The organism is Cyclobacterium lianum (assembly GCF_900143075.1).
In the GTDB taxonomy this organism is placed as follows: domain Bacteria; phylum Bacteroidota; class Bacteroidia; order Cytophagales; family Cyclobacteriaceae; genus Cyclobacterium; species Cyclobacterium lianum.
The window spans coordinates 1-57,671 of the sequence record NZ_FRCY01000003.1; the positions used below are offsets into that span (position 1 = coordinate 1).

Here is a 57,671-nt window from a genome sequence, read left to right on the forward strand (position 1 = left end):
CTTCGGCCAAGGCAGTGGAAAACCACGTAAGACCTGGGGAAAGGAACCCGATAGAAGGCAAGTTTGGTCAGGCAAAAAACGGATACGGAATGAACCGGATCAGGGCAAGGCTCAAAAACACCAGCCAATCGTGGATCGCTTCAATTATCCTAGTGCTCAACCTGGTCAAATTGGCCGGGATGGCACTCCCATGTCTGAGTTTTTCAGCGTGGAAAGATTTAAAAAACATGCTCAGAAACGCCATAAGGCAGATTCTGGAGATCCAGAAAATACAAAACCAGCCCAGAGAGCTATCTGGCCTGGTTTTATAAACTGGTCTTTTTTGAGTTTTTCAGCAGACCCTATTTATATGATAATACAGTTAATAAAATAAATATCTGGAAAAAATTATTTAGTTACTGATTACCAGCGGTTTAGTTGATAATAAGCAGTGAGTGAAACAAAATATTTTTACTTTTCGACTATTAAGCCGGTTTAAACAAACGGTTAAAATCTCCGTTTACCTGCCATTCCAGCAACTAAAAAAACACCATTCATCAAATTTATGGAGAAAGAGATTAGTAGATTCTGAAAAAAATCAACAATATCTACCAACCAAAAAAATAAAATCAATTAAAGGAAAGGAACACCGCCCCTGTTTTTTCTGCCAGGGCTTACTCATACGCCAAATTGACGCAGGTGATGGTCAACATGCAACCAGACTACATGTCCCCACTCGACTGTATCTAAGGGTCCAAAAAATGGATGCGGAGCATTGAAACTCGCTCCCGGTCGGTAGAACTCGTGCAGACAGCTTGCAAAAAGTTTCTTCTCTCTGTCAAATGCCTCCCTGTTGATCTTGCCCTTTGTATCAAATTGGGGAGCAGTTTTCACATCTTTCGGAAATACTGGTATTAGCTTCAGGACAACAAACTTTGTTATTTTCTGCTTCAGGCTTGCCGGCAGGACCGGCTTGTCCCAGCTCAGGACCCTTTGGTTCGCCAGGTTACAGTGGTGAAGCATTTCGGTCACAGACATTCTACCCCACAGCGGCTTTTCATCACCAGAAAGGGTCTCCAACCGGTCCAGTAAACCTGAGACTACAGCAGAATCCAATACTGATGGCTGCATCGTCAGCTGAGAATATCCCTGACTATATGCCCATGGACATCCGTTAGCCGGAAATCCCTTCCGCCAAAATGATAGGTAAGCATTTTGTGATCTACGCCGAGCAGGTGTAGCATGGTCGCATGCAGATCGTGAATGCTGACCGGGTTTTCTACTACCCTATAGCCATATTCATCTGTCTGTCCATAAATCGTCCCTCCTTTTATTCCGGCCCCGGCCATCCACATGCTGAAGGCTGAAGGGTTGTGATCCCTACCGTCTGCTCCCTGTGCAAACGGCGTCCGGCCAAATTCACCGGTCCATACTACCAGGGTTTCTTCCAGCATTCCCCTGGATTTCAAGTCTTTCAACAGTCCTGCTATGGGTTGATCTACCGCATGGGCATTGCGCATATGTCCATCCTTCAGCCCATGATGCTGGTCCCAGCGGTCTATGCCGTCAAGGCTCGGACAGGTTAATTCCACAAATCTTACGCCCCTTTCTACCAGCCGCCTGGCCATCAGACATTGGGCACCATAATTTCGGGTATGTGGATCATCATCATACAAGCCGTATAATTTGCGGGTTGCTTCAGATTCCGATCCAAATTCGGTCAGTTCTGGTACAGCCGATTGCATCTGGTAGGCAAGTTCATAATTCCGGATGGCTGCTTCGATCTCATCAGATTTTTCCTGGTCCCTTTCATCCATTCGCTGAATAAAATCCAGCTTTTTTCGCTGAAGAGGCGAAAGGCTGTGATCGGAGCGTATATTCGCTACCGGTACGCTCCCCGTCCTCATAATAGATGCCTGAAAATCGGCCGGTAAAAATCCGTTTTTAAAGTTATCTACGCCTCCCGGAGGTACCAATCCGCCATCCAATACCACGTATCCCGGTAAATTCTGGTTTTCAGAACCGAGGCCATAATTGATCCAGGCTCCCATGCTGGGACGGCCCTGAAGTCCGCTGCCGGTATGCAAAAAATAATTGGCATTGGTATGCTCTGGAAAATTGGATACCATGGAGCGGATCAGTGCAAGATCATCGGCGCAGGAGGCGATATGAGGAAAAAGCTCGCTCACTGCCATACCGGACTCTCCATAACGTTTGAAGGCCCAGGGGCTCTGCAGGATTTTGCCATTATTGTTAAACTGCGTGGCATCAATTTTAAACTTTGGATCCTGACCATTTTCTTTGGCAAGCCTGGGTTTTGGATCAAAGGAATCTACCTGAGAAACACCACCATCCATGTAAAGAAAAACAATATTTTTTGCCCTGGGCAGATGATGGGGAGAATGGGCCAGTTGAGAAAGGATATTCCCAGACCCAGGTCCTTCCGGTTTACATGCTACTCCCAGACTGCCCATCAGTCCCATAAGAGCCATTGACCCGAATCCACACCTGCAAATCTCAAGCATCTTTCGGCGGCTAAGGTGCTGATTCAGTAAAGGTTTGTGTCTATTCATAAGCCTACATTAAATAGATGAATGATTTCATATTAAACAGGGAGTGGCAATACGCTTTCCAAATTTCCAACTCGCGATTCTCCTCCCCATTCCCCTGATCCAGGTCGGATGAATGCCCGATTTCCCGGATAAATGCCAGACCTTTTTCCCGTTCAGAATCGGTGGCAGGCCTTGCGAATGCGCGCAGGTAAGCTTCGTCTATGCGATCTGCCGGGCTCTTTTCATCCGAGGAAATCAACGATCTTGCCATAAGCTCTGCCTGTAGGGCAACAAACGGGTCATTCATCAAAAAGAGTGACTGGGCGGGGACATTGGTCACATCCCGCTTGCCGAAGGTGGTGAAAGGTGTGGGCCGGTCGAAAGCTATCATCATGTGGTCCGGAAAATTCCGCCGTACTTCCAGATAAATGGACCTGCGCCCATCGCCGTCCAGAGGACCGGATGCCCCGGGCCTTCCCCTTCCCTGCATGAAAGGCGTCAGGTATACCGGAACCGGCGGACCGAACAGGGTAGTATCCAGGGAACCAGAAGCCGCCAGCATGGCATCCCTGATCGACTCAGCTTCCAATCGCCTGACAGGATAATGGGCCAGGTACAGGTTTTCGGGGTCTCGGATACTATCGGGTTGTTCTACGCTCCTCTGAAAGGCTGCTGTCAACACCATGGCCCGGACCATCTTTTTGATTGACCAGTTTTCCTGCTGAAATTGCACAGCAAGAAAATCAAGTAATTCGGGATGGCTGGGGAGTTTACCCTGTAAGCCAAAGTTGTCTACAGTGGCTACCAATCCTCTGCCGAATACATGGTGCCAAAGCCGGTTTACCATCACCCGGGAGGTCAGGGGATTTTTGGGATCTAAAATGGATTCAGCCATAGCGACTCTGCCGCTTCCTTCTGTCCGGATGGGTTCTTGCCAATCCAGTATTTCGGACAGAAAATTCCTTGGTACCGGCTGACCCTGAAGATCCTGGTGATTTCCCCTGTTGAATACCGGACTTTCTCTTGCAAATCCATCGGCCACACCGAATATAAAAGTGCTGTCTGCATCAGCAGCCTGTATCAGCTCCTTCCGCAACACCAGACTGGTCAACCCGGGGAATGCCGTTTTCAGCTCACCAGATGCGATCTTTTTGTTAAGCAGGGCAATTTCTGCTGCTGTACTCTTCTCTGCCAGCCAATTTTGCAGTAGAGGGGAAATGCCCTGCTCCTGAACGGTATCATACAGTAACGGCTCCGTCCAGGACTCGTCAAAGCCAATCGCATAAACTGCTTCAATATAGGCCTCCTGATCCTGCTGGTACTCATGCCGTACATACCTGCCCGGCAATATTTCAATATAAGCCTGATGTCCCTGCCAATCAGAGACATCAAAGGTGTAGTTGGTCCAATCCTCATTGTCCACCTGCTTGTCAAGGCCGCCATATATGGGATAGCTGATCAATTGAAAATTATCCATTACCAGGCGTATGCTGCCGCCTTTTCCCCTGGCCCTCACACCGAGGAATTTTTTATCCAATGTGAAATCTGCTGATCTCAGTGCCCCAAATTTACCGGTCCCATATTTTCTGCTGGAGGCCATTCCGGCACTTAGACGCAGTACCTTATCAGATCCTGTCTGTAGGATTGGGTCCCCTAATGTCGTTTGCTTTCCAAATGCCCGGCCGTCAGCGGACCATCCCTGAAAATCCTGCCCCCGGAAGTCTCCCAGCACTTTGACAGGTGCTTTTGCCAGGTAGTCTTTGCCTGGCATGGATCCGGAGTTTACAAGTAATGCAGGGACTGAATCATGACCATGACCTCTCCAGGAGTTCGCCAGCATCTGCCGGATTTGTTTCTTGAGTCGATCAGCTTCGGCTATATTGGCCATTTTTATATCCGTATTCCCGGTAGGAATGGGGCTAAACCGGGTACTTCCCAATATCCCATAAAGGGCATAATAATCCGCCGTGGGAATAGGATCAAATTTGTGGTCATGGCATCTGGCGCAGGCCACCGTTAATCCCTGGAAACTTTTGCCGATCACGTCAATCATGTTATCGATGCGATCGGCTTCATCCTTTTTGGTATCTACCGGACTATGGGTCCCCTCAGTCATGGTGAGAAACATTGTCCCGATGGAAGATTCGTTCTGACCAGACTGCGCATCAGTCCTGGGCTCTGGCAAAAGGTCTCCCGTCAGGTGTTCACGGACCAGTTGGTCATAGGGCACATCGGCATTGAAAGCCCGGATGAGGTAATCGCGAAATCTCCAGGCACCCTGAATGGGGTAATCAAACTCATGTCCTTTTGTTTCTGCATAACGCACCACATCCATCCAGTGGCTGGCCCATTTTTCGCCAAATGCGGGGCTTGCCAGGTAACTGTCCACCAATTGCTCGTACGCGGAGGAATCTGTGCTGGAGACAAAATGATGTATGGTTTCCGGGTCCGGCGGCAAACCAGTCAATACAAAGGATAACCTTCTTAGCAAGGTATAGCGATCGGCGCGATTGGCTGAACGAATCCCTCTTTCCTGAATTTTCTTATCAATAAACTGATCAATCTCTTCGTGCAGAGTGATGTTTGATCGCCGCTGTAAAGGTTTGGGAGGCATAAAAGACCAGTGTGGCTGATAGGTTGCTCCCTGAGCAATCCATTTTTTCAGCAGGGCGATCTCCCGCTCCGACAAATCGATCTTCGAGGCAGGTGGAGGCATTTTGAGGTCTGGATCAGTTTGCGTGATGCGATCCAGAAGGGCACTTCGGGAGGCGGATCCGGGCACAATGGCCGCATGGCCACTTTCCAGGATCCTGGTAGCTCCCTCTGCCAGGTCCAGCCGCAATCCCGCCTCACGGCTACCCGGGTCCGGACCGTGGCACAAATAACATTTTTGAACCAGGATGGGCTTGATATGGTAATTAAAATCTATCTGTGCAGGGATATTTGCTTCAAGCCGCTCAGATTGGCAGGAAAAAAATACCGGCATTGCGATGAGCGCAATAAATAAGCGACCAAATAGCTGAAGGAATTTTAATTTTACGGCAAACAATACCATAACCTTTACATCAAATAGAAATATTTTATTTTCAATTTAGTGATATTCACCACAAACTCAATGTGTGAACATAATTTTTTAAACATTTGCCCTGGAATTCGGGTTTTACGATGGTCTTTTTCAGAGACTGGGGGTATTGATAGGTAGCAGCTGGTAAACAGTACCTAGGTGAAAGGTAAAGTATTAGTAGATAAAAAACCATATTTAATTATTAAATAATTATTTTTTAATCATTTTTATAAAGAAAAATACAAAGAAAATTTTTATTGTAAAATTTAACTTCGCTCTGCTCAGAAATTTATTTTGAGAAGCATCTCTCTTTTCTTTTGCGATCTAAAATCCTAAATTTTTATCAGAATTTCAACAGAATTAAATTTTATTTTTTAGCTAAAAATGGAATTTTTAAAATATAATTTTTCTCTGAAAGCTATTAATATATTTATGAAACCGATTGCATTGTCTATAGAATATACTTATGTTCGATATTAATTGGCCTTAAAACGCACGGTTTTAAGCCAGTAAATCAGGGATAAACCCCTGAGCGCAACACAATTATTCATTAATACTAACCCAAAAAAAATGAAAAAATGCTTACAAATGCATGACATCAAATGGCGAGGTTTTCTGACACTCGCATTTTGTGTCAGCCTGCTGTTTGTCGCACATGTTGCTGCGGCAAACAGGGCAGAGATCGGGGCCAAAGAGGGTCCCCGGAAGTTAAATCGCCTGGAGGCGAATCTGGCAGCGGATGATGTTACCGTATCCGGTATTGTCACCGATGAATCTGGCGAGGGGATTCCCGGCGTCACTGTTTTTATAGCAGGTACCGGTACCGGAACGGTCACAGATATAGACGGCAGTTATTCTATCTCAGTACCAGAAGGTTCGGAGCTGACTTTCTCCTACGTAGGTTTCATCTCGCAGACCATTGCAGTCGGCAACCAATCTGAAATCAATGTCACCTTGCTCATGGACACGGCCTCTCTGGAAGAAGTAGTGGTAATTGGCTATGGTACCGCCAGAAAAAGAGACCTGACCGGTGCAGTCTCTTCAGTAACCGCTACGCGGCTGGAAAATGAAAACCCTAATTCTGTACAGGATGTATTGCGGGGAAACATTGCCGGGCTGAACGTAGGGCTGAATACGGATGCAAAAGGTGGCGGTAGCCTGGAAGTACGGGGCAGAACTTCCCTGAATGCAGGCTCCAGCCCTTTGATCGTATTGGACGGTGCCATTTATTATGGCCAATTGGCCGACATCAACCCGAATGACATCGAAAGCATTGATGTATTGAAAGACGCCAGTTCGGCCGCCGTTTTCGGTGCCAAAGCCGCTAATGGAGTAGTTTTGGTCAATACCAAAAAAGGGGCGCTGGGAAAACCTCAGGTTAAAATCAATACCAACTGGGGAGTTGCCAGCATGGCCAAGAATGAGCCCGTTTATGGACCTCAGGGCTTTTTGTCCTGGCGAGAAGATGTGATGGAAAGCATCAATGCGGGAGGTTTTGAGCCTTATCGCTTTTCAAATCCAAATACCCTGCCGGCTGATATTTCGTTGGAAACCTGGCTGAATTACGATGGTTCGGAGGGAGATCCCGAAACGGTCTGGTTGCAAAGGTTGAACATGCAGCCGTTGGAAATCGCCAACTACAAGGCCGGCGAAAGTACCAATTGGTACAACATGATGTTTCAAAACGGACTGAGGCAAGACCATACGGTCAGCCTTTCCGGAAGAAGTGAAGATTTCCAGTATTACTGGTCTATGGGGTATCTGGACAACGAAGGGCTCGTCGTGGGTGACAAGTTTACGACGGTAAGAAGCCGGTTTAACATAGAAGGAAATGTCAACGATTGGCTGACCGTAGGAATGAATACCCAATTTGCCGACAGGGATGAGAGCCAGATCCCGGTAAACTGGGGGGATATGGTAAACCTTTCTCCCTGGGGAGAACCATTTCTTGAAGATGGCGTGAGCCTGAGATTCCGTCCGAATGAAGAGGTAAGCGGTGGACGACACCCCTACTATACCCCGAATTTTACCGATCGTTTGCAAAAGGAAACGACCATTAACTCCACCTTGTATGCTGCGATCGAACTACCATTCGGTATCAAATTCAGAACCAACTTTACCCCAAGATATGAGTTTTATGAACGGTACAATCACGAAATGGCTGCTCACCAGGACTTTGAAAACATGGGTGGGAGAGCCAGTCGCCAGCAACGAAAAGTTTACTTCTGGCAGGTGGATAATATCCTGAGCTGGAATAAAAACTTCAACAACATCCATAATTTCGACGTGACCCTGCTAGCCAATGCTGAAAAATTCCAGAGCTGGGACAATACCATGCAAAATGTGGGTTTCGAACCCCATGACCGGTTGGGATACCACAATATCGGTGCAGGCATCAATCCCATCATCTCCAGCAATGACCAGCAGCATACTGCAGATGCCCTGATGGGACGATTGATCTACACCCTATCTGATAAATATATCACGACCGTTTCGGTAAGAAGGGACGGATATTCCGCTTTCGGACAGAGTAACCCCAGAGCTACCTTCACTTCTGCAGCATTTGGCTGGGTATTTACGGACGAAGACTTCGTCAACATTCCCTGGCTGGACTACGGTAAGTTAAGGGCTTCCTGGGGTGTAAATGGCAACAGGGATATAGGCCGTTATGCTGCCCTGTCAGATTTGCAAACCGGAAAATATTTTTACCAAAGACCTAGCGGGGAATTGTATTTTGTCAGCCAGTTGTATGTAAATACCATGCAGAATGAAAATCTGCGCTGGGAAAAAACCACTTCGACCAACCTGGGGCTGGACTTCTCATTATTTAACAGCATTCTGGATGGTACCATAGAAGTGTATGACATGTCTACTACTGATCTTCTGGTGGAAAGGAGCCTTCCCGATATCCTGGGTTTCAATTTTGTGTATGACAACCTGGGTGAAGTAAGAAACCGGGGAGTAGAAGTCAGCTTAAACAGCCTCCTGCTCAACCGTTCCAACCTAACCTGGAGAACCAGCCTAAATTTCCAAATGAACCGCAACCGAATCGTGAGCCTTTACGGCGATTTGGATGAAGACGGTAATGAACTGGATGATATCGGCAACCGATGGTTTATCGACAGGGCAATTGATGCGGTTTGGGATTACAGAACGGACGGCATCTGGCAAACCCCTGAAGCCGATGAAGCAAGTGATTACGGAGTTAAACCGGGAGATTTCAAAATAGAAGATGTCAATAATGACGGCCTGTATACCAATGCCGACCGGCAGTTTCTGGGTTTCAGTGAGCCCAGGTCCCGATGGAGCCTCCGCAACGAATTCAACATCTGGAAGAATTTTGACGTGTCATTTATGATGTATGCTTATCTGGGCCACATTGGCACATTCAATCAGCGAAAAAACCGGCAGGGCTTTTTAGATCGTTCCAATTCCTATATCCTGCCGTACTGGACAGAAGAAAATCCCAGCAACGAATGGGCGAGATTGTATTCCAGCGAGGGTGGTGCCGGCGGTTTCAATGTATACCAAAGCAGGTCCTTCGTAAGGCTGGAAAATATTTCTATGGCCTACACTGTACCGCAAACCATTCTGGAAAGAGCCAAAATCCAGAATCTGCGATTGTACATGAACGTCCGGAATGTTGGTTTCTATGCTCCCGAAATGAATTTCTGGGATCCGGAGTCCGGAGGTCCTACGCCCCGGATTTTCACACTGGGACTTGACTTGACACTTTAATGAAGGGCTAATCAAAAGAAGAAATCATGAAATTAAACATAAAAAGATCTACCTTTTGCCTGAGTCTACTGGTTTCAGGTATGATGTTAACGACTACGGGATGCGATGAATCCTGGCTGGAGCCAAAACCGCTATCCTTTTATGCACCGGAAAACACATTCAATGCAAAGAGTGGACTCTGGGGTGCACTGGTAGCCTGCGAACGAAACATGCGCCATGAATATACCGGTGACGGACCCCCAATACTGACAGAACATATTTTCACCGAAGTGGCCGTAGAAGGTACTACCGACAAATCCGGTCCTGCGCAGGACATGAACTTACTGATCACTCCTGATGCCAATCTGAATAGTGTAAACACCAATAAAATCGGCTGGTACTGGTATGAAGGTTTTAAGGGAATCAAATATGCCAATACGGTGATCTCCAGGATTGACGATCCTACGGACTACGAGTCAGAAGCCGAGCGCAACCACATTCTGGGCACTGCTTACTTCCACCGGGCCCTGCGGTATTACCGGTTGACGAATCAGTTTGGTGATGTTCCACTGATCCTGGAAGAAATATTAGAACCAAGGCTTGACTTCTATTCCACCGACCGGGAAGTTATTCTCCGTAAGATGAAGGAAGACCTGGAATGGGCAGAACCCTGGGTGCCGGAAGTAATGGACCGCGGACAGGTGCCAAAGGGAGCCATTCAGCATTTGCTGACCAAAGTAAATCTGGCACTCGGAGAATTTGACGATGCGATTGCTTCGGCAACACGCCTGATCGAGGGAGGTACCCATGCTTTGATGACCGAAAGATTTGGCTCTACCGGTAACGATCCGGACAGAAACCTGATCTGGGACCTGCACCGTCCGGAAAACAAATCCCTCAATGCCAATACTGAAGCCATCCTGATGGTAATGGATCGGCTGGACACCGATGGCAATTCCGGGGGAATGTCCTCCATGCGGCAGGCGGTACCTTTCTGGATCACCAATATCAATACACCAAATGGTAACCGGGGCACCATCGATCAGCCCGGTATCGAAATCGACCACGTCACCCGCTACGGTAGAGGCATCGGAAGGCTTCGGGGTACCTGGTACCACCAGAGCATGATCTGGGATGATGAAAATGACCTGAGGCATGCACCCGGCAACTGGATGGACATGACTGATCTGGTCTACAACAATCCGGCATTGGTGGAGCTGGGCGATGATTATTATGGCGAACCCCTGCAATTCAGAAATGATGAAGGTACTGTACTGGTAGTCGACACCATCAGAAGCTGGTTTTCCTGGCCACATTATAAGGTGTACGTTCCAGAGCCGCAGAATATCCGACCTTCAGGCGGACACAGTGACTGGTACATCTTCCGATTGGCAGAAACCTATCTGCTCCGGGCTGAAGCCTACGTATGGAAAGGGGATCTGGCCAACGCTGCAGCCGATATCAATGCGGTGAGAACACGAGCCGGAGCTGCGCCTTACGGTCCTGAAGACATGAACATTGGTACCGTGTTGGATGAACGAGCCAGGGAACTGTACTATGAGGAGCCCAGAAAGACAGAACTGACTCGAATGGCATTTATATTTGCCAATACCGGTATTCAGGCCTATAACGGTAAGACCTATTCCATTGATAATTTCTCTGAGGACAATTTCCTCTATGACCGCATTATGGAGTTTACCGACTTTTACAACAAAGGCGTCTTCACGAGACACGGCGACACCTATACCTACAGCCCTTACCATGTCTTGTGGCCTGTTCCGGCCCCTGCCATCAATACCAATACGCAGGGCATCATCAATCAAAACAAAGGGTATTCCGGGTATGAAAACAACGTTCCCCCGCTGACTACTGTGGACGGCAACCACAGCGATACTCAAGAATAAATCACCCGTTTTTAAACCACAAAAGCCCGGAAAATTATTCCGGGCTTTTTTTTTGAAGCCACTAAAATCCTGATCCCGGTGCCCTGCCCTGAATGCGAATTTTGCCAAATCAGGATGCCATGCGGCGGGAAACTACAATGACCATTTTTTCAAAAGCCTCCAATAGGAATGCGGCTTTAGCCCATTCCCTGTAACCGGAGTACATGAGCTCCGGCTTTAGCCGAAATTTACGGGCATTTTATAGTATTGACTGATTTTTACTACCCCCGATTTCAACCGGAAGACACGGCTCTAGTAAACACCCTCAATAGGAACGCGGCTTTAGCCCGTTCCCTGTAACCGGAGTACATGAGCTCCGGCTTTAGCCGAAATTTACGGGCATTTTGAAATAATGATCTACACCAGCCCTTTTTCGAAGCCAATCCCAATGCCTTGCTGAAGGGCTATTTTACACCTGATGGCTAACGTTTCAAACACAAAGAAGAAAACCGCTGAAAAGCGAATTCCAGCGGCATTATATCAAGAAAAAACATTTTTTACAAGCCAAATAAACCGGGAAGCCACAGGGTCAACTCCGGCACGAGTGTAATTACCAATAGTCCCAGGATCATGGCCAGGAAAAAGGGCAGCAGGGGCAAAAACACCTTCGCAATACTGGTCCTGGCCACACCAACCCCGATAAAAAGGACGGATCCAACAGGAGGGGTACAAATCCCTATACACAAATTCAGCACCATCATGATTCCAAAATGTACCGGGTCAATGCCCATGGTTACTACTGCCGGAAGGAAAATAGGCGTGAAAATCAGTACCGCTGGCGTCATGTCCATAAAGGTACCTACAAACAAAAGGATCAGGTTGATCATAATCAGGATCACAAACTTGTTATCGCTCAGGGCCAGCAAGGCGGCACTGATGGACTGGGGAATGTTCTCGCTGGACATGGCCCATGACATGCTCATGGAAGTGGCGATGAGCAACATCACGATGGCAGTAGTCTCCGACGACTTCAACAAAACACCCGGAAGATCCTTTATGCTGATCTCTCCATAAATAAAAGAGAGCACGAGCGTATATATTACGGCAATGGCAGAAGCTTCCGTCGCGGTAAATACACCGATCACGATCCCCCCGATCACTACCACCAGCAGCATCAGGCTGGGGAAGGCTGCCAGAAACTTTTTCGTCAGTTCTTTTATACTTGTGATCTCTCCTCCCTTGAGGTTGTGTTTTTTAATAAATATGGCAGCTGTGATCATCAAAAACAATCCAATGAGCAAACCAGGAATGTAACCCGCTACAAAAAGTGCAGCGATGGAAACCCCACCACTGGCCAGCGAATACACAATCAGCACATTGGAGGGGGGGATGATCAGACCTGTGGTGGATGAGGTGATGTTGACAGCAGCACCCAACTCCCTGGGGTAGCCTTCTTTTTCCATTCTGGGCCCCAAAATGCCGCCAATGGCTGAGGCAGCAGCCGCTGCAGAACCTGCGATGGCGCCGAAAAGCATGGCGGCGATCACATTTACATACAGTAATCCTCCCGGCAGCCTGCCGGTGAGCGCTTTGGCCAGGTTTATGAGCCGGTTGGCAATTCCGCCCTTATTCATGATCTCTCCTGCCAGAATAAAAAACGGAATGGCCAAAAGGGCAAAACTATCCAGGCCTACGCCCATTCTCTGCGCGATGGTAGTGGCAGAGGGGACAGTGGCAATGGTAACTGTAAGGGTTAAAAAACTGGAAAATCCAAGGGCCCAGGCCACCGGCACGCCGATCCCCATAAGGGTGATAAAACTGACAACCAATATAAGTATACTTAAATATTCTTCCATTTCGACTAAATTTGGGCTTTTTTAGAGTTCATTAAAGTTTTCAGACCTACCACCTGGTAAAAAAGTACCAATAAGCCGCTCAGCGGGATCATGGTATACACATAGGCCAGGGGCAACTGAAGGGTCGCTGATTTCTGTTCCAGCGTATAGGTGATAAAAACCAGATTTGATCCGCCGAGAATCATTACGGGGATCACAAAAAGCATGATGATCACCCGGATTAAAATCATTAATTTACGGTGGGCTTCTCCCTTAAGTTTGGTAGGCAGCAGGTCTATTGCCAGGTGATTGTCCTGTCCGGCCACATAGGCAGCTCCCAGCATACCCAGCCAGACAAGCAGATACCTGGACAATTCGTCGGTAAATGAACTGGGAGACTGAATCACATATCTGGAAAATACCTGCCAGCTCACATTCAGCACCATGGCCCCCATGATGATCATCAGCAGTAAGCCGACACCTTTGTCGATGGTTAATTTAAATTTTTCCATTCTCTAATATTCTCTTATTTTTTCTACAAGGGCATACATTTCGGGGTCATTTACCTTCATGGCTTCATAGACTTTTTCCGCTGCTTTGCGGAAAGGTTCTTTGTCCGGGTAGGAAATATTGACACCCGCTTCTTTAAGGATTTCCATGGATTCTGCCACAGATTCCTCCCATAATTTGAACTGATACACAGCAGATTCGTCGGCGGCTTCCTGCAGCCACTGCTTTTCCTCTTCTGACAGGGTATCCCAGACCTTTGTACTCACGATCATCATGTCCGGAATGGCGGTATGCTCGTTCAGCGAATAGTACTTGCATACTTCATAATGCCTGGAAGTGACCAGACTGGGTGGATTATTCTCCGCACCATCTACGATACCCTGCTGCAAGGCCGTATAGAGCTCGCCAAAGGAAACCGGGGTAGGCGATCCGCCAAAACTCTGCACCATATTGACTGCAGTAGGGCTTTCCATGACCCTTACTTTTAAGCCCTGAATATCCTCCGGTTCTTCCACGGGCGTGTTGATCGTATAAAAACTCCTTTTGCCGGCATCATAAAAACATAGTCCCTTCAGCCAGTACTTCTCCCCTGCTGCGAGGAGCTGCTCCCCTATTGGACCTTCCAGCACCCTGGCCTGATGTTCGTCATCCCTGAAAAGATAGGGCTGCCCCAGTATCTTGATCTCTGGAGCAAAACCTTCCATTGCGGCAGTAGAGACCTTGGTCATGGACAAGCTTCCGATTTGGAGCAACTCCACGAGTTCCCTTTCGGTGCCCAATTGCTGGTTGGGATAGACCTGTACAATCATTTTTCCACCAGATTTTTCTTCCGCTTTTTTGGCCAGATACAACATGGCTTCGTGAACGGGGTGGCTGGTGTCCAGCCCGTGTCCAAGTTTTAATATCCTTACTCCACCGGGTCTCGAACAGCCGATAAAAATTACGGCGATGAGTATCATTCCCAGCAAACTCGTGGACTTCATCATGCTTACTTTTGACATATTAGTTGAGGTATGATTTTGGTTTTCATTAATTGTTCATCGTTATTACTCATTTCCTGCAAACACAGCTAGCGCAACAGCCTGCCGATATTTTCTCCCCTGACCAGTTGATCCACTTCATCCACCGTTACAAAATTGGCATCTCCGGGAACAGAATGTTTCAATACCGAAGCTGCCACAGCAAACTCCAGGGCTTCCTTCTGGTTTCTGTGCATCAGGCCATAGATCAACCCTGCCATGAAGGCATCTCCCCCGCCGATTCTGTCTACAATATTCGGCATATCGTACGTTTTGGATTGAATCGTTTGGTCTTTACCCCATAAATGTCCCGTTAACCTGTTGTGAGATGCAGAAAGGGATTCCCGCTCCGTGGTGGCGACTAGCTGAATAGAAGGGCAGCGGTCTTTGGCCTTCTGGCAGGCTTTCTGAAAACTGGTCTCATGGATATTCATGCAGTTGGCCAAATCCGTGAGGCCTGCGATGATTACCTGGCTGTGGGCAATCAATTCAGGCATGATTTCCAGGGGAGTAATACCATACCGCCAGAGGTTTCTCCGGTAGTTGATGTCACCGCTAATGGTCACTCCATTCCTTTTGGCAGCCTGCAACACTCTCAGGCACAAGGATGCAGCTTCACCGGAAAGTGCTGGTGTAATACCCGACCAGTGAAACCAATCTACACCTTTGAAAACCTGATCCCAATCTACATTCAGCCCCTCATAATGGGAAAAAACTGAGTCAAACCTGTCGTAGATAATCTTTGACGACCGCTGCATGGCGCCATTTTCCAAAAAATACAGTCCCATGCGGCCTTCTGAAGTGGCGATGTAGGAGGTGTCAATTCCACCGGTCCGTAAATAACGCATCGCCGCTCTGCCCAGGTCATTTTCCGGCAGTGCGCTGATCAGAGAAACGTCTTGCTGCCAATAAGCGAGAGACACTCCAACATTCGCCTCGGAACCACCAAATTCTGCGTCGTAATTGCCAGCCTGTATGAACCTTTCGTGGCCGGGCGTGGAAAACCGCATCATGATTTCTCCCAGGGTGACTATCCGTTTGCGCATTTGCTTATTTGGTTATTCGGTTTTTGGCGTTCATTCGTCAAAATTAAAAGCGATTTAAAAAAAAAGAAGCCCTTCGCCTCTTTTCTTTCAATTTATTTCTAAATTGTGCAATCGATTGCTCAAGATAATCAAATATTCGAAATGTTACATAAAGTTTTACGAATTCATCCTGAAGACAATGTTTTGGTAGCCCTTAGCGATTTAAAAAAGGATGAAAAAATTTCCTTCGAAGGAAAAGATATTGTATTGACGAGTCATGTGCCGGCAAAGCATAAATTTACCATGCAAGCCTTGCAGTCAGACGACAAAATATATATGTATGGGATCATCGTAGGCAAGGCCGTGAAGGAAATCGCAAAGGGTGAGGTCATTACCGTGGATAACATCGCCCACCAGACAGCACCCTATACCGGCAAGAGAAAACCCTTTTCCTGGAAAGCTCCTGATGTCAGCTCCTGGAAAAACCGCACCTTTGATGGCTACCACCGACCTGATGGTCAGGTGGGTACTGCCAATTACTGGCTGGTAGTTCCGCTTGTTTTTTGCGAAAACAGAAATGTGGACATCATGAAACAAGCGTTTGTGGAGGAACTTGGTTTTGCCAAACCCAATCCCTACAAATCATTTGTAAAGGAAATGAAGCAGATGTACCTGGAGGGCAATCGGGAAGGATTACATGAAGCAGGCGTTGCCAGCCTCGAACAAAGCGGTGAACAGAAGTTGTTCAAAAATGTAGATGGCATCAAGTTTCTGACGCATAATGGTGGCTGCGGGGGCACCCGGCAGGATTCAGAGGCGCTTTGTGCACTTATTGCCGGCTATATCAACAACCCCAATGTGGCCGGTGCTACAATATTGAGCCTGGGTTGCCAGAATGCCCAACCCGCCATTCTGAAAGAAAAACTGGCCAAAATTGATCCGGAATTCAAAAAGCCGGTGATCATTCTGGAGCAACAGGAAGAGGGCACGGAAGCCCAATTGCTGACGCGGGCCATTCAGGCTACCTTCCTAGGTCTGGCAGATGCAGATCAATTGAGACGAAAACCTGCTCCTCTCAGCAAATTAACGATAGGCTTGGAATGCGGGGGATCTGATGGATTTTCCGGCATCTCTGCCAATCCTACGCTCGGACAGGTGTCTGACATGATTGCAGCGCTGGGCGGCAAAACCATTCTTTCCGAATTTCCGGAACTGTGTGGTGTAGAGCAGGAGCTGATCAATCGTTGTTCCACGGATGCGCAGGCTGAAAAATTTGTACAACTGATGCGCACCTATGCCGCATCTGCTGAGGCAGTCGGATCGGGTTTTGACATGAATCCAAGTCCGGGCAACATCAAGGATGGGCTGATTACAGATGCGATAAAATCTGCCGGAGCAGCAAAAAAAGGAGGTACTTCTCCCGTAAAAGATGTTTTGGATTACACCGAAATTGCCACCAGACCGGGTCTGAACCTTTTGTGCTCCCCGGGAAATGATGTGGAAAGCACCACAGCCATGGCCGGATCTGGCGCCAATATCATTCTGTTTACAACAGGTCTGGGCACGCCCACCGGAAACCCCGTAACCCCCGTCATCAAGGTAGCCTCCAATCACAGATTGGCCGAAAAGATGCCGGACATCATCGATGTGGATACCGGAGCGGTCATCTCAGGAGAAAAAACCATAGAGGAAATGGGCAACGAACTTCTGGATTATATCGTGCAAGTAGCCAGCGGGAAGGTCCAGGCCAAAGCTGTTTTGTTAAACCAGGACGATTTTATACCTTGGAAAAGGGGAGTTTCTCTTTAATCAATCACCAACAAAAGTTTTTAATACATGTCTCAATTATTTTCAGTAAAAAACAAAGTAATCATCATCAGTGGTGGCACAGGAGTATTGGGTAAAGCCATGGCCAGGCACCTGGCGGAAGAAGGAGCGCAAATGGTCATCCTCGGCCGCAATCAGGAAAAGGTAGAAAACCTGGTTAAAGAAATTAAGGACGAGGGAGGATTTGCCTTCCCTGCAGTAGCAGATGTGACCAAAGAAGCTGAAATCGTCCAGGTAAAAGAACAATTGGAAAAATCCTTTGACCAGATCGACGGGCTGATCAACGCGGCAGGGGGTAACATGCCGGGAGCCACAGTGATGCCGGACCAATTTTTCACAGACCTTTCCTCGGACGCTGTCAAATCGATTATGGATCTCAATTACATGGGAACCTTTCTGCCTACCAAAGTATTTTTACCGCTGCTGGTGAAAACCAGGAAAGCCTCCATCATCAATATTTCGTCTATGGCAGCCAGCAGGCCCATGACCCGGGTGATGGGCTACGCTTCAGCCAAAGCGGCAATTGACAACATGACCAAATGGATGTCAGTAGAATTTGCCAAAAAATACGGAGAAGGCATCCGGGTCAATGCTGTGGCTCCCGGATTCTTTCTGACTGCACAAAATGAGCGTCTGCTGACCAATAAGGATGGTAGCCTGACTGAGAGAGGTAACCTGATCAAGGAGCACACTCCAATGGCCAGATTCGGAAAACCGGAAGAATTATTCGGGGCAGTGCAATGGCTGAGTAGCGAGGCATCAAAATTTGTAACAGGAACGATAATCGAAGTAGATGGAGGCTTCAGTGCATTTTCAGGAGTATGAGCAAAAGTTTTAAACCCATAATGATGGAGCAGACCATGCGCTGGTATGGTCCCAAAGATCCGGTAAGCCTTGCAGATATCCGGCAGTCTGGCGCTACCGGTATCGTAACCGCCCTGCACCAGATCCCGAATGGAGAGATTTGGCCCAGAGAGGCCATAAGGGAACGAAAAGCGATGATAGAAAAAGCAGGTCTTATCTGGTCTGTCGTGGAAAGCGTACCGGTTCATGAAAACATCAAAACCCGGTCGGGAGAATATCTGCGATACATAAAAAACTACCAGGAAAGTATCCGGAACCTGGCAGCCGAAGGTATTCATACAGTTTGCTATAATTTTATGCCCATACTGGACTGGACCCGGACCAATTTGGCCTATGCACTTCCGGATGGATCAAAAGCGCTTCGGTTTGAGATGCGGGCAATTGCGGCTTTCGATATACACATCTTAAAACGTCCGGGGGCGGCCAAAGACTACAGTCAGGACATGCTTGACATGGCAAAAGCCTATTTTGATGGTTTGAGTGATGAAGCGAAAGACAAATTGGTAGACACCATTATTGCGGGTCTGCCGGGAGCAGAAGCGGGCTATACGGTAGCAGACTTTCAGGAGGCGCTGGACACCTATACGGGCATAGATGCGGCAACCTTGGGGAATAACCTGGATGCCTTTTTGAGTGAAATTATCCCTGTGGCAGAAGCAAGCAAAGTATACATGTGTGTTCATCCGGATGATCCCCCCTACCCGATTTTTGGACTGCCAAGAGTGGTCAGCACTGCTGCTGATTATGACCGTATCCTGAAAGCAAATGATAACCCCTACAATGGCTTTACATTTTGCACCGGCTCCTTGGGGGTAAGGGAGGACAATAACCTGCCGGAAATGGTAGAAAAATATGGAGATTATATCCACTTTATCCATCTGAGAAGTACCCAGAGGGATGCCGATGGTAATTTCTATGAAGCCAACCATCTGGAGGGTGATGTGCCCATGACAGATGTGGTAGAAGCCATACTAAGGATGCAGCAGCGACGCGGAAAATCACTGCCCATGCGGCCGGACCATGGTCATCAGATGCTGGATGACCTGGCAAAAGTAACCAATCCGGGCTACTCTGCCATTGGCCGGCTGAGAGGTCTCGCCGAACTCAGGGGTTTGGAAATTGGTATTGCACGAAGTATTTTTGATGCGACAAAATGAGGATTAAAAGAAAAAAGTCAATATATCATTTAACCTGAAAGTAATTATGAGTGAAAAAGCGAATGGCAGAAGGGATTTTATCAAAAAATCAGCCATGACGACCATGGGCATTTCTGCCCTGGGAGCTGTAGGATTTTCGGCCAAAAGTTATGGCAAAATCCTGGGTGCCAATGAGCGGCTAAACATTGCCATTGCCGGTTTGGGCAGACGACTGGGTGCCTTTTACAGCCCCATAGGACTGAAATCAAGTAATGTAAACCTGGTATACCTCTGTGATGTCATGCAGTCTCAGAGGGAGAGGGCAGCAAAGAATTTTGAAAAGCACATCGATTACCAGCCAAAACTGGAAAATAGTATCCTGAAAGTAATCGAGGATCCTGAGGTCGATGCCCTGATCAATGCTACTCCGGATCATTGGCATGCACCCGGCACCTGGCTGGCCCTGGAAGCGGGCAAACATGTGTATGTAGAAAAACCATGTAGCCACAACCCCTACGAGGGCGAATTGCTGGTGGCCTACCAAAAGCAATATGGCAAAGTAGTGCAAATGGGTAACCAGCAGCGATCGGCACCAGAAAGTATAGAGATCATCAAGGCCATTCACGATGGCGCTATTGGCGATGTGTATAAGGCCGTTGCCTTTTACAACTCGGCCAGAGGCGAAGTTCCTAACCAGAAGAAGGCTGCTCCTCCGCAAGGCCTGGATTGGGAACTTTTTCAGGGTCCTGCCCCGCGAAGGGAGTATACCGACGACACCTGGAATTACAACTGGCATTGGTATGGCTGGGATTACGGAACCGCCGAATCAGGTAACAATGCCACCCATGAGCTGGATGTTGCCAGATGGGCCTTACAGGTCGATTTTCCTGAAAAAGTGATGGTAGACTCCGGGAAATACCACTGGCCCAACGATGGCTGGGAGATGTACGATACCATGGATGCCGTGTTCAAATTTTCAGACAACAGGACCATTCAATGGGATGGAAAAAGCCGAAACGGCCACAACACCTATGGTCCGGGCCGGGGCACCATCATCTACGGTACCGATGGTTCGGTATATGTAGACCGCGGTGGTTACAAACACTTTGATAGAAGCGGAAAAGTGGTCAAAACGAACGAGTCTGGTGGAAGCGAAGCGGGCACAGCACTAGGCGGTGGCGGAGACATGTCCACGCTGCATGTGGTCAACTTCTTTGAAGCCATCAGAGGCAAACAAGAACAAAACAGTCCCATAGACGAAGGAGCCAAAAGTGTACTGCTTTGTCACCTGGCAAATATCGCTTCCCGAACCGGAGAAATTTTGGAATGCGATTCTTCCAACGGGCACATCAAAAATAGCAAACAGGCCAGCAAGCTCTGGAAAAGAGAATACGAAAAAGGCTGGGAACCTAAGTTAAAAGCCTAGAGCGCTTTTTTTATCCGATAAAAACCACCAACCATCCCCGGTTTACCACCGGGGATTTTTTTATATCATAGCATAGCTGTTAAAACTAAACAAGCGACATATATGCTGGTAGGCATATGCCCGCAGGTTGCCTGCTGGCGAACCTACGGGCTTGAAAAAATCAGAAACCTAAACCAAAAACATTTTCTAATGGACGGTCCAATGTGAGATCACCGAGCTTGTGCATTTGCTCAAGTGTAGGTCACCGCCAGCAGATTGGACTTCAACCAGGTCGCTGCACCATGATGCGCTATCATGTTTTCTGGCACGATCATCTTTGCGGCGTTGGCCGGATTGCCCAGAGACGCTTCCCGAATCCATAAAACGGAGCCATCTCCGTCATTAAATATCACTATATGTCCGTTTGTTGATGAAAAATGAGTGGGAAGTGGCGCCTCGTAGGTATGCGGCAGCCATCGGGCAGGATAAGCATGACCGTGGTCACCATGGTCTTCCATACCAGAATCAAGAATACGGATTTTGCCGTCTTCTTTAAGGAAAATGATCTTAAATTAGCCTTCCACCAACCTTCTGTGCCCTTTTCCCAAATGCATCAGATATTCCTCATATTGCCCCATATGGGGATTGATGATCAGACCATCTGCCCTGTACAGTAATTGTTTTCTAAACTCTAATGCTTTTTCTAAAGGAACCTTTTGGACCTTCAGCAAAAACTTTAGGGATTCCTCCAGGCTATCCAGGGATTGGTCTGTATAGACTACCCTCATAGACCCAACCTGTCGTCCAACTTCTTCTCTAACTCCTCCCTTGTAAATACGCTACCTGTCCGGATATCTTCTTCGGCTTTTAATGCCCTGGAGGTCATTCTCTCTTTAAGGACCGGGTCTAAACTGGACTTTATAAGTAAGGTTTTAATCGCCTCCAACACATGAAGGTCATTTTCCTTTTCGATCAGCGTTCTTAATTCCTGTTTTATGTCTATTGCTCCCATAATAATTATAAAGGTATTTTATTTGTGGATTTATGTTTCTTCTCAACCCGGTAACTGGTGTTGCTTAACCGCCATTCTCCGTTCCACTAAGCCCTTTTGTTTGTCACTTTACCATGTGGCCCCAGGTTTGTAAATTGCGAGCACATGGTTATTCCTCAGGTCGTTCCGAACTTTTAATAGACTTCAGCTAATGGCCGGAATTTCTGCTATGACTGTTGACGATATCTATAAATGGTAGCTACTGAATGAAGTTACCCTGCTTACCAAAGAGTAGTTAAGGAATTTCTTCATTAGGAATCTGGCGGCTTCGGCAAGTTCACCAAAAAAATCGCAGACCAGCAATTTCTCCCTATCTTTACCCCCCAAATCAATAATCCGGAATTACATGATTAGTAAACTTATCAAAACAACCTTGATACTCCTATTCATCACCACCCCTATCCTGGCCCAGGAAGAAACCGAATGGGATGTTGCTGCGCCTTCAGGAGATTGGGATTTTAAAAACATAACCTTTACCACCGACGAAGGCACCTGGATGAACCTGGATGTCAGCCCTGACGGGAATACCATTGTTTTCGACCTGTTGGGAGATATTTACTCCCTGCCAATCGAAGGAGGAAAGGCTACCGTATTGAGATCTGGATTGCCCTTCGAGGTGCAGCCCCGGTTCAGCCCTGACGGGCAGTGGATTTCCTTTACCTCCGATGCCGGTGGCGGGGACAATGTATGGGTAATGAAACCCGATGGCAGTGATGCAAGGCAAGTCACCAAAGAATCCTTCCGCCTGCTCAATAACGCTGTCTGGATGCCCGACGGTAATTTTTTGGTGGCCAGAAAACATTTTACCTCAGGTAGGTCCCTTGGTGCCGGTGAAATGTGGCAGTACCATATTTCCGGAGGGGAAGGATTGCAGCTTACAGAAAGGAAAAATGACCAGCAAGACGTCAACGAACCCAGTGTGTCTCCGGATGGCCGGTACCTCTATTACAGCGAAGACATGTCTCCGGGTGGCAGTTTTGAATACAACCGGGATCCCAATGGGCAAATTTATGTGATCAAACGCTACGACTTTGAAACAGGCGAAACGGAAACCCTCACCGGAGGCCCCGGAGGAGCAGCCAGGCCACAGGTTTCTCCCGATGGGAAAAAACTGGCCTTTGTAAAACGAGTCAGAACCAAGTCGGTGCTCTACATCCACGACCTGGTAACGGGCGAAGAGTGGCCCGTCTATGATGAACTGAACAAAGACCAGCAGACTGCCTGGGCCATTTTCGGGGTTTATCCGGGATTCGCCTGGATGCCGGACAATGAAAACCTGATCATATGGGCCAAGGGAAAAATACAAAAAGTCAATACCAAAACCCCTGACTCTGCTGAAATTCCTTTCACAGTCGATGTTACAATTCCTGTGGCTGACAGGGTACATTTTGATCATCCGGTGGAACGGGAAACCTTTACCGCAAAAATGATCCGGGATGCCATCACTTCTCCTGACGGAAAAACACTGGTATTCCGGGCTCTGGGTTATTTGTGGATCAAGGCCTTACCGGATGGAGTTCCCGAACGAGTGACCCAGGGAAACGACTTTGAAGCGGAGCCGGCTTTTTCCCCCAAAGGAGATAAAATCGTTTTTGTCACCTGGAATGACCTGAATAAAGGAGCCATCAGGGAATTGGACCTGAAGAGTAATCGGTTATCTAGCCTCAGCCGGGAAAAGGGAATCTATCGAAACCCCTCTTATTCTCCGGATGGGACCCGGATCCTTTACCGGAAAGAAGCGGGCAATCTGGATCAGGGACGTTCGTTTACAAAAAATCCCGGTATTTATCTGATGGATCTCCAATCCCGGGAGACCAAAAAGTTGGTGGAAGACGGGGATTTCCCAGTGTTTACCGAAGATGGCAATCGGGTATTTTTCCAGACCGGTGGGAAATTTTTTGGCAACCTGACCAAGAGTCTGAAGTCGGTAGATCTCAACGGACATGATGAAAGATCCCATATATCTTCCAAATACGCAAACCGGCTGGTGCCAAGTCCTGACAACAAATGGGTGGCTTTTGTCCATTTACACCGGCTTTATGTGGCTCCCCTCGTTTTGAATGGCCGCTCGGTAGACCTGGACGACAAAACAAAGTCCGTCCCCCTTGCCCAGCTATCTGAAAACGCGGGGCTGAACCTCCACTGGTCTCCGGACAGTGAGACCATTATTTGGACGCTGGGAGATGTCTACCACAGCAAGTTACTGGACGAAAACTTTGATTTTCTGGGCCAATCAGGTAGGAAAGAGGAACAAACCGAAAACGAAGCGATAAAAATCGGACTGGAGGCTGCGGTTGATCAGCCGGAAGGCATCATTGCCTTTACAGGGGCTACCCTGATCACCATGGAAGGAGATGAAGTAATCGACAACGGCACGGTAATCGTCGAAGGTTCTGCCATCAAGGCAGTAGGTCCCTCTGCTGCCATTTCCATCCCTGCGGGAGCCATGGTCTACGACATGTCAGGAAAAACCATCCTGCCAGGCATTGTGGATGCCCATGCCCATATCGGGGCCTTCCGGGATGGGCTCACCGTGCAGCAAAACTGGCAATTGTACGCCAACCTGGCATTTGGGGTCACGACGGCCCATGATCCTTCGGCCAATACCGAAACGGTATTTACCCTTGCTGAAATGGTGAAAAGTGGTGCATTGGTCGGTCCCCGTATTTTCAGTACAGGTTTTATCCTATATGGCGCAGAGGGAGATTTCAAAGCGGTCATCAACAAACTTGAAGATGCAAGGTTCTCCGTACACCGGACAAAGGCCTTTGGTGCCACCTCAGTAAAATCTTATAACCAACCCCGGCGGGATCAGCGACAACAGGTATTGCAAGCAGCCAGGGAAATGGGGGTCAATGTGGTTCCGGAAGGAGGATCTACCTTTTTCCACAACCTGTCCATGATACAGGACGGGCATACCGGCATTGAGCACAACATACCCATTGCTCCGGTATACAAAGATGTGTTAACGCTCTGGGGCCAAACTGAAGTCGGGTACACCCCTACTTTGATTGTGAATTACGGAGGCCTGAATGCCGAGTATTACTGGTACCAGAAATCCGATGTCTGGGAGAATGAAAAGTTATTGCGTTTCAGTCCGCGCGGTACCATAGACGCCCGATCAAGACACCGCACCATGGTACCGGATGAAGAGTATGAAAACAGTCATATACTTACTTCCAAGGCGGTTTCGGCGCTTTCCGCAAAAGGAGTGAAAGTCAATTTGGGTGCGCACGGGCAATTACAGGGCCTGGGTGCCCACTGGGAATTGTGGAGCCTGGCACAGGGCGGCATGTCCACTCACGAGGCACTAAAAACCGCTACCATCAATGCGGCCCAATATATCGGCATGGGCAATGACATAGGATCTATTAAAGAAGGAAAGCTGGCCGATCTGATCATCCTCAACAAGAATCCGCTGGAAAATATCCGCAACTCAGAAACCATTACCCATACCATGGTGAATGGCAGACTTTATGAGACAGAAAACATGGATGAAATCGGAAATGAACCCTCAAAAAGGAAACCCTTCTATTGGGAAAACAGGCTGTTCAATGAAGCCTTTCCCTGGCATGAGAGCATCCAAAGCTTCATGCACAGTGGATGCGGATGCGGATTGGCACATCCATAAAACGCCAATCCTGCACAGCAGAAAAATTGACCGGCAAAACCTGAATCAATAAGCATCTGGCATTGAATGCTCCAAAGTAAAAAAAGACCCCGGCAAATTGCTTCTTCAATTTCCAGGGTCTTTTTCCTTAAAACGCTATACCTGTTTCAGCAACAGGTTTTCTCTTCCCATATGCGGATCGGATCGGCTATGTCGGCCAAACTCCAATCTACCGGCGTACCGTTTCAGGAACGCGTCATTTTCAGTCTGTAGCAGGCTGAAATCATACCATCCATGGCTGGAAGCGGTAGCGATACGTACAGATTTCCTGTCTCCGGCAGGGAGGATAAGCGACTTGCTCCCCTGACCATAGGCATTGTCCTGTACCCGTACCGATACGGGTTTGCGGTCCTGGTTCTCAAGCTCAATGAGAAAATATCCCTTACCTGACACAAAGTCTTCCGACTTGTAAACAGATTTGGTTTTCAGGCCACTTGTCTTATTATTTCCTCTGAATTCCCGAAAAAATCCATTCGGCCCATATACCAGGAGGTGGTAATGTTCGTCCCGGAAAGCCTCCAAAGGCCATTGATATAGCAATTGATCTCCGGGTTTCAGCGCAAATGACCAGGATCTCATTGTAATCAACTGACCGGTTTTGCTGTCCCTGAAGGTTCCGGGTGCATATACCAAAAACGGAGCTCCTAGCGCCTTTTTCCCAAATTTTCGATCGGAAGCGTTAAAGGTGAGGGCAAACGTTCCCTTCGCAGTATCCACCTCACCATCCACGTACAACTCATAGGCAAGCGCACTGGAAGGCCGGGTACCCGTTTCCTGCTTTGGTATCCAGGGGGAATCCATTGGGTTCCTATTGGCCTGCTGGATTTCGTTTTGGTCAAGCACTTTAAAATTGTCCGGCAAGTCTTTGAAGGCGGCATTGTAGATGGACTTCACATGTTCCTCCATATCTACGGATTCCGGCAATGGAATTTCTTCGCCATTGTAGGGCCTGAATACAGAGGTTAGATCTCCACAAATATTTCTTCTCCAGGAGCTAATATTGTCTTCATGTAGCCGCTTTCCGGTTTTATGAGACAATAACTTTTCCATAAACATGATGGTAGAGGTGATATCGCACACTTCGGAGTTGACCCAGCCTCCCCTGCTCCAGGGTGAGGCCACAATCAAAGGCACACGGTACCCAAGTCCTACCGGACTTTCTCTGGCATCTTCCGGCCTTATGCCCGGATAGCTCAATTCCTGATCCAGGGTCACAAATTCACTCCTGGCATCCAACCCTTCCGAAAGCCTGCCTGTAGAAAGATCACCGGGTTTAGGGGGAACAAAGGGAGGTACATGGTCAAAATAACCATCATTCTCATCATAATTGAGGATGAATATGGTCTTTTTCCATACTTCCGGATCACTGGTAAGTATATCCAGGGCTTCAGAAACATACCAGGCACCGTACCAGGGTGCACTTGGATGGTCGGAGAAGTTTTTTGGTGCTACAAGATAAGAAACGGTGGGCAGTGTGCCCTTTTTCACATCCTGTCGGAAAGCATGAAATATATCCCCTTTGGGTATTCTGGTCTCCCGTTCTACCCCCTGATCCTTGAATTGTAAACGTTCCGTATGGTGGTAATCCGGATCTCCTGTATTGGTCGTAAACGCCCTTTGGTGCAATTCCCGCTCTCTGTCACTCAACTTCGCGAACTTTTCCGGATTAAACTCAGCAATGGTTTCTTTCACAAAACGCAAATCGGCCTTTTTCTGCTCCAGTTCATTCCGCATAGCTTCATTTTCTGTGGTACCGTCCAGCGAATTTTCCAGTTGGGCTATTTCTTTCGAAAGCCTTTGTTGCTGATGCTGAAGGTACTCATAATGTCCTGGCGTGTATCGTACACCAAACTGCCTGAACCACTCCAGGTTATTGTCGGTAAAATTAGCCAGCCAGGATTCATCTTCACCTTCCAGTAATGTATTGACGCTAACCTCATTTTGATACACCTTCCAGGAAATGCCATGATCCTGGAGCCGCTCCGGAAAAGTCTTCCAATCTACTTCTTTGCCATAGGTATGTTCCCCGTTCCTTACCAGGGGTTTCTCTCCCGGATTCCCAACAGACTTACCTGCCCAGAGGTAATTTCTATTGGTGGTAGTACCTGTGAGAGACGCACAAAAGTGTTGGTCACACACAGTAAAAGCTTCGGCAAACGCGTAATAGAAAGGGATATCTTCGCGGTCATAAAAGCCCATGGTAAGGGGTACATGGCGAAAGGCTTCTCTTCCAGGCCTTTTGGCCTCTATCCACCCATCGTGCCGTCCGCCATTTCTCGCATCCACCTGATTTTCCCAGGAATGCGGTATGGCACTCATCCATGTGGCTTTTGTGTCTTTGATGTTCAGTCGGAAAGGGGCGAAAGTTTGCCCCTGATTGTCTTTCTGAAGCCATATCGGGCTCTGATCGGCGTGCCGGAGGGCCCTGGGATCATTGAACCCCCTCACACCCTTCAATTTGCCAAAGCAATGGTCAAAGGAACGGTTTTCCTGCATCAGGATCACCACGTGTTCGGCATCCAGGTAGGTACTTCCAGGCTCTGGGTTAATGGCCATGGCTTTCTGTATGGTAGCAGGCAGACTCCCCCAGAGTCCGGCACCGCCGGTGAAAAGGGCTGCCTTTTTTAAAAATTCTCTTCTGTTATCCTTCATATTGATTACACTTTCTTATGCGCTCTGATCATTTGGGTAAATCATTTGCCTAAACCAAACCCCCGAAGAAATATCTGGTTTTTCTTCGGGGGTTTCGGATCTTTATCTTTTAGTCTACATCCCACCAAACCCGGGTGGTGATCCTATCCTCTCCCTGTACATTCACGGCATCCTGATAATTATCCCTGTTTAAAGCCTGGACACTTGTCGGGTACATAAACCTCACCGGCACTGCATCAATGTATGCTGCCGGGCCAGGTTGAATTTCGGGAATACCGGTCCTCCGCCAGTCAAACCAACCTTCCAGACCATTGAAAAATAAAGCCAGCCATTTCTGCGTGGCAATTTTGGTCAGTTTCTCCTGTTGACTACCCAGATATGCCACCTCTGCCTGAGAAAAATACTCAGGAGCCGGCTGCACTGCATCTGCCAACACATTGAGATTTGCCACACGCAGCCGCTCCTCATAGTAATCAAAAGAAGCACGCATCCCATTGTCATAATAAGTGGCGGCATCTCCTTCGCTGATATATCCTTTTTCTCTGGCCTCTGCCAGAATAAATTGCAATTCCGGATAACTCATCAGTATGGTCTGAAATCCCACCGGCGAAGCAAATTCAGAACAGGTAAGACAAGAAAAAAGCAAACCTACCCGGGAGATAAAATTTGAGCCTCCCTTATTGGGATCACCCGAAGGTGAATACCCGTAGGCATTTTCATCCGCAAGCCCATTGGGAACCCCGGCATAATCGTCCGGATCTCCTATAAGCCCTGCTCCACTGTCATTTGTGGGCTGAAAGTAGGCAAAAAGTCTGGGGTCATTCATGTCTTTAAGGTATCCCTCTATGGTTGTACTCAACCGGTATTCGTCAAAGGATCCTGACCTGGTGGTATACAGGTAGTGCTGATTGGGCACATCCTGGAGGTACTGCAGAGCAGCATTATCGGCATTGCTTTCAAACAGGGGAAACTGATCCGGGTTACTGACGATGGACTGCATGGCCGCAGAAGGGTCCTCCCTGTCTGAAAGCCGCATCAATGCCCTTAATCGCAAGGAATTGGCCAGTTTTTTCCATTTCATCACATCCCCCTGAAACAGGATGTCCCCATCCAGGCCTTCCGAGGAGCTCCCAAGGAGTTGATTGGCGCGCTCCAAGTCTGCAAGGATGCCATCGTATATGACATCCTGCCTGTCAAATTTGGGATAATTGATTCCTTCCTTAGCACCTATGGCTTCCGTATAGGGCAGATCGCCATAGGCATCTGTCATGAATGCGTACATCAAAGATTTCATAACGAGTGCTACGCCAAGATAGTTGTTTTCTCCCAACTCTCCGGAGATCAATTCCATATTGTTTACATCCCTAAGCGTATTGTAAAAAACGCTATAGGGGTTTCCTTCCGGGCCCCAGTTGTATCGATCTTCGTTGGTAAATTGAATTTTTGCAGTGTATTGCATGACCACGTTCCCGATTCCCCAACCTTTCCCGACAATTTCGTTTGCCGCATTTCTGATAATGTTTGGCAAGAGCAGGGAAGACGACACCGTCTCCGGGCTGTTGGGGTTGCTATTGATCTCCTCAAAGTCCTTGTCGCAGCTAAAGCACACCAGCGCAAAGAATAGTACCATGGGCTTAATGTAATAGTGATATTTTACTTTCATGATTTTTTCATTTAAATTTTTTGGCAGAAAAATCCGGAATACCTGAAGGTTTACCGCAATCCGGGCGGCACTTTTCGGCCCTTGTACCCGCATACCGGAGTTTCTATCCATCCCATTTTATATGTTAAAATTTGAGATTCAGGTTAAAACCCACACTTCTGGTCGATGGAAAGGACATGTCTTCCACTCCGGGGATAAGGGTACCGCCACTCATAGACATGGTTTCCGGATCGAAATGGGGGTTTTCAGTCCACAAGGCCAGATTTCTGGCTACCAGCGAAAGTCTGGCTTCCCGGAAGGGCAATTTGCTGATAGCCGCACCTGGAAGGTTATATCCCAGCGTAATTTCCCTTAATTTTACAAATGAGGCATCATACTTTGCCGCTTCCACGTTGCTTCTCTCGTAATACCTGTTGTGCCAGTCCCGCGAACTGATTTTCATTTCGTTCGGCACATAGCTGCCATCTGCCGTCTGTATCACACCGGGACTGATGATGCCATTGCCTTCCTGAGACAGATCATAGCCATTTTCCCGGCCCAGCAAGGTTTCCTCCAGTTGCCCGGAGGTACTGCCGATGGTTTTTGTCCTGGACACCACAATGCCCCCATAGCGGATATCGAATAAAAACCCGAAGGTCAATCGCTTGTAGTTGAAGTTGTTTTGAATTCCCAGCATCCAATCCGGATTATAATTCCCCTGCAGCACCAATTCAGTGGCCGTAAGAGGGGTTCCGGAGGTATTGTGAATGATCTGCCCAAAATAGGGACTGTTGGCATCTGTTACCCGGGCAAAGCCCCGGCCGTAGATATTCCCCATGCGTTCGCCGATCCGGGCCTGAATGGTAGCACCATTTCTGCCGACCATGGAATAGGTGTCCAGATCGTCAGTAAGCTCCAATACCTTACTCCTGTTACGTGTAAAATTAGCCGATACATTCCAATTTAAACCAGTTACATTTTGTATGGGACTACCCGTGAGGACCAATTCTATTCCGTTGTTCTGGATCTCTCCGGCATTGATGATCCTGCTGGCATAGCCGGTCGCGATATCGAGTTCTATAGGGATAATCTGGTTTCTGGTCCTGTTGTCGTAGTAGGTAAAATCCAGGCCCAATCTACCTTTCAGAAGTCTCAGGTCGGTACCCACTTCGAAGGATCCGGTTCTTTCCGGTTTTAGCTCCGCATTAGCCAGTCGGTTGGATTCAGTCTTACTTTGTATTGACCCCCAGGCAGCAACGGGATTAAAAACATTGGTGAGACTGTATGGATTGGTATCATTCCCCACTTCAGCATAAGCCGCCCGAACTTTAAAGAATGAAATAGCAGCCGGCAGGGTCAGCATATCAGAAATCACTCCACTCATGGTTACAGAAGGGTAGAAATAGCTGTTATTTGCTATGGGAAGTGTACTGGACCAATCATTCCTACCGGTAATGTCCAGAAAGAGAATATTGTTGTATCCTATCTGCCCAAAGCCATACAGGGAATTAATCCTTTTCTCAGACACCATGTGTTCCACCTGCAGGTTTACGGCTGTGTTGGTAAAATTATAAATGCCCGGAATCAACAACTGTGGCGCCATGGTTCGGGTAAACCTGTTTTCCTGCACCATCTGGTTTCCTCCCAGAGAAAGCGAATACGACCATTTCAGGTTATCGGTTTCGGAATATGTCAACAGAAAATCGGTGTTTCGCTCACTGAAAAACACGGCGTCTTCCCGATAACTTCCCAGGGGAAACCTCATGGTACTAAAAGCTCTTTTACGATCTCTAAGGTCATTGTACAGGTCCAGGCCTGTCCTGACCATCAGATTAAGCTTGTCCATGATTTTATAATTGGCCACCACATTGCCAAAAATTCTGTCCTTGCTTTGGCCGTTGGTATTTTCAAAGACATTAAAATAAGGATTGTCGTGATAGTTGTAATTGTAATTGAATTGTTGTCTGCCTTCTAAACCCGGCATCCAGTAATCCCTGAGACTTGCTGTATTGATCTGTCTTCCGTACCATATCCACAGATACATCAGACTTTCTGTGCCGTAGCTGATACTCGGCCTGTTACCGCTGTTGGTTTTCTGATAGTTGATCGCTGTGGTTATGCTCAACCTATCGGTGATCTGGCTGCTTCCGTTGAAGGCGAGGGTATTCCGTTTGAGGTCCGTATTGGGTATGGTGCCTTTCTGGTCCAGATTGGTCCAGGAAAACCGGAAGTTCGACTTTTCATTGCCTGAGGCGATGGATACGTTGTTGGATAGCGTGACCCCAGTCTGAAAAAAGTCATTGATATTGTTGGGTCGGGATACCCAGGGTGTTGGCGTAATGGTGCTTCCTTCAGGGGCATTCAGGTCCCCTCCCCTGAAGCCAGCTACATTTCTGGGAGAATCAAATTGCGGAATAGTTGTACCCTGATCCATTTCCGGGCCCCAGCTTTCGTCTACCCCATCTGCAATCCCAGCTCCTGCGCCATTCACAAACGAGAAAAGTCCATTATTCCCCTGGCCGTACCTGTCCTGCCAGTCCGGTAAAACCAAAGGGCTGTCGAAGGTGGTATTGGAGTTGATCGTTATACCCAGTCCCTTTTTATTTTTGCCCGATTTGGTCGTGATGAGGATGGCTCCGTTTGCTGCTCTGGAGCCATAGAGCGCTGCGGCGGCTGGCCCTTTCAGTATACTCATAGACGCAATGTCATCCGGATTAATCTCGCCGGCAGGATTGCCATAATCTACCTCCTGATTTCCTGAACCTGATGAGCCCACGATATTGTTGCTGATGGGAACGCCGTCGACTACAAACAATGGTTGGTTTGCATTGATATTCAGCGAAGACTCTCCCCTGATGGTTACCCTGGACGAACCTCCGATACCACTACTTGAGTTGGTGATCTGCACTCCCGCTACCCGGCCACTGAGTGAGTTCAGAACATTGGTTTCTCTGGCTTCTGTAAATCGATCTCCTTCCACGGCCTGAACGGAATAGCCCAGCGCTTTTGTTTCTCGTTCTACTCCCAAAGCCGTCACGACTACTTCATTCAATTCTTCGGAGGAATACTCCAAAGCAACATTGATGACAGAACGATTGCCTACCACGAGCTCCTGAGATTGAAATCCAATGTATGAAAACACCAGAACAGCTTCATCTGAAGGAACTTCTAACTCAAACCTGCCGTCCAGGTCTGTGACGGTGCCCCTGGTGGTCCCCTGGATCAATACAGAAGCACCCAATACAGGGTCTCCTGAGGAGCTTTCTGTGACGAGGCCACTAATCGTTCTGGATTGGGCCCACAAAGTCTGGCTATTGGCTAAGAGCAATAGCAAGAGCAGCATGCCCAGATACTTCCAGGTACCGGCATGATGCCCCTTTTGAAAAGGTACTGATTTTGTCATAATAATGAGCGTTTAAGAAATTGGTTTTTTTAACAAAAAAAATTCAATGAGAAGCATTTACACTTATGCCAGCCATTAAATATAAGGTAGGTCAATAGGACATGATACAAGCCGTGGATACGATCAGGAAATTTTGATAAAAACGTACAGGTAATTATTAAAATCTACAGTATCCGAAATTCATTGTGTTTCATTTTAAATATAAACAATATTTAAGTTTATTTTAATATGGAGGCAAAAATGATTAAATAAAAATTTAAAACGATCTGTAGCTGGTTATCTAATTATAAATAAAATGAAAAAAAATTAATACAAAATTAAAAGCAGGTACAGTCATCTCTTTCTAATCCCTGAGGTGCCAGGCCCTGGGATGGGTGAAAGCCCTGATACCCAAATGGGATAAAGTGACCCCCATGCCGGAATGTCTGCGTCCAGACCAGGGCAGACCAGGACTCACACGATCACAACAATTCCAATAGGCCGTGCCTGTAGAGAGCTGTCGCAGTAATTGCTTTGCCCTGCTTTCATCAGCGGAGAAAACTGCTGCAGTAAGCCCATATTCGGTATCGTTCATGAGCTGTACCGCTTCCTGATCGTTCTTCACTGACTGTATGCCAATCACAGGTCCAAAAGATTCCTCTTTCATCACAGCCATCTGGTGGTTTACACCCGTCAAAACAGTCGGCAACAGGTAATACCCTTCCTGTTCCCCCTTTTTACCGCCCACTTCCAGACGGGCTCCTTTCTGTATTGCATCCTGTATTTGGGCCAGGATAAGATCAGGTTGCTCCTTTCTGGTAAGCGGGCCAATGTAGGTGTCGGCATGTAGTGGGTCGCCGACAACATAGCTCTTTACCTCAGCAACAAAAGCCTGCACAAATTCATCGTAAATGCGCTCGTGTACATAAATCCGCTCTACCGCACAACAGCTCTGCCCATTGTTGTAAAAGGCTCCTTCGGCTGCATTGATGGCGGCTTGCCGGATATCAGCTACATCGTCTGCCACATATAAAGGATCTTTGCCACCCAATTCAAGTTGTACCGGCACTAACTTTCCGGCCACTCTTCCCGCAATATATTTTCCGGTACGGTAAGATCCTGTAAAAAAATAACCATCCATATCCACCTCCAGAAGCAGCTCCCCTACGGCTGGCCCGCCAATAAAGCATTCGAAAGCATTTTGTGGAATGCCCGCCTCCCAAAGCAGCTCTTTGAATTTTAAGCCGGTAAGGCTGGCGTATTCTGAGGGTTTATAAGCTACTGCATTCCCAGCCACCAAGGCATATAAAAAAACATTATAGCCCACGTTGTAGGGAAAATTCCAGGCCGAAATATTAGCGATGACGCCCAGCGGCTCATATACAATCTCCTCTCTTGTGGGCCCGGCCGCGGTCACAATTTCCCTGGCCAGCCATTTGGAAGCCTCCGCCTGAATATGCACTATCCGGTTATGCGCACCAGTGATCTCATTTTTTGCCTGTTGGAGAGGTTTGCCCGTTTCACTGGAAAGCAGAAGCGACAATTCATCCAGATTATTCCTGACCAACTGACCAAATTGACCGATTACGGAGACTCTTTCCTCCAGGGGAACATCTGCCCAAAGTGGCTGACCAGACCGTAGTCTTGCCATCTTTTCGATAACACTCGCCTTATTGTCTTCCGGTATTGATTCAATAATTTTCCCGGTAGCTGGATTGATGATGTCCATGGTCCTTCTATTTTTTTATTTTTGACAAGAAATAGCTATACAATTTCAACGGATCAAGAAATGGTGTGGATCTTCCTACCGAAAATTCAGGATGCCATTGCACGCCAATAATGTTTTTGTCTGGGGCATCTGATACTTCGACTGCTTCGATGATGCCATCTACGGGACACCGGGCCAGGATGGTCAGATTTTCTCCCAGGGTCTTAATGCCCTGATGATGCACTGAATTTACGATAGGCTTGGGCAGCCTGCCATAAATTTGTTCCAGACTAGTCCCGGGCACAAAATCAATCTGATGAACCAGCGTATCGTATTTTTGAGCATCTCTATGGATAGTAGCTTCAGGCAACTGCGTGGCGATATCCTGGTAAAGCGTTCCTCCGCAATATACGTTAAGCAACTGGAATCCCCTACAGATAGCGAGCACCGGTTTGCCCTTCCTGAATGCATAGTCCATTATCTTCAATTCATATTTGTCGCGGTACGGATCACCGGGCCACCTGCCTGCAACAATAGGTGTTTCGCCATAGGTCTGCGGGGCCAGGTCTGTGCCACCCTGAAATACAAATCCATCCAATGCCTCCAAAATCGGCTCCAGCCGATGATAAGGAAGGTCGGGGATCAAAACGGGCAGCACCCCCTCTTCGGCCACATAGGCAAACATGTCCGACTCTACATAAGCCAGGCTTTTGGGCCCGAATACTATCCTTGAGGGGTCGGGATACATGAAACAGGAGCTTATACCGATTTTTACCATAATTTACAATGCTGCCCGATAAAGTCTTTCAAAATCAGTTTCGGACACTGGCTTGGGATTGTTTGGATGGCAAAAATCAGCAATGGCCAGGGCTGAAAGTGTAGCAATATGCCCATCTTTTACCCCTATATCCGAAAGCCTGATCGGCAAGCCCAGCCTGACATTCAACTCACTGATATAGGACAGCACCTTTTTACCTTCACCCTTATTAAATCCCAACACAAGTCCCATTTGGTCAAATGAATCTTCATTATCTTCATAATTAAATTCCAGACCATATGGAAGGTTAATGGCATTTGCCAATCCGTGATGGGTGTCCAGCAGGCTGGATAAGGGATGCGCCAGGCTGTGCACAATACCCAGACCCTTTTGAAAAGCTATCGCTCCCATCATGGAGGCCATCAGCATTCTACTTCTGGAGGGAAGATCAGGCTGAAGTGTGGCTGTCTGCAGAGATTCACCTATCAAACGAATGCCTTCCAAAGCTATTCCGCTACACATCGGGTGCCAGTTTTTTGATAGATAAGCCTCCATATTGTGTGTCAACGCATCCATCCCGGTAGCGGCCGTTACAAAGGGCGGCAGGTCCATGGTCAAACGGGGATCTGCAAAGACCATTTTAGCCATCAGAGACGGAGCAAATAGTATCCGTTTCTTCTTCGTTTCGTCTTCAGAAATGATCGCACTTCTACCTACCTCGCTGCCGGTACCGGCTGTAGTGGGTATGGTGACAAAATGAGGAATTGGCTCGGTCACGTACTTATCACCACCTATGAGGTCGTCATAGTCAAACAAATCCCGGTGGTGGTTGATGCTTAAGGCAATGGCACGGGCCACATCCAGAGCTACACCCCCGCCTATTCCCAAAATCGCATCCCTTCCGGTAACCTGGTAGCATTCTTTTCCTGCCAGCACATCGGATTTTATCGGGTTTTTATGTACCTCAGAAAAGACCTCAACAGAAATATTCTGCCTTTTCAGATCTGAAGTTATTTTTTTAAAGAGGTTAAGCTCCCTGACCAAAGGATCTGTCACCAGTAGCGGATTTTTTATACCATTGCTTTTCAGGTAGTCAGCCAATTCACCAATTACACCCACACCAAATCGGATTTGAGTAGGAAAATTAAAATTAAATTTCTCGTTTATATTCATGTCATGCAGGACAATAAGTAGCTGTATTTTGGAATAGTTCTATATGATTTCAAAATATCTTTTTCTCTCCCAATCGGTGATACTGGACTCAAATTCACGGCACTCCCAGTCTCTTGTTTTACAGAAATGCTGGACAAAGTCTTCACCAAAAAGAATATTTGCCAAATCAGAATCTTTCATGAGGCGGGTAGCCTCCCTCAGTGAGGTGGGAATGCTGCCATTGGAATAGTCTTCATAGCCATTGCCCAGGGTAGCTGCGCTGCTTAGCTCCATTTGCTGCTCAATTCCGTAAAGTCCTGCAGCCAGACAGGCAGCCATGGCCAGATAAGGATTTACGTCCGAACCGATCACCCTCGTTTCCAGTCGTGTAGACTTCTCCCCACCTGGGAGCACCCTGAGTGCCGTGGTCCTGTTGTCCCTGGCCCAGGTAAGGGTAGTCGGTGCCCAGGCACCTTCCACCAGGCGTTTGTAACTATTTATAGTAGGTGCAAACATGGGCAATATGTATGGCAAACAATGAAGCTGACCGGCGATGTATTGCCGCATGATCCGACTCATTTGCCACTTTTGCCCTCCATCGTAAAACAAATTATTTTCCTGTTTGCTGTCCCAAAGGCTCTGGTGTACATGGCCCCCATTACCGGGAAGGGCCTCAGACCATTTTGCCATAAATGTGGCCATTAGACCATGCTTGTAGGCAATTTCCTTGACGCTGGTTTTGAACAAAACAGCGCGGTCCGCTGCCAGTAAAATTTCACTGTATTGAATGGCCGCCTCATACACTCCCGGACCTGTTTCGGTATGCAGGCCCTCCAGAGGAATTCCAAATTTATGGCAGAGGTCGAAAAGGTCGTTGAAAAATTCGCTTTTCAGAGAGGCCCTTAAAATGGAATAGCCAAACATGCCCGGGGTCATGGGTTTGGCCCCTTCCGGCTTGTCGTTACCAAAGCCATCCGGAGTCACTTCAAAATTAAACCATTCAAACTCCTGCGAAAACTGAGGCATAAATCCGGCATCCCAGGCCCTCTGTCGGACCCTTTTCAGCAGGGAACGGGGGCAAACCTTGGCACCATGGGCTGTATCTTGCTCGAAATCGGCCAGAAAAAATGGCAAGTCTTTCTCCCAGGGGATACTCCTTTGGGTAGCCAGGTCTACGTGGGCCTGAAAATCCGGATAGCCGGTATGCCACCCGGTCACCGAGACGTTATCATAAGACTTGTCCTCCATATCCCAACCAAAAACTACCGCACAAAAGCCAAGTCCTCCATCAAGAATGGAGATAAATTTGTCCAGCGAAACTACTTTCCCCCGCAAAACCCCGTCGATATCTACTATGGCCAATTTGATCTTATTGCAGGAACTGCCCTTCAACGTTTTGATCAGCGCTTCTTTTGAAGTTTTCATGGAATATCAGGATTTATGAATAAATATACGGAAGAACAGAAAGGCGCCGAGCAACATGGCAAAAAATATCAATGCCAGGGTAAAGTTGTAAATTACCATGGCCACCATAGAGATACTGGCAATAATCAGGGCAAGCACAGGAAACAGCGGATAAACAGGAACTTTAAACGGCCTTTCCAAATCCGGCTCATTTTTCCGGAGATACAGAAATGAAATCATCGACAAAATATAGAGGCCCAGGGCTCCAAATACAGCAATGGTAATTATTTCTCCGGTTTTACCGGTGAGAAGGGCGATAATTCCAATACACATGTTGACCAGTAATGCATTGCCCGGAGTTTTAAATTTTTTATTCACCCTTCCTATGGCCTTAGGGGCATAGCCTACCCTTCCAAACTCGAAAGTTGTTCGTCCGGCCGCCAGAATAATGCCGTTGAAGGATGCAACCAGGCCAAAAAGTGCAATAAAGGAGAGCATTTGATAGTACCAATGGTTCTCGCCCACAACCAGGGCCATAGCCAGCGGAAGTGGCGAGTCTGAGGCTGTACCAGAGTCATCAGGATACACGATGGCCTCCCATCCAGCTACGCCTACTGCCGCTGCAAAAGTCAATATGCAGAGAATCACCAAAGTCAACAAGGCAAATCCAAAGCCTTTTAGAATATTTTTCTGGGGATTGATGGTTTCTTCGGCTACATTAGCCACACCTTCGATAGCCAGAAAAAACCAGATGGCAAACGGAATCGCTGCAACTATACCGGCAAATCCCCGGTGAAAACCCTTTACATGTAAATTTTCAAACTGAAATTCGGGGAGTGTAACACCGGCAAAAAACAACAAACCCACTACTGCAACGATGGTAATAAAAAGCTCAAAGGTTGCAGCCAGCTCTAATCCCACTATATTCAAGCCAGTAAAAATCAGGTAAGCGGCAATGCCAACATACAAAGCATCCCATTCTGGAAAAAAAATTCCGAAATAGGCCCCAATGGCTGAAGCTATTGCAGGGGGCGCAAAAATAAACTCGATGTTTTGTGACATACCGGCCAAAAAACCCAATTGCTTTCCGAGGCCGCGTTCGGCATAAGAAAATGCTCCTCCTGCCCTGGGAATGGCACAAGCCATCTCGGTATAGCTGAAGGTAAAGGTCACATACATGATGATGATGAAGAAAATGGCTACCGCCGCTCCCCAGGTACCTCCCTCCGCCAACCCCAGGTTCCATCCAAAATAATTGCCGGATATAACATAACCAACGCCCAATCCCCACAGCATGAAAGGCCCCAAGGTTTTCTTTAATTTGTTTTCCTGAGAAGGAATGGTATGATTCATGCTATTTTTACTTTTCAAGTGTACAAAAGGACTATATTAGTCGGAGCGAAAATGATTGAAAATTTATTGGTAGCTCTGGGTCATTGCTTTCAAAAATAGAAATTAAATTGAATTAATTTGATTCAATCCCAAAATAACCTTTAAAAAACAGGCTGAAACAGCTCAGTTTGTTAAAAAGTGGTGTAACCTCCTTTTGGCATTAATAAGAATGGAAAATAAAATAAAAAAAATAGCCATAGTCGGTACAGGAACGGTGGTGAATGGAATTGGACTTGTATTTTCGCAACGGGGCTTTCGTGTAACTCTGACAGACCAGACTCAGCAGGTCCCGGACGCGAGAGCACGACGTAGCGAAAAGAACCTGATAAATCAGCAGGAAAAAGTGGCTCGGGATTTTAGGAACAAGCCGAATCAAGCAAACAAAAAAAGTAGCCGCCATTTCAACTCATTTTAGACAAAACGACACATGCACATTGCCGTATCCGGAAATATTGGTAGCGGAAAAACCACCCTGGTAAAAAAACTGGCCTCCCACTACAATTGGCAGGCAGAGTTCGAATCAGTTGAGGAAAATCCCTATCTCGAGGATTTTTACGAGAACATGCAGAAATGGTCTTTCCATCTCCAGGTTTATTTTTTGCACAGCAGGTTCAACCAAAACAGGCGCATTCAGGAGAGCAGCCGATCCACCATACAAGATAGAACCATTTATGAAGATGCGCATATTTTTGCTGCAAATCTGTTTGAGACCCAATTGATCTCAAACCGTGACTACAGCAATTACCTGGAACTATACCGCTCCATGGAGAAATACATCAATCCGCCCGACCTGCTGGTGTATTTGAAAGCCGACATTCCCAAGCTGGTAGATCAGATCGAAAAACGGGGACGCCAGTACGAAAAAACCATTCAGATCTCCTATCTGAAAAGCCTGAACGACCACTATAAAAAGTGGATATCAGCGTACCGGCAGGGCAAACTTCTGGTTATTGATGTGAATGAAATGGACTTTGTGGAAAATAGGGAACACTTCTCAGAAATAGTCAGCAAAATAGACCGGGAAATATTCGGATTATTTACCTGATCAAGCCATTTTTCTGACCAACCAGTTTCCTATAGATTGCAGCAGATCGGCGTTGGGGTTCAGCAAAAGTTTGTCAATCCTCTGGAGCTGTCCACTGATCATGAGATTTTCGTAGGCAGGAATCCTCAACAACCGAAAGCCATGCAGACGGGAAATCAAATCGTACTGCAGGTCATTGTAGGCATTTAATTTCCATCCAGGCGATCCATTTCCCGACAAATCTCCCGCCTCTTCAGCAGTGCCGAAACAGTTGGATGCCATTGGTGGTCCCTGCCAGACCCTGTCCTGCAGCCCGGACAGCAAACATTCCCGCTCATGCGTGCGGCACATGCGCAAATAGGCAGCATGCCAGGAAAAACTAAACACCTGGTACACGGATGTCTTGAGGGTACACAAGCGATAGCGGTTAAAATGCTTGGTATCGTCATAAAGCAGCAGGTTTCTGCCTACTTTGACCGGGATCTTTAAAGACCGGAGTGTGGGAAAAGGACCGGATCCCTGTAGTTCTGAAAATCCTTCCCGCAGCAAGTCTTTACCTTTACCCTCCAGCAGTCGGTTGTTGACCGGCAGATTAAAATCTGTTTCCACCATTATTTCCTGAATATTCAGGGCTTCAATAAGTTGAGAGATCTTTTGCTGGTACATGTAGTTGGTTTACAAAAATTCAAATAATAAACCGGGTCAGGGCTGTTTCTGCTCTATCCGTTCTTTCAAATTGGGTTTGGAACCTGGGAAAGTGGTACGGGAGGACATGTCCAGCCCGATCAATAGCATGGTCAATAAGAACAACAGCCCAAAAACAAGGAATATCCACTTATTTCTATTCATGTTACATTTAAAACTTTACCCAAAATTAACTAATGCCCTCCAAAATAGTTCCATGTCAGTAAAAATTCTATACCCATACAGCAATGAGAATACATTTATTTTACATCGCTACAGCATAAATATTTATTTTTCAGGAATAATTAGTAAATTATATTTTATTTATTTTCTATTTATATCCTTTGGGCCTTATTATTGCGTTATACCAGATAAAACCAATTGACCAATCACCTGAAAATCAAGACACCATCTTTTATGTACAAACAGATCAAACCGGATATGATCTACCATTATTTCGATCAGGACATTGAACTGATTTATGAAATAATTGAATTGGTGATAGCGCTCAACTTACAGGATTTAAAACAACTGATGCCTTTGTATGAACTCCATGAAATTGCCGCGATCAAACAAAAATTTCATAGGTCCAAGCCTGTCTTTGGATTTTTAGGTGCCACGGACATCAATCGACTTATCGAAACTATTGAAACCGACGTGAAGCGGCAATTTCCCAGGTACTATGATGAATTGTTGCAATTCCTTGACGAACTGGAGGAAGACCTCCATATTTTTTTAAAAAAGATTCATCAGTAATCCTTTTTCAATTTAGCGGTGAAAAAACAGGCTTCTATTGAAGAATTATGCATTGATTTTTGTAATTTACGGCTGAATTCAGCCCGCAATAACCCAGGAACAGTTAATTTACGGAGCAAAAACCTTCCGCACATTTCAATCATCACCACTAACCTATGAAAACAAGCAAACATTTCTGTAAAGAAAACCTTTGTGTCTTGCTGGTACTATTTATTTTGGGCTTTTCCTGCCAACCAAAAAAAGAAGCGGTAGGACTGATTGCAGACGAGGCCATGGTGGTATCTGCGCACCCTCTGGCTTCAAAAGTAGGAAAGGATATCCTTCAACAGGGTGGCAATGCGGTAGATGCTGCTATCGCTGTACAGATGGCATTGGCAGTGGTATATCCACAGGCGGGAAACATCGGTGGAGGCGGATTTATGGTAATCCGTGAAGCTGGCGGGAGCCACCACACCCTGGATTACCGGGAAAAGGCGCCACTTGCTGCCAGCCGGGATATGTACCTGGATGACAATGGAGATGCCTTGCCCGAAAAAAGCCAGAATGGACATTTGGCATCAGGTGTGCCCGGATCGGTCGACGGGATGGTTCGCGCCCATGAAAAACTGGGATCAATGGAATGGGCCCGATTGATTCAACCGGCGATTGAACTCGCCGAAGATGGTTTTGAGCTTAGTGCAGATGAGGCGGACTATTTTACCCGGGTTTCGGAAAGTCTGAAAAAGTATTCCACTGTGGATCCGATCCAATTTACCGGAAAAGCCTGGAATGCCGGAGACAGGCTTATCCAAAGCCAATTGGCCAATACGCTGAAACTTATCCGGGATAAGGGCAGAGCAGGCTTTTACAGTGGACAGGTAGCTAATGATATTGTTGCGGAAATGGAACGTGGTGGCGGCATAATCAGTCTCGAGGATCTGGAGCAATATGAAAGCAGTTGGAGACAAGCACTGACGGGCGATTACAAGGATTATCATATCATCACCATGGGGCCTCCAAGCAGCGGAGGATTGATACTGCTGCAAATGTTGGGCATCATGGAAAATTATCAGGTATCAGATCAGGGTATGGCTTATGCGGACTACCTGCATCTGAAAACAGAAATGGAGCGGAGAATTTTTGCCGATCGGGCAGCATTTATGGCCGACGCAGATTTTTATCCGGTTCCGGTAGATGAGCTGCTGGCAGATAGCTACCTGGATCAAAGGTTCAGTAATTTTGATCCGGATGCAGCTACACCTTCCGACCTGATCATGGAAGGCAATATTTTATCCATGAGCGAAGAGACCACGCACTTTTCCATCGTAGACCAGGAAGGAAATGCCGTCTCCTGTACTACCACCCTGAATGGTGGCATGGGATCAAAGGTTGTGGTGGACGGGGCAGGTTTTCTCCTGAACAATGAAATGGACGATTTTTCTATCAAGCCGGGTTTTCCAAATATGTTTGGCGTTTTGGGAGGAGAAGCCAACAAGATTGAGCCGGGAAAAAGAATGCTGAGCTCCATGACGCCGACTATTATAGAGAAAGACGGAGAACTCTTCATGGTAGTAGGGACACCGGGAGGCTCCACAATACCTACTTCCGTTTTCCAGACAGTAGTAAATGTGATTGAATTTGGTATGGGCATGCAGGAAGCGATTAATGAAAAGCGTTTTCATAGCCAGTGGAAACCCGATCAAATCAGTTTTGAAAAGGATTTTGACCAGGCGGACATCCTCCAGTCCCTGCGTGATAAAGGGCATGCTCTCAGTGAAAGAAATGGAATAGGGAGAGTAGACGCCATTCTAATGTTGGAAGATGGTAAAATGGAAGGTGGAGCGGACCCCAGAGGTATGGATGCGGCCTCAGGATTCTAGTAGCGCCGCAAATACGGGAATGAGAATCAGTGATACGGCCATGGAAAGGGCTATCAACATGGCCGATGCCCTTTCCCTTGACTGAAACATACTGGCAAAGACTGTCACATTAGCTGCAATTGGAAATAAGGAAACCATACCCAGCATCTGGCGGTCTTTGCTGTCCAGCACATCAAAAATGAAATATTCCAGGGCCAGTAAGATGAGCATGATACCCACAGCGCTGAGTAGCCTGACTCCCAGAATCCAGGCCAAAGAACGGTAGGCTAGCGTGTCTGTTCCCACTCCTTTGAGGTTCATTCCGATGATCATCATCCCTGCTGCAGAGACGATGTTGCCGGAGACATCCGCAGATTGATCAAAAACGACGGGCATGGTAAACCCAAACACTTTAAGAGCCAGGGCTAGCGCAAAAGCATAGATAAGGGGTGTTTTCAGCACCTTTGACAGGGCTTTGCGGCGTTCATATTTTGGTCTGGCAAGCTGATAAAAGCCAATCGAATCGCCGTATAGCGCCGTACCCACATAAATGCAAATCAGACTGGTTATACTTTCCGGACCATATATTGCTTCAAAGGTAGGGATTCCAAAAAAAGCTACATTGAAGAAAGAAAAAGAGCTTTTGATCAGGTATTCACCCTCCCCAAGCTTGCGGTAGGTGAGTATCGCTGGCAAAGTCATCCCCGCCGCCAATAAAAAGGACATCACTGAAAGAAAAATCAGCATCCCTGAATCTGCATTCAGGACATGATAAATCACCAGAAATGGCATGAACAGATAGACCAGGGGACTTGTAAGCCACTGTTTATTGACCGTTACATTTTTTACGAGAACATATCCAAAAAGTATGCATATCAGATACGGAAACAAGGATTTATAGAGTTCAATCGTTATTTCCATCCAATATCCTGAATAATATTTCCTGAGTTAGGTTTCGTACAGTCTTAACATTAAACCATACCGCGTTGACATCCATCAGCATGCCGTTGACCAAATGGCCTACGGCAAAGATACCGTTTCCACCGGCCGGCGAGAGCAACTGCATGGTGCGCGGGTTAACTACCGCTCCTCCCACAGGATGACTACCAATCAGCTTTTTTTCCAGCAAATGGCTTACCAGGGGATTTTCCATCTGATCCAGCGCACTGGGACTACCGGTAGCATTGATCAACAGCCCAACCTCATAAGAAACCTCATCAGCTGTTTTCAGGACAAAGCCGGCCTTCCCTTCCATCTCCTCCAAATTCTCAAAAAAAGGTACTACTTTTAAATGCCCTTCATCAAATGCCTGCTTTAATTTATAGGCATTGTGCAGCGGCATACCGTGTCGGTTAATAGCCCAATGGGGTCCAAACCACTTTTTAAACTTTGTTTTTTCGTTAACTGAGAGCGCATCCCAAACGGCTGAAGCTTCATAGCGGAGCGAATAAGCCAGGTTGACCACCGGATCGCCGCCATTCTCCGCCCAGTCGATATCCTTTGCCAGTAATTTGTCCGCCGGAAGCCCGATTCTATTTAAAGTTTTGGCTTCGACCGGTTCGCCTGTAATGGCCTCCAACTCCTGCAAAAACCATCGAAACAGCAGTTTTACCGGTATAGGACGTACCCGTTCTCTTTTCCAACGATTCAGGTTGGATAGGGTAAGAAACTTTCTTTCTACGGACCTGTTTTCCACAGGCTGAACTTTAGGCATCAATCCATCCGGTGAAAAAAGGTAGATCTCTCCTTTATATCCATTGTCCAGCAAGGTAATTACCGTATCAATCGCACTCAGGCTACAACCCAGGATACCAATGCGTTCATGTTGCTGGTATCGCTGTAAAATCCTTTCTGATGGCCATGGAAAATCAATGTAGCGCCCATTTGAACGAAGTTCCCTGAATTTGTTGGGTTTGGGGGTTCCCACCGCCAGCACCACCTTATCTACCGGAGAGGCCGTTTTGCCTTCGTTGGTGCTGATAAGGTACTTGCCAGCTTCCAGATCGATTTTTTCTACCCTTTGCTGGTATTGTATTACCTTCAAACCCAATTTTTCCGCATGCCTGAGGTATAACTTCATTTGTTCACGCAGATATGCCCCATAAAAATTCCTCGAGGTATACCTGTCTTCCAGATCCCCTTCCCCTTTGACAGCCTGATTTGCTTTTCCCCCTTTCTCCTGCAGCCACTGGGTAAAATGATCCGGTTCCTCCGGAAAAATCCCCATCAATTCCGCCTGAGTATTTAAAATATGCCCCGGTTGGTCTGTACCGAATGCCAGTCCTTTGCCAAACGTATCATCCTCCTCATACCAATGTATGGTGAAAGCGGCGGGTTTCCCGGATAATCCAATTTGATGAAAAAGGTCTACAAATACAGCGACCCCACAGGCTCCACCGCCCACGATTGCTATATGATTCATTATTTGCGCTTTAGCTTGCCTAATTAGCAGTAAATATAAAAAAACCGTGAAAAAATCCACGGTTTCACTTTTCTTAGATCAGCTCTTCCCTTTCCCAATGCCTGTGTTTGGAAAGCGATTTCAGGAATGCATCAATTGAGGTATCGATAAATAATTCTGATGAACTTTTTGTCTCACCTTTACAGCAGGGCAATCCCAGTTCATCAATGAATGCAGATGCATCGGATAGTATCAATATCGGTTTACAATGATTAAAAGTATCCATGACAAACTCCTTCGCCTTTCCTTTAGACAGCAGGGCAGTACCATTTTTCTCTCCTCCGGCTATTACCAGCGCATCAAAAAGCACTGCATCCGAGTTGAACAGCGTAGCGGAAACCTCAACCTCGCCTCCTGAATCGGACTTGAGGGTTCCGAGTCCGTCGGAAACAACCATCAGCTTTGCACCGGCCTTTTCCAGTTTTTGGCTCAAGTCAGAAAACTTTTTGCCATCGTGTTTCCCCAGGGTCAAAAATGCAATTTTTCTTGTTTTTGTCGCATTCTTGAGGTTTTTAATGATACTTAATGCATCATCCGTCTGCGTTTTCGGCTCCTTCACTACAGGCTTATAATGGTCTTTGTCTGCATCAGCAGGCTTTCCTTCATTGACAGGCTCAGCTGGCTTTTCTGGCACAGCTATACCAAGCGCGTCCGCCACTGCTTTGGCCAAGTCCATATTGATATTGGTCAATTGGTTTACCATGTTTTCTCTGATATGCGGCCTGGAAACTTTCGATAGCTCAAATTGCAATGCATTGATAATGTGCTGTTGCTCAGTTTTGGTTTGGCTGTTAAAAAAGAGTTTCGCCTGGCTGAAGTGGTCCATGAATGATTTGCTGCGAGTGCGGATCTTGCGTCCATCTACGCGCTCTTCATGACTGTGAAATCCGCCATCCTTCATCATGGCCTGAAATGGACATCCATCTGCAATGGTATTGGGATGGTAACTAGATACTCCTTCGTTGATCTGTTGCCGCATGTGGCCGTCCCTTTGGTTATTTCTGACAGGGTTGATTGATCTGTTGATGGGTATCTCGTGGAAATTCGGGCTTCCCAGCCTGCTGAGTTGCGTATCGGTATAGCTAAAAAGCCTTCCCTGCAGTAAGGGGTCATTGGTAAAATCAATCCCCGGCACCAGATGTCCGGGATGGAAAGCCACCTGCTCGGTCTCTGCAAAAAAGTTGGAGGGGTTACGGTTCAGGGTCATCGTACCGACGAGCTGTACAGGCACCTCAGATTCGGGAATCAGCTTGGTTGCATCCAGCAAGTCGAAGTCATATTTGTGTTCGTCCTTTTCGGGAATTAACTGTACGCCTAAATCCCACTCCGGAAAATCGCCATTTTCGATGGCGTCCCAGAGGTCTTTTTTGTGAAAATCGCTGTCTTTTCCTGAAATTTTCTGCGCTTCATCCCAAACTACTGAGTGCATACCCAATTTTGGCTTCCAGTGAAACTTGACAAAAGTAGATTCGTTTTGCTCGTTGATAAATCTAAAGGTATGCACGCCAAAACCCTCCATCATGCGCAGGCTGCGTGGAATAGCCCGGTCACTCATGGCCCACATGATCATGTGCATGGATTCGGGCATTAAGGAAATAAAGTCCCAAAACGTATCGTGCGCAGAAGCGGCCTGAGGCACTTCGTTGTGGGGCTCAGGTTTTACCGCATGCACCAGATCGGGGAATTTCATGGCATCCTGGATAAAAAAAACGGGCATATTATTCCCCACCAGATCGTAGTTCCCCTCTTCTGTATAGAACTTTACCGCAAATCCGCGTACATCTCTGGCCAGATCTGTACTGCCTTTGGATCCTGCTACAGTGGAAAATCGGGTAAAGACCGGCGTCTCCTTACCTACCTCGGTGAATATTTTTGCCTTGGTATATTTATTCAATGATGTGTGCAGTTTGAAAACCCCGTGGGCCCCGGACCCTCTGGCATGAACAATCCGCTCAGGAATCCTTTCGTGGTCGAAATGGGTGATTTTCTCTCTCAAGATAAAGTCTTCCAAAAGAGAGGGGCCTCGGTCCCCGGCCTTCAGGCTGTTTTGATCGTCATTGATCGGAAGACCCTGATCCGTAGTCATGGACTTCTTCTCATTTTTTAACGTATTTTTTGCCAAATCTTCAAGTTTCGGATTGGGCTGGTTTTTAGGGTTTTTCATTTTCGTGTTGGTTTATTATTGTCAAAGTAATGTAGTATTCAAAAAAACACATGGTATTTTACAATGGGTGCGCCATGGTCAATACACTTTATCAGGAAAGCAGAAAAACTGATTCATTCTACCTCCCCAATCGATTCCCCTACCGCTGGATTTGGTAAGAAAATGAAATAAGAATCTCATAAAATTTGGGCAAACATCCTGCCACAATTTTATTTAATATAAAAAAGTTACGATTTGAAGGCAGCAATAGTACTTTCCCGTCGTTGATTTCAAAATATTTATCGAATCAGTCTTGCAATAACTGCAAAAGCAACTTTTCGACGGCAGCAAGGGCGTTTGGTGATTTGGGCTCTTTAAACGGATTTTTTAGCGGAATTTCTTTTGTTTCTATTTTTTGTAAAAGCACTGGATGTACATAATATCCCCTGCAAACAGTTGGCGTATTTCCCAGTTCATCGGCTATCAAACGCACGAGGGTGGATTCCAGTTTTTTTCTGGGTGATTCTGCGACAATCCGATTTGCCTCCGGAAAAAGTTCGACGGCCAAACGACTACCTACCCAGGTCCGGAAATCCTTACTTGAAAATCCGTCACCTATGATTGATGCGAGGTATTCGTTCACATCCTCACTGTCCAGCGACTGGCTGTTCCCCTGCTTATCCAAATACCTGAATATCTCGTATCCGGGTAATTCGGCTACCTTTTTGATATGCCTTCTAAGCGATTTATCTTCGATAGTTACCTCTCTGACCTGATTGCTCTTACCCTTATATTGGAACTTTAACTCCCCTCCCTCCACCACCAGATGCTTTCTCCGAAGCGTGCTAAGTCCATAGGTCTGGTTGCTAATTTCATACTGTCTGCTACCTATCCTTATTCCCGTTTCATCCAGAATCTCTACCATTAGTGCCAGTACTTTGCATTTTTTCCAGGATTTTTTTCTCAGGTCCTTTGCTATTTGTTTCCTGAGCTTGGGGAGCTGCCGACCAAATTCCTGCATTCGGGCAAATTTTTCTTCCTGCCTTTGCCTTTCCCATTCAGAATGATAAATATATTGTTTTCTCCCTTTTAGATCCCTGCCGGTGGCCTGGATATGCCCGTCCTCATATTTACAAATGCATACCTCCGTCCACATGGGTGGAATCACAAGATTTTTAATTCGCCTGATCAGCTTTGCATCGGTAATCTTTTCACCTTCTCCGTTCAAATAAATGAACCCATTGCCCTTTTTCTTTCGAAGGAGACAGAGCGAATCTTCTTCAATATGTTTTACTTTAAAATCCATTTTACAAAATTCCTCAATAAACTAAAATCACCAATTTTTCTAAGCCATTGCTGTCTTTCTGTTTATCATTCAGACCGAGTCGGCTTGGGTCTATCTATACCGATATCCTATTCTTCATGTCTCTTGAAGCAGGCAAGGATGCTACCAAAAACCGAAAAACTTAAAAAAATCTTGAATTTTTCTGCTAGCCGGAAAATCGAATTTTAAATATCTTTATCGCGGCCAAAATAGACCGGATATAATTGTTAAATTCGATGCCGATAATTTTATTTATTCATGAAAAAAACCACCGGAAACGTCAGCCTGAAAAACGTATTTAAAACCATCATCTGGCCCAGGAGAAAATTTGTTTTCATTGGCCTGGTTTTGATCATTATCAGCAGACTCTCGGGCCTGGTACTCCCCTATGCCAGCAAATACCTGGTAGATGAGGTGATCCCTTCAAATGATTTCGACCTGCTGAAATGGTTGCTTCTGGCTGTAGGGATTGCGGTCACGCTCCAGGCGGTGACCTCATATGCGCTTACCCAGATATTGAGCGTCGAGGCACAGAACCTGATCGCCAAACTCCGGTCCGAGGTACAGGCCCATATCATACGGCTACCCATCCGCTTTTTTGACAACGCTAAAACCGGTGAACTGGTGTCCAGGGTAATGACCGATGTAGAAGGTGTCAGGAATCTGGTGGGTACCGGTCTCGCCCAGATGGTGGGAGGCGTATTGACCTCGGTCATCAGCCTGGTTCTTTTGATCTATATCAGTCCCACCATGACCCTCTATGTGCTGGTGCCGGTGGCCATTTTTGGTTTCATCTCCCTGAAGGCATTTGGCAGAATCAGACCCATATTCCGGGAGCGGGGTAAAATCAATGCTGAGGTTACCGGCAGATTGACCGAATCTCTGGGAGGTATCCGGGTCATCAAGGGTTTCAATGCCGAAGAACAGGAAACCAAAATATTTGCGGCGGGAGTTCACCGCCTGTTTCTCAATGTAAAAAGTAGCCTCACGGCGACCAGCTTTGTGACCAGTGCAGCCACATTCCTCCTTGGATTGGCCTCTGCGGGAATTATGGGTATCGGAGGCTACATGATCATGGAGGAACAGTTGACTTTTGGTGATTTTCTTGCATTTACCCTGTTATTGGGCTTCATGATCGCACCTATCCTGCAAATGAGCAATATCGGCAGCCAACTTACAGAGGCCTTTGCTGGCCTGGACCGTACCGAAGAACTGATGAACCTGCCGCAGGAAGCAGATCCGAAACACCGAAAAATAGTACTGCCCGAAATTGAAGGAAGGGTAATCTTCCAGAATGTCCATTTTAGTTACGAGGCAGGTAATGAAATCATTAAAGGCATTGATTTCGAAGCCATGCCCGGATCTGTGACCGCCCTGGTGGGCAGTTCCGGATCGGGCAAAACCACAATCTCGGGATTGGTAGCGTCTTTCCTCAATCCAACCTCCGGATTGATTACTATCGACGGACAAGATCTCAGTCAGGTTGATCTCAATTCCTACCGAAGCCAACTGGGCGTGGTGCTGCAGGATGATTTTCTCTTTGAGGGAACGATCCGGGACAACATCCTTTTTCCAAGGCCTGATGCAGGAGAAACAGCGCTAATGGAAGCTGTGAACGCTGCCTATGTCAATCAGTTTACGGATCAGTTTGAACAGGGGCTGGAAACTGTCATTGGTGAAAGAGGGATCAAACTCTCCGGAGGGCAGCGGCAGCGGCTGGCCATTGCCCGGGCCATTCTGGCGGACCCCCGGATTTTGATATTGGACGAGGCAACGAGTAATCTGGATGCTGAAAGCGAAAATTACATTCAAATGAGCCTTAGGAAACTGATGAGAGGTCGGACCACCTTTGTCATTGCCCACCGCCTGAGCACTATCCGGCAGGCAGATCAGATACTGGTCATTGAGAAGGGGACGATAGTGGAGTCCGGCAAACATGCCGAGCTCATCGCAGCAGAAGGAAGGTACTATGACCTGTATACCTTCCAGGCCAGAATTTAGCATCTGGTCAGGCATGAAGTCCAGTTGATAAGAAGTGCCGCCCAGGGTGATGTCGGTATTTATCAAACCCTTTGATTACCGATCAAGCCTGTCTACTGAGGTTTCCCGTAAAGGCTTGAGTTCAGAAGCAGCCATAAACGACCCTAACCACAGTCGGCTAAACAAGGTTTCTCTAAAAAGAGCTGACAATGCAAATGCGCTTACCATTTACTCTGCTGAAATGACGGCTTCGGCAGCCAATCTGCCAGAAGTCATGGCAGCATTAATCGACCCATTCAGCAGGTGGTCTCCTGCAAGATAAACATGATCGTACATTTTGACATGTTGCATAGGCACCCAGTGTTTGGCGTCTTTCAATATTGGCAAAGCCTGAGAGATGGTATAGGTTTTCAGGTGTTCGAAATAACTGGCGTTGATCCCCGTTATAGCCTCTAATTCCAGCGCGATCATTTGTTCCAGCTTTTCAATCCCTGCCGTTTCCTTAACGACCGACACCGACAGCAATGCCCTCTCATTGCTGGCATAGGCAGGGCTAACGTCGGTCATAAATACCAGATTATTCACCAAAAATTTATCGTCCGGCACCAGACCCAACATGGGCCTGCCTATAAAAGATTGCTGAAGTGTATAATAGATATTCGTTACCTGGTGATAGGCTATCTCCTTCTGACCAGTCAATTTACCCGGATCCGTAGCGATGATGATCTCATCGGCGGTTATGGTGTTTTCATCAGCCAGTATAATCTTGTTTTTCTCCACAGCCAAAACAGGGATATCAAAGCGGATTTGGGTATGTTCCAGTTGCTCCACCAGTTGCTGGCTGATCTGACTCATGCCCTTTTCCGGAACAGCGGCTTCTCCTTCAGCAAACATCTTGAAGACAAATTCAAACATTCGGGAGGAAGTGGACAGTGAGGTTTCGAGAAAAATACCGCTGAAAAAGGGTTTAAAAAAGTTTTGGATGATTTTATCAGAAAACCCATACTGTTTGAGGTACTCATGGGTACTCGTCTGTGGTAAAGAAAATATGGCATCCAGGGGCTTTTCTTTGAGGTCTCTGATCAGGGCATACATTTTGTATTTGTCCCACACCGTACCAACTTTTGAAAAGGCCATTGCAAAAATCTTAAACGGATTGCGTAAGGGATCGTGCACTGAATAAGTGGCACCAGGCTTAAAAATAACCGCACCCGGCCTGAATTTCTTGAGATGCAATTTTTCCAGATTCAGGTACCGACTTAACTCCGGGTAGGCGGTAAGCAATACCTGAAAACCCTGATCCAACAAATACCCATCCTGTTCATCCGTTTTGACACGGCCACCTGCGCGGTCGGTTGCTTCCAGGATAACCGGATAATATCCCGCCTTTTCCAGCTCAATAGCTGCTACCAGGCCGGATATTCCCGCTCCAATGATATATATGCTACGGTCATTCATATTTAGAGTCATTTACGGTAATCAGCGGTCAGGCTTAGCTATCCTTTATATTTTTCCTTTTCCTGAACTTGTTCTCCGGGGATTTTTCGGGTGGCCTTTTATCTTCCTTTTTTTCGACATTTTGCCTGGAGTTGGCATGCTTACCAGACCGCGGCTTTGATTTAAATTTGCCTTTTTTACCCTTTCTTGAACTTCCTCCACTCTTATTCGCCTTTCTCCCGGATTTGCCTGCAGCCAGATCAGGGCCAGGACCTATCTCTTCAGGATTAGGTAGAACCTCAATTTCCAGGCCAATCAATTGCTCAATATTGCGGTATTTGTAGCTGTCCTTTTCGTTTACGAAAGTGACCGCCTTGCCTTTTTTCTCGGCTCTTGCAGTTCGGCCGACCCGGTGCACATAGTCTTCAGGGTCATTTGGTGTATCATAATTGATCACCATTTCAATATCATCCACATCGATCCCTCTGGACAAAATATCTGTAGCTACCAAGATTTTCAATGACTTGTTTTTAAAGGCCGACATGATTTTTTCTCTTTCCACCTGATCCAGATCAGCGTGGAAGGCCTCCACCTGAAACTGCTTTCTGAGCGTTTTGAAGAGGGATTTTACTTTATCCTTGGTGGAACAGAAAATGATGACTGCCTGGAAATCCTGTGATTTTAATATGTGATTGACCAAAGCTTCCTTTTGCCCATCATAAACGTGATACACATACTGGCTCACCCCCTTGGCTGTTTTGCCCAGGGCTATGGAAATCTCCTCGGGATCTTTGAGTATCTTCTGGGAAAATTTTCTGATTTTGGCCGGCATGGTAGCGGAAAACAACAAGGTCTGCCGCTCTTTTGGCAAGTGTTCGATAATGGTGAGGATATCATCTGAAAACCCCATATCCAGCATCCTGTCGGCTTCATCAAGGATCAGGTTTTCGAGCGCATCAAATTTTACTTTACCTCCCGCCAGGAGTGCAATCAACCGGCCCGGTGTTGCCACTACGATTTCGGCTCCCAATTCCAGGGCTTTCCGCTGCTGTTCCCAGATATTACCGTCACCTCCACCATATATGGGGATGGAACTGATCCCCAGGAAATAGGCCAGGCCCTGAATTTGCTGGTCAATTTGAATGGCCAGCTCCCGGGTAGGCGCGATGATCAATACCTTAACCCCTTTCTTTTTGCTTTGGCTGATTTGGTTAAGTACAGGCAGGATAAAGGCTGCCGTTTTGCCGGTACCCGTCTGGGCAGTGGCTATTAGATCCTTTCCCTTCAGGATAAGGGGAATGGCCTGTTCCTGTATGGGTGTGGGTTTTTCAAATCCCATGGCATCAAGGCCTTCCTGGAGTTCGGCAACAAAATTAAATTCACTAAAGGTCAAAATTTTATCAATTTAAGTGTAAACATAAGCCCAGCCAATCAGCAATAACTGCAAGGGGAGTCTCAACAACAACAACCATTTCGGCAAGCCTTTGTTGTTTCGTTGGTACATGTACAGATTGGCTGGAAAAACTGCAATCAACAATAGGATGATGCCGTAGGCAGCTACCGTTTGAGTGGCGTCAAAAACCAATCCCAAACCCAATATCACTTCGATAAATCCCACCAACCTGTTTACCAATCTGGGTTGGGGAATGTAGGGAGGAATGATACTGATATATAACTTAGGTTTCACAAAATGCATGATACCAGCCGTTACATAAAAAATTGCCATTGCATAAAGAAATATTTCATCCATAAAAATCAACTGCATAAATTTCTTTATGCTTTAAAATTAGAACATCCAAATGGTAATACAAAAAATAACTTCGCATATACCTCAATTATTTTTTGCTTTGGTGTTAATATCCGGCCTTTCCTATCCATATGTCGCACAGCAAACCCAGAAGCCCGCATCGCATGGGAAGCACCAGATGGCTACCCTGCAAAAGGATGTAGACTCGGAAACTGAGACCCTGGCTTCAGGAAAATCCAGGGAAGAGGCCATGCCCGAATTATTTTGAGTACAGTGATAATGCCGATGCAAAGATTAGCGACAGTTTAATGAAAGACTCTACTGCCTGGACTACTTCGTATTGTGGCGCCGGATAAGGATGGGATGTAATTAAACCTCAGCCGCCTGAATGTGCATCCAGTCAAAATTTCTTCTGCGACCCAGGCTGACCCAACCTTCATCCTCCCAGCAACGCCACCATTCATCATACACAGGATGGGCGAATGCTGCCCTGTCCCTACCCCATGTCAGGCGGTTTCTATCCGGATCAAAGTCTACTGCCATGCCCCAGGAATGAGTAGACCATTGGGTCCCTCCCCGCATCAGTCTGTTGTTATAGCAGCCACCAAAATGATTTAATCGCAAGGCCTGTATGTCATTTTCTCCGTAAACCTGACGAACATTTTCCAGGACGGTCAATAAGCTTTCAGCAACTTTTCTGTGACAGGTGATTTTTCGGGCCCTATACCGCAGATCCCAGGCAATTTTGAGTTCGTAGGGAACATCAATACTTACCAGATTTTGTCCCCGCTGCCCATAAAATTGATTGAATTCAGGGGAGTTTTGCCTGGGCCATTTATTTGCAGCAGGCATTTCCTCAGGTCTCCAGGAGGCTCTTTTCCGCCCATGCTGCATCAGAAAAGCCAATTCCTCAAAGGCAAACTGGGTCTGCGGCCCCCACATCCCGTCAATGGCACCGGAATCAATTCCTTTTTCTTTGGCTCCCATTTGGATAACCATGGTGATTTTACGGGAATTGGGAAGTCCGGGATCAATTCCCTGTACCTTATGGATGGCAGCAAGGGTATTCGGCCCAAAAATACCATCAATACCTCCCTGATAGTATCCTCTTTCAGCCAGAAGTTGCTGAGCAAGCTTGATTTTCTCTTTCATACAAATTCTATGATTTAAGCCATTAAATATAAACCAATTAATGATTGTATTAATGAATTTTACCTTCTTTTTGTATTTCGTTTCGGATGCATTGCAATAAAACATCCTCCCTGATGGAATGATCTCCGGCGGCCAGGGTTCTCAGCCCCACCTGTTGCACGATATTGACAATATTGGCTCCCGTTAAGGGATATTTTTTGGCCAAGCCCCCTATTTCCAGTCCTTTTTCCAGGTTCATGTTTTCGGGCAGGTTTTTTTCCCACAAGAGCATGCGTTCTTTGACTCCGGGAGCTTCAAAATCAATAATGGATTGAAACCTTCTGGTAAATGCCGTATCCAAATTGCTTTTAAAATTAGAAGCCAAAATTACCAATCCAGGGTGAGACTCTATGCGTTGCAGCAGGTAAGCAACCTCCTGGTTGGCATATTTATCATGGGCATCCCGCACATTGGTGCGCTTTCCGAAAAGGGCATCCGCTTCGTCAAAGAAGAGGATCCAGTTTTTTCCGCTGGCCTTCTCAAACAATGCGGACAGGTTTTTTTCTGTCTCGCCGATATATTTGGACACCGTCAGAGAAAGGTCTATGCGGTATACGGATTTGCCGGTATACTTACCCAAAAGACCTGCGGTCAGCGTTTTGCCCGTACCCGGAGGTCCAAGAAACATGACGCGATACCCCGGTTTAACCTTTTTTCTCAGCTTCCAACTGTCCATTAGAGTTTCGTTATAAGTCAACCAGTTTTCCAGCTCCCTGATCTGGGCCAGGGTTTTATCGGACAAGACCAAATCTTCCCATCCCAGTTCAGTTTCGATCAACTCAGCTGGAAAACCCGTACCAGGTCTGGGCGGACGTACGGCTTCAAGAAGTAACTTTTCTGCAAACTCCTGTTCCAGGCACAAGGGACCGGAAAAAAAGGGCTCTTCGGCTGATGTCTCTCCCAGATAGACAAGCTTTTTCTGAAAAAGGATAGACTCCTGAAACAGGCTGAAGTACTTTTTGCGTGTATTCGGATCAGAACCAGCCAGCAGGAAAAGTAATGTCTCGCCGGTAGGAATTACTCCCCGGTGGTGTTTGGATTTATAACCACCAAATTCAGGAAGATCGGTACCATCCGGATAATATTTCTGGATACATCTATCAAGCAGTCCCGGATCTAAATGGGGCGCCAGCGCCAGTGCCAATAGCAAAAGGTCCCTATCCCTGATATTCAGGTTCTTGATGGTCTTTCCCAGGAAGGTTTCCGGGTCAATGTGGAGTTCCAACTGAGGCTTTTCAAGGACCTCAGACCTACCTGACTCATGGTCCAGCCGGCTCTTGACGACCAGCCACAGAAAATCCATCAATTGCTTCATATAACTGGTTTATTTTTTTCAGTATGTGTGGATTCAAACATACTCATTCCCCTCCCTGAGACTGCTCAAGGATACTTTTGTAATGCAGGGCCTTGCTAAAATCAGGATTTAGCTGAAGCGCATTTTTCAACCAATCTGCGGCTTT

44 protein-coding genes (1 of these 44 running past the window's edge) are annotated in these 57,671 nt (G+C 46.9%); 14 read left to right on the forward strand and 30 right to left on the reverse strand.

The features are described 5' to 3' along the window. The coding region (locus tag BUB19_RS24725; RefSeq protein ID WP_394333874.1) for a transposase at positions 1 to 311 on the forward strand (311 nt) is incomplete at its 5' end. Positions 312 to 657: 346 nt separating this feature from the next. On the opposite strand, the gene BUB19_RS05150 is transcribed toward BUB19_RS24725, so the two are convergent. From BUB19_RS05150 to BUB19_RS05160, 3 genes are read right to left on the reverse strand one after another with little or no spacing between them, the layout of a single operon-like run. Further along, positions 658 to 1,110, reverse strand: a complete 453-nt coding sequence (locus BUB19_RS05150) for a DUF1569 domain-containing protein (protein ID WP_073093229.1) — start codon at positions 1,108 to 1,110, stop codon at positions 658 to 660. Between the two features lie 2 nt (positions 1,111 to 1,112). Next, positions 1,113 to 2,552 (reverse strand): DUF1501 domain-containing protein, encoded by a 1,440-nt coding sequence (locus tag BUB19_RS05155; RefSeq protein WP_073093231.1) that lies wholly within the window; start codon positions 2,550 to 2,552, stop codon positions 1,113 to 1,115. Between the two features lie 4 nt (positions 2,553 to 2,556). Continuing rightward, positions 2,557 to 5,586, reverse strand: coding sequence for a PSD1 and planctomycete cytochrome C domain-containing protein (locus BUB19_RS05160; RefSeq protein ID WP_084096983.1), 3,030 nt, complete (start codon positions 5,584 to 5,586; stop codon positions 2,557 to 2,559). 579 nt (positions 5,587 to 6,165) lie between these two features. On the opposite strand from BUB19_RS05160, the gene BUB19_RS05165 reads away from it, so the two are divergent. Next, positions 6,166 to 9,333 carry a SusC/RagA family TonB-linked outer membrane protein gene (locus BUB19_RS05165; protein ID WP_245802777.1) on the forward strand — a complete coding sequence of 1,056 codons (3,168 nt, stop codon included), beginning with the start codon at positions 6,166 to 6,168 and terminating at the stop codon, positions 9,331 to 9,333. Positions 9,334 to 9,359: 26 nt separating this feature from the next. Continuing rightward, positions 9,360 to 11,216 carry a RagB/SusD family nutrient uptake outer membrane protein gene (locus BUB19_RS05170; protein WP_073093233.1) on the forward strand — a complete coding sequence of 619 codons (1,857 nt, stop codon included), beginning with the start codon at positions 9,360 to 9,362 and terminating at the stop codon, positions 11,214 to 11,216. Between the two features lie 536 nt (positions 11,217 to 11,752). On the opposite strand, the gene BUB19_RS05175 is transcribed toward BUB19_RS05170, so the two are convergent. From BUB19_RS05175 to BUB19_RS05190, 4 genes are all read right to left on the reverse strand, one after another. Next, on the reverse strand, positions 11,753 to 13,051 hold the full coding sequence (locus BUB19_RS05175) for a TRAP transporter large permease (protein ID WP_073093235.1): 1,299 nt from the start codon (positions 13,049 to 13,051) through the stop codon (positions 11,753 to 11,755). Between the two features lie 5 nt (positions 13,052 to 13,056). Next, the gene (locus BUB19_RS05180; RefSeq protein ID WP_073093237.1) at positions 13,057 to 13,542 is read right to left on the reverse strand and encodes a TRAP transporter small permease; all 486 of its coding nucleotides are present in this window, start codon (positions 13,540 to 13,542) and stop codon (positions 13,057 to 13,059) included. A 3-nt stretch (positions 13,543 to 13,545) separates the two neighbouring features. Then, entirely contained in the window at positions 13,546 to 14,526 is a 981-nt protein-coding gene (locus BUB19_RS05185) for a TRAP transporter substrate-binding protein (protein ID WP_394333875.1), read from the reverse strand. 83 nt (positions 14,527 to 14,609) lie between these two features. Beyond that, entirely contained in the window at positions 14,610 to 15,605 is a 996-nt protein-coding gene (locus BUB19_RS05190) for a sugar kinase (protein ID WP_073093241.1), read from the reverse strand. A gap of 141 nt (positions 15,606 to 15,746) precedes the next feature. Here BUB19_RS05190 and BUB19_RS05195 point away from each other — a divergent pair, with 141 nt between their 5' ends. From BUB19_RS05195 to BUB19_RS05210, 4 genes are read left to right on the forward strand one after another with little or no spacing between them, the layout of a single operon-like run. Continuing rightward, a complete protein-coding gene (locus tag BUB19_RS05195; protein WP_073093244.1) occupies positions 15,747 to 17,393 on the forward strand; it encodes a UxaA family hydrolase in 1,647 nt (548 codons plus the stop codon). Between the two features lie 27 nt (positions 17,394 to 17,420). Beyond that, complete coding sequence (locus BUB19_RS05200; protein ID WP_073093246.1) at positions 17,421 to 18,236, forward strand: SDR family oxidoreductase; 816 nt, start codon at positions 17,421 to 17,423, stop codon at positions 18,234 to 18,236. After that, positions 18,233 to 19,432: a mannonate dehydratase gene (uxuA, locus tag BUB19_RS05205; RefSeq protein WP_245802778.1), complete on the forward strand. Its 1,200-nt coding sequence runs from the start codon at positions 18,233 to 18,235 to the stop codon at positions 19,430 to 19,432. Before BUB19_RS05200 ends, uxuA begins: the two co-directional genes overlap by 4 nt. A 46-nt stretch (positions 19,433 to 19,478) precedes the next feature. Next, a complete protein-coding gene (locus tag BUB19_RS05210) occupies positions 19,479 to 20,837 on the forward strand; it encodes a Gfo/Idh/MocA family protein (RefSeq protein ID WP_073093248.1) in 1,359 nt (452 codons plus the stop codon). Between the two features lie 230 nt (positions 20,838 to 21,067). Here BUB19_RS05210 and BUB19_RS05215 read toward each other — a convergent pair whose 3' ends face one another. The 3 genes from BUB19_RS05215 to BUB19_RS05225 are packed head-to-tail and all read right to left on the reverse strand — an operon-like array spanning position 21,068 to position 21,828. Then, entirely contained in the window at positions 21,068 to 21,334 is a 267-nt protein-coding gene (locus BUB19_RS05215) for a hypothetical protein (protein ID WP_073093250.1), read from the reverse strand. A 54-nt stretch (positions 21,335 to 21,388) separates the two neighbouring features. After that, positions 21,389 to 21,604: a hypothetical protein gene (locus BUB19_RS05220; RefSeq protein WP_073093252.1), complete on the reverse strand. Its 216-nt coding sequence runs from the start codon at positions 21,602 to 21,604 to the stop codon at positions 21,389 to 21,391. After that, on the reverse strand, positions 21,601 to 21,828 hold the full coding sequence (locus BUB19_RS05225; protein ID WP_073093254.1) for a hypothetical protein: 228 nt from the start codon (positions 21,826 to 21,828) through the stop codon (positions 21,601 to 21,603). The genes BUB19_RS05220 and BUB19_RS05225 overlap by 4 nt, the downstream gene beginning before the upstream one ends. 385 nt (positions 21,829 to 22,213) lie before the next feature. Here BUB19_RS05225 and BUB19_RS05230 point away from each other — a divergent pair, with 385 nt between their 5' ends. Next, the gene (locus BUB19_RS05230) at positions 22,214 to 25,498 is read left to right on the forward strand and encodes an amidohydrolase family protein (RefSeq protein ID WP_073093256.1); all 3,285 of its coding nucleotides are present in this window, start codon (positions 22,214 to 22,216) and stop codon (positions 25,496 to 25,498) included. A 135-nt stretch (positions 25,499 to 25,633) separates the two neighbouring features. Here the strand turns inward: BUB19_RS05230 and BUB19_RS05235 are convergent, their stop codons facing one another. The 8 genes from BUB19_RS05235 to eat form a co-directional block, all read right to left on the reverse strand. Next, positions 25,634 to 28,189 (reverse strand): phosphocholine-specific phospholipase C, encoded by a 2,556-nt coding sequence (locus BUB19_RS05235; RefSeq protein ID WP_073093258.1) that lies wholly within the window; start codon positions 28,187 to 28,189, stop codon positions 25,634 to 25,636. Positions 28,190 to 28,298: 109 nt separating this feature from the next. After that, positions 28,299 to 29,852, reverse strand: a complete 1,554-nt coding sequence (locus BUB19_RS05240; protein WP_084097060.1) for a SusD/RagB family nutrient-binding outer membrane lipoprotein — start codon at positions 29,850 to 29,852, stop codon at positions 28,299 to 28,301. Between the two features lie 124 nt (positions 29,853 to 29,976). Next, entirely contained in the window at positions 29,977 to 33,234 is a 3,258-nt protein-coding gene (locus tag BUB19_RS05245) for a SusC/RagA family TonB-linked outer membrane protein (protein WP_073093260.1), read from the reverse strand. Between the two features lie 343 nt (positions 33,235 to 33,577). After that, positions 33,578 to 34,942 (reverse strand): aldehyde dehydrogenase family protein, encoded by a 1,365-nt coding sequence (locus BUB19_RS05250; RefSeq protein ID WP_073093262.1) that lies wholly within the window; start codon positions 34,940 to 34,942, stop codon positions 33,578 to 33,580. Between the two features lie 7 nt (positions 34,943 to 34,949). Next, complete coding sequence (locus BUB19_RS05255; protein ID WP_073093264.1) at positions 34,950 to 35,699, reverse strand: gamma-glutamyl-gamma-aminobutyrate hydrolase family protein; 750 nt, start codon at positions 35,697 to 35,699, stop codon at positions 34,950 to 34,952. Positions 35,700 to 35,702: 3 nt separating this feature from the next. Continuing rightward, a complete protein-coding gene (locus BUB19_RS05260; protein ID WP_073093266.1) occupies positions 35,703 to 36,851 on the reverse strand; it encodes an iron-containing alcohol dehydrogenase in 1,149 nt (382 codons plus the stop codon). 39 nt (positions 36,852 to 36,890) lie between these two features. Beyond that, positions 36,891 to 38,255: a glutamine synthetase family protein gene (locus BUB19_RS05265; RefSeq protein WP_073093268.1), complete on the reverse strand. Its 1,365-nt coding sequence runs from the start codon at positions 38,253 to 38,255 to the stop codon at positions 36,891 to 36,893. A gap of 6 nt (positions 38,256 to 38,261) precedes the next feature. Next, positions 38,262 to 39,587 (reverse strand): ethanolamine permease, encoded by a 1,326-nt coding sequence (gene eat, locus BUB19_RS05270; RefSeq protein WP_073093270.1) that lies wholly within the window; start codon positions 39,585 to 39,587, stop codon positions 38,262 to 38,264. Between the two features lie 208 nt (positions 39,588 to 39,795). Between eat and BUB19_RS24730 the strand changes: the two genes are divergently transcribed. Then, the gene (locus tag BUB19_RS24730; RefSeq protein WP_073093272.1) at positions 39,796 to 40,041 is read left to right on the forward strand and encodes a 3-hydroxyacyl-CoA dehydrogenase NAD-binding domain-containing protein; all 246 of its coding nucleotides are present in this window, start codon (positions 39,796 to 39,798) and stop codon (positions 40,039 to 40,041) included. 12 nt (positions 40,042 to 40,053) lie between these two features. After that, on the forward strand, positions 40,054 to 40,671 hold the full coding sequence (locus BUB19_RS05280; protein ID WP_073093276.1) for a deoxynucleoside kinase: 618 nt from the start codon (positions 40,054 to 40,056) through the stop codon (positions 40,669 to 40,671). On the opposite strand, the gene BUB19_RS05285 is transcribed toward BUB19_RS05280, so the two are convergent. Both BUB19_RS05285 and BUB19_RS24090 read right to left on the reverse strand, forming a co-directional pair. Next, positions 40,672 to 41,316, reverse strand: coding sequence for a DUF7255 family protein (locus BUB19_RS05285; RefSeq protein ID WP_073093279.1), 645 nt, complete (start codon positions 41,314 to 41,316; stop codon positions 40,672 to 40,674). A 36-nt stretch (positions 41,317 to 41,352) separates the two neighbouring features. Then, complete coding sequence (locus tag BUB19_RS24090; RefSeq protein WP_178371437.1) at positions 41,353 to 41,499, reverse strand: hypothetical protein; 147 nt, start codon at positions 41,497 to 41,499, stop codon at positions 41,353 to 41,355. 252 nt (positions 41,500 to 41,751) lie between these two features. On the opposite strand from BUB19_RS24090, the gene BUB19_RS05290 reads away from it, so the two are divergent. Together BUB19_RS05290 and ggt are read left to right on the forward strand one after the other, a co-directional pair. Continuing rightward, a complete protein-coding gene (locus BUB19_RS05290) occupies positions 41,752 to 42,090 on the forward strand; it encodes a hypothetical protein (protein WP_073093283.1) in 339 nt (112 codons plus the stop codon). A 155-nt stretch (positions 42,091 to 42,245) separates the two neighbouring features. Next, positions 42,246 to 43,949 (forward strand): gamma-glutamyltransferase, encoded by a 1,704-nt coding sequence (ggt, locus tag BUB19_RS05295; RefSeq protein WP_073093287.1) that lies wholly within the window; start codon positions 42,246 to 42,248, stop codon positions 43,947 to 43,949. Here ggt and BUB19_RS05300 read toward each other — a convergent pair. From BUB19_RS05300 to BUB19_RS05315, 4 genes are all read right to left on the reverse strand, one after another. Further along, on the reverse strand, positions 43,938 to 44,849 hold the full coding sequence (locus BUB19_RS05300; protein ID WP_073093289.1) for an AEC family transporter: 912 nt from the start codon (positions 44,847 to 44,849) through the stop codon (positions 43,938 to 43,940). The two genes, ggt and BUB19_RS05300, sit on opposite strands and share 12 nt — an antisense overlap. After that, entirely contained in the window at positions 44,833 to 46,350 is a 1,518-nt protein-coding gene (locus BUB19_RS05305; RefSeq protein WP_073093291.1) for an FAD/NAD(P)-binding protein, read from the reverse strand. Before BUB19_RS05305 ends, BUB19_RS05300 begins: the two co-directional genes overlap by 17 nt. A 73-nt stretch (positions 46,351 to 46,423) precedes the next feature. Next, positions 46,424 to 48,553, reverse strand: a complete 2,130-nt coding sequence (locus tag BUB19_RS05310; RefSeq protein ID WP_073093293.1) for a catalase — start codon at positions 48,551 to 48,553, stop codon at positions 46,424 to 46,426. Positions 48,554 to 48,839: 286 nt separating this feature from the next. Further along, positions 48,840 to 49,838 (reverse strand): DNA topoisomerase IB, encoded by a 999-nt coding sequence (locus BUB19_RS05315; protein WP_073093295.1) that lies wholly within the window; start codon positions 49,836 to 49,838, stop codon positions 48,840 to 48,842. Positions 49,839 to 50,114: 276 nt separating this feature from the next. Between BUB19_RS05315 and BUB19_RS05320 the strand changes: the two genes are divergently transcribed. Next, positions 50,115 to 51,857 carry an ABC transporter ATP-binding protein gene (locus BUB19_RS05320; RefSeq protein ID WP_073093298.1) on the forward strand — a complete coding sequence of 581 codons (1,743 nt, stop codon included), beginning with the start codon at positions 50,115 to 50,117 and terminating at the stop codon, positions 51,855 to 51,857. A gap of 207 nt (positions 51,858 to 52,064) precedes the next feature. On the opposite strand, the gene BUB19_RS05325 is transcribed toward BUB19_RS05320, so the two are convergent. From BUB19_RS05325 to BUB19_RS05335, 3 genes are read right to left on the reverse strand one after another with little or no spacing between them, the layout of a single operon-like run. Further along, entirely contained in the window at positions 52,065 to 53,294 is a 1,230-nt protein-coding gene (locus BUB19_RS05325) for an NAD(P)/FAD-dependent oxidoreductase (RefSeq protein WP_073093300.1), read from the reverse strand. A 34-nt stretch (positions 53,295 to 53,328) separates the two neighbouring features. Continuing rightward, entirely contained in the window at positions 53,329 to 54,666 is a 1,338-nt protein-coding gene (locus BUB19_RS05330) for a DEAD/DEAH box helicase (RefSeq protein ID WP_073093302.1), read from the reverse strand. Positions 54,667 to 54,678: 12 nt separating this feature from the next. Next, positions 54,679 to 55,038 carry a DoxX family protein gene (locus BUB19_RS05335; protein WP_073093304.1) on the reverse strand — a complete coding sequence of 120 codons (360 nt, stop codon included), beginning with the start codon at positions 55,036 to 55,038 and terminating at the stop codon, positions 54,679 to 54,681. Between the two features lie 82 nt (positions 55,039 to 55,120). On the opposite strand from BUB19_RS05335, the gene BUB19_RS24095 reads away from it, so the two are divergent. Then, positions 55,121 to 55,288 (forward strand): hypothetical protein, encoded by a 168-nt coding sequence (locus BUB19_RS24095; protein ID WP_178371438.1) that lies wholly within the window; start codon positions 55,121 to 55,123, stop codon positions 55,286 to 55,288. 101 nt (positions 55,289 to 55,389) lie between these two features. On the opposite strand, the gene BUB19_RS05345 is transcribed toward BUB19_RS24095, so the two are convergent. The 3 genes in view from BUB19_RS05345 to BUB19_RS05355 are tightly spaced (at most 49 nt apart) and all read right to left on the reverse strand, a layout consistent with a single transcriptional unit that may run on beyond the window. Further along, entirely contained in the window at positions 55,390 to 56,172 is a 783-nt protein-coding gene (locus tag BUB19_RS05345) for a peptidoglycan-binding protein (protein ID WP_073093308.1), read from the reverse strand. Between the two features lie 49 nt (positions 56,173 to 56,221). Next, on the reverse strand, positions 56,222 to 57,526 hold the full coding sequence (locus BUB19_RS05350) for an ATP-binding protein (RefSeq protein WP_143155917.1): 1,305 nt from the start codon (positions 57,524 to 57,526) through the stop codon (positions 56,222 to 56,224). A gap of 43 nt (positions 57,527 to 57,569) precedes the next feature. Then, positions 57,570 to 57,671: the final stretch of a tetratricopeptide repeat protein gene (locus BUB19_RS05355; protein WP_073093310.1), read on the reverse strand. Its footprint extends 774 nt past the window's final position; only the last 102 of its 876 coding nucleotides appear in the window; its start codon lies beyond the right edge, outside the window; its stop codon occupies positions 57,570 to 57,572.

Coding starts and splice junctions, on each gene's coding strand:
- BUB19_RS05150 (WP_073093229.1), bottom strand. CDS start 1,110: ATGCAGCCATCAGTATTGGATTCTGCTGTAGTCTCAGGTTTACTGGAC.
- BUB19_RS05155 (WP_073093231.1), bottom strand. CDS start 2,552: ATGAATAGACACAAACCTTTACTGAATCAGCACCTTAGCCGCCGAAAG.
- BUB19_RS05160 (WP_084096983.1), bottom strand. CDS start 5,586: ATGGTATTGTTTGCCGTAAAATTAAAATTCCTTCAGCTATTTGGTCGC.
- BUB19_RS05165 (WP_245802777.1), top strand. CDS start 6,166: ATGAAAAAATGCTTACAAATGCATGACATCAAATGGCGAGGTTTTCTG.
- BUB19_RS05170 (WP_073093233.1), top strand. CDS start 9,360: ATGAAATTAAACATAAAAAGATCTACCTTTTGCCTGAGTCTACTGGTT.
- BUB19_RS05175 (WP_073093235.1), bottom strand. CDS start 13,051: ATGGAAGAATATTTAAGTATACTTATATTGGTTGTCAGTTTTATCACC.
- BUB19_RS05180 (WP_073093237.1), bottom strand. CDS start 13,542: ATGGAAAAATTTAAATTAACCATCGACAAAGGTGTCGGCTTACTGCTG.
- BUB19_RS05185 (WP_394333875.1), bottom strand. CDS start 14,526: ATGATGAAGTCCACGAGTTTGCTGGGAATGATACTCATCGCCGTAATT.
- BUB19_RS05190 (WP_073093241.1), bottom strand. CDS start 15,605: ATGCGCAAACGGATAGTCACCCTGGGAGAAATCATGATGCGGTTTTCC.
- BUB19_RS05195 (WP_073093244.1), top strand. CDS start 15,747: ATGTTACATAAAGTTTTACGAATTCATCCTGAAGACAATGTTTTGGTA.
- BUB19_RS05200 (WP_073093246.1), top strand. CDS start 17,421: ATGTCTCAATTATTTTCAGTAAAAAACAAAGTAATCATCATCAGTGGT.
- uxuA (WP_245802778.1), top strand. CDS start 18,233: ATGAGCAAAAGTTTTAAACCCATAATGATGGAGCAGACCATGCGCTGG.
- BUB19_RS05210 (WP_073093248.1), top strand. CDS start 19,479: ATGAGTGAAAAAGCGAATGGCAGAAGGGATTTTATCAAAAAATCAGCC.
- BUB19_RS05215 (WP_073093250.1), bottom strand. CDS start 21,334: ATGGAAGACCATGGTGACCACGGTCATGCTTATCCTGCCCGATGGCTG.
- BUB19_RS05220 (WP_073093252.1), bottom strand. CDS start 21,604: ATGAGGGTAGTCTATACAGACCAATCCCTGGATAGCCTGGAGGAATCC.
- BUB19_RS05225 (WP_073093254.1), bottom strand. CDS start 21,828: ATGGGAGCAATAGACATAAAACAGGAATTAAGAACGCTGATCGAAAAG.
- BUB19_RS05230 (WP_073093256.1), top strand. CDS start 22,214: ATGATTAGTAAACTTATCAAAACAACCTTGATACTCCTATTCATCACC.
- BUB19_RS05235 (WP_073093258.1), bottom strand. CDS start 28,189: ATGAAGGATAACAGAAGAGAATTTTTAAAAAAGGCAGCCCTTTTCACC.
- BUB19_RS05240 (WP_084097060.1), bottom strand. CDS start 29,852: ATGAAAGTAAAATATCACTATTACATTAAGCCCATGGTACTATTCTTT.
- BUB19_RS05245 (WP_073093260.1), bottom strand. CDS start 33,234: ATGACAAAATCAGTACCTTTTCAAAAGGGGCATCATGCCGGTACCTGG.
- BUB19_RS05250 (WP_073093262.1), bottom strand. CDS start 34,942: ATGGACATCATCAATCCAGCTACCGGGAAAATTATTGAATCAATACCG.
- BUB19_RS05255 (WP_073093264.1), bottom strand. CDS start 35,699: ATGGTAAAAATCGGTATAAGCTCCTGTTTCATGTATCCCGACCCCTCA.
- BUB19_RS05260 (WP_073093266.1), bottom strand. CDS start 36,851: ATGAATATAAACGAGAAATTTAATTTTAATTTTCCTACTCAAATCCGA.
- BUB19_RS05265 (WP_073093268.1), bottom strand. CDS start 38,255: ATGAAAACTTCAAAAGAAGCGCTGATCAAAACGTTGAAGGGCAGTTCC.
- eat (WP_073093270.1), bottom strand. CDS start 39,587: ATGAATCATACCATTCCTTCTCAGGAAAACAAATTAAAGAAAACCTTG.
- BUB19_RS24730 (WP_073093272.1), top strand. CDS start 39,796: ATGGAAAATAAAATAAAAAAAATAGCCATAGTCGGTACAGGAACGGTG.
- BUB19_RS05280 (WP_073093276.1), top strand. CDS start 40,054: ATGCACATTGCCGTATCCGGAAATATTGGTAGCGGAAAAACCACCCTG.
- BUB19_RS05285 (WP_073093279.1), bottom strand. CDS start 41,316: ATGTACCAGCAAAAGATCTCTCAACTTATTGAAGCCCTGAATATTCAG.
- BUB19_RS24090 (WP_178371437.1), bottom strand. CDS start 41,499: ATGAATAGAAATAAGTGGATATTCCTTGTTTTTGGGCTGTTGTTCTTA.
- BUB19_RS05290 (WP_073093283.1), top strand. CDS start 41,752: ATGTACAAACAGATCAAACCGGATATGATCTACCATTATTTCGATCAG.
- ggt (WP_073093287.1), top strand. CDS start 42,246: ATGAAAACAAGCAAACATTTCTGTAAAGAAAACCTTTGTGTCTTGCTG.
- BUB19_RS05300 (WP_073093289.1), bottom strand. CDS start 44,849: ATGGAAATAACGATTGAACTCTATAAATCCTTGTTTCCGTATCTGATA.
- BUB19_RS05305 (WP_073093291.1), bottom strand. CDS start 46,350: ATGAATCATATAGCAATCGTGGGCGGTGGAGCCTGTGGGGTCGCTGTA.
- BUB19_RS05310 (WP_073093293.1), bottom strand. CDS start 48,553: ATGAAAAACCCTAAAAACCAGCCCAATCCGAAACTTGAAGATTTGGCA.
- BUB19_RS05315 (WP_073093295.1), bottom strand. CDS start 49,838: ATGGATTTTAAAGTAAAACATATTGAAGAAGATTCGCTCTGTCTCCTT.
- BUB19_RS05320 (WP_073093298.1), top strand. CDS start 50,115: ATGAAAAAAACCACCGGAAACGTCAGCCTGAAAAACGTATTTAAAACC.
- BUB19_RS05325 (WP_073093300.1), bottom strand. CDS start 53,294: ATGAATGACCGTAGCATATATATCATTGGAGCGGGAATATCCGGCCTG.
- BUB19_RS05335 (WP_073093304.1), bottom strand. CDS start 55,038: ATGCAGTTGATTTTTATGGATGAAATATTTCTTTATGCAATGGCAATT.
- BUB19_RS05345 (WP_073093308.1), bottom strand. CDS start 56,172: ATGAAAGAGAAAATCAAGCTTGCTCAGCAACTTCTGGCTGAAAGAGGA.
- BUB19_RS05350 (WP_143155917.1), bottom strand. CDS start 57,526: ATGAAGCAATTGATGGATTTTCTGTGGCTGGTCGTCAAGAGCCGGCTG.